We start from the raw sequence: 55523 nt of genomic DNA, 5'->3' as shown, positions 1-55523 counted from the left end.
AAGCCCTACCACCTCGGCTTTGTCCTTGGCCCGCGCATCAACGCAGGCGGGCGGATAGGCCAGGCCGATCTGGGCGCGCGCCTGCTCTCCTGCCGCGATGCCGATGAGGCCCGCGCCTTGGCCGCGCGGCTTGACACGCTCAACACCGAGCGGCGCACCATCGAAGAAACCGTGCGCGCCGCGGCCCTCACCCAGGCCGAGCAACGCGGGTTGGACGCCCCCCTTGTCTGGGCCGCAGGCGAAGGCTGGCACGCCGGCGTGGTTGGTATTGTCGCCTCACGGCTCAAGGAAACCGCGCACCGCCCCAGCATTGTGATCGGCTTTGATGGCGATGACGGCAAAGGCTCGGGCCGCTCTGTTTCGGGCATCGACCTCGGCGCAGCGATCCAGCGACTCGCCATGGAAGGGCTGATCGAAAAGGGCGGCGGGCATAAAATGGCCGCCGGGCTTTCGCTCAGCCGTGCCCAGCTCGACCCTGCCATGGCGCGGCTCTGTGAGCTGCTTGACAAGCAAGGCGCGGGCGCGCTTGGCCCCTCTGATCTACGGCTCGACGGCGCGCTTATGCCGGGCGCGGCGACCGTGGCGCTGATCGAGCAGCTTGAGGCCGCCGGCCCCTACGGCGCCTCTGCGTCCGGCCCGCGCTTTGCCTTTCCCGATTGCGCCATCCACTTTGCCAAGCAAATCGGCACAGGCCACCTCAAGCTCAGCTTCTCAGACGGCACAGGCCCGCGCCTTGACGCCATCGCCTTTGGTGCCTTTGACGGCCCGCTCGGCACAGCCCTTCAGAATCATGGCGGCGCGCGCTTTCACCTTGCCGGGCGGCTTGAAATCAACACATGGCAAGGGCGAAGCCAGGTGCAACTGCGCCTGGATGATGCCGCCCCGGCCCACTAAAACCCCAACAAAAAAGCGCCAGACAGAAAAAAACAAATTCCCCACACATTTGGGCTTGCACAGCTGCTGCGCTTTCCTTAATTAGCGCCTCACAGCTGGGCTTTGCCCCGTTCGTCTATCGGTTAGGACGCCAGGTTTTCAACCTGGAAAGAGGGGTTCGATTCCCCTACGGGGTACCAGCTGCATTCCCCTCCCCCCCATGTTCACGAAATCTTGCCTTGGCAAATGCCGCGTGGCACAGCACATTCCGCGCTCAAACGTGACAGCAGGCGGAGTCCAATCATGACCTATCACAAAACCCCCGAAGCCCTCGCGGCGCTCACCGAAGAAGAGCGCTTCGTGACGCAAGACAGCGGCACAGAGCGGCCATTCAGCGGCAAGTATAACAGCCATTTCGAAGCCGGGCTTTATGTTGATATCGTATCGGGTGAACCGCTTTTTGCCTCTTCGGCCAAATTTGACTCAGGGTGTGGCTGGCCAAGCTTCTCCAAGCCCGTGGCCCCGGCCCATGTGGCGGAGCTGCGCGACACAAGCCATGGCATGATCCGCACCGAAGTGCGCTCGACCCATGCAGACAGCCACCTCGGCCATGTTTTCCCCGATGGCCCGGCCGAAAGCGGCGGGCTGCGCTATTGTATCAACTCAGCCGCCCTGCGCTTCATCCCGAAAGACGAGATGGACGCCGCAGGCTATGGCGCCTATCTCACCCAAGTGGAGGACGCAGAATGACACAGCAAATCGCTTATCTCGCCGGCGGATGTTTTTGGGGAATGCAGGACCTGATCCGCAAGAGGGAGGGGGTTCTCTCCACGCGCGTGGGTTATTCAGGCGGCGATGTGCCCAATGCAACCTATCGCAACCACGGCACCCATGCCGAGGCGATAGAGATTGTCTTTGATCCGGCAAAAATCAGCTACCGCAACTTGTTGGAAGTCTTCTTCCAGATCCATGACCCCACAACACCCAACCGCCAAGGCAATGACAGGGGGCTGTCCTATCGCTCGGCCATCTTCTATCTGGACGAGACCCAGAAGGAAATTGCCCTTGATACCATCGCCGATGTCGAGGCCTCAGGGCTCTGGCCGGGCCCCGTGGTGACAGAAATCGAGCCTGCGGGCGATTTCTGGGAGGCAGAGCCAGAACATCAGGATTATCTTCTCAGGATTCCAAATGGTTACACCTGCCACTTCGCGCGCCCAGATTGGGTCTTGCCCAAGCGTGATGCTGCGGAATGATTTGTTAACACTCAAGATTTTGCCAGCAAATCAAACGTCTTGGCCCGGAGAGCTCATCTCCGGGCTTTTTTGCATTAATCTTTGAGTCAGCATTCTTGCCGTGAAAGCTTGAAAACACCCGCTAAAGCATTGAAAAATGGGGTATAAGAATAATATTCTCATGGGGGAGCATTATTTTCCACAAGTTATCCCAAGGGTTATCCACAGCTTATACAGGACTTATCCACAAAATTTGGGCCATTTTTAGCCCGCGCGCGCAGGCGGCTGTTTTGGCCTTTTTGGGGCGCTTTGTGGCCCTTTTTCAGCGCTGGCCCGGGGGCTCTTGCATCTTGACAAGCCGCTGCGCCCGCCTAACGCTTGCGCCCAAACAGCCGCGCCTTATCAGGCCCAGTTTCCGGCCCGATCCCTAAGGCCAAGTCCCGCAGCCCGCCCCATGAAGGAACACCCCATGCCCCACCCTCTGATCACGCAAGACGACATAGACAGCTTCCAGCGCGACGGGGTGATCGTCATTCGCGGGCTCTTTCGCGATCATGTGAACGCGCTCAGAGCCGGGGTGGCCCGCAATATGGAGGCCCCCGGCCCGTATGCCTCGGACAACAAAAAAGACGGTGAAACCGGCCGCTTCTTTGACGACTACTGCAACTGGCAACGCATCCCCGAGTTTGAGGAGGTGATCAAGACCTCCCCCGCCGCGCAGGTTGCCGCCGAGCTGATGTGCAGCCAGACAACCCAGATGTTTCACGACCATGTGTTGGTCAAAGAGCCAGGCACCTCCATGGCGACCCCCTGGCATACCGATGGGCCTTATTACTTTGTCGAGGGGCAGCAAACGGTCAGCTTCTGGTCACCGCTTGACCCTGTGACAGAGGCCACATTGCGCTGTGTCGCCGGCAGCCATGCTTGGGAAAAGCCGGTCATGCCCATGCGCTGGGTGTCAGAGGAGAGCTATTTTCCCAACAAGGACGATTACATGCCCGTGCCCGACCCGGAGGCAGAGGGCATGGATATTCGCGAATGGGAGATGGAGCCCGGTGATGCGGTTGCCTTCAACTATTCCATTTTGCACGGCGCGCGGGGCAACACCGCGCACACCCGCCGCCGCGCCTTCTCGCTGCGGCTTGTGGGCGATGATGCCCGCTATGTCGCACGGCCCGGGCGCACCTCGCCCCCCTTCCCCGACCATGGAATGCGCGCCGGCGAGCGGCTGCGCGAAGACTGGTTTCCGATCCTCTATCGCAGCGCAGAGCGCGGCCGGGCCGGCGCGCCCCGGGAACCGGCAGAGCAAGAATAACTGGCCAAGCCGGTCTGATTGTTTCATAGTTTTGCCAAAGATCAGGCGCTCACAAGGAAAGCAGTTCTCAGGCAGATGGTTGTTCAAGGCCCGAAACAATTGCCGATTCTGCGGGCAGGTGCTCCCAAGAGCATGGTGCGCAGCCAGTTCGCCGCGCTCTGCTTTCGGATGCGCAAGGGCGAGCCCGAGATCCTGCTGATCACGTCGCGCACAGCGCAGCGCTGGATTGTCCCCAAAGGCTGGCCCATGGCGCAGAAAACCCCTGCCCAGGCGGCGCTGCAAGAGGCCTGGGAGGAAGCGGGGGTGCGGGGAGAGGCCTACGAGCGCTGCCTCGGGCTGTTCTCCTACACCAAGGCCTTTGAAAAAGGCGCGCCCCTGCCCTGCGTGGCGCTTGTCTACCCCGTGCTGGTGCGCGAACTTGCCAAGTCCTATCCGGAAAAGGGCCAGCGCCGCCGCAAGTGGTTTCGGCCCAAGAAAGCGGCCAGCCGGGTCAGCGAGCCCGAGCTGAAAAAGATCCTCAAAACATTCGATCCGCGCCTGCTCCAAAGCTGAGGCTTGCGCCGCGCGCCACAAAGCCTATCTTCAGAAGGCGACACAGGAACAGGACCGCGATGATCAGTTTTTCGCTCAAATGCGCCCAAGGCCACAGTTTTGACAGCTGGTTTCAGTCCTCTGAGGCCTATGAGAAACTGCAACAGCAAGGCATGGTGGCCTGCGCGGTCTGCGGCGACAGCGCGGTCACGAAATCGCTGATGGCGCCCCGGGTGAGCCGGGCGCGCAGCAAGGGGCAGCCCGGGGCGCTGAGCCAGCCGGCCTCCCCTGCCGAGCAAGCCCTCAAAGACATGCGCAAAAAGATCGAGGCCACATCAGAATATGTCGGCCCGCAATTTGCCACAGAAGCCCGCAAGATGCACCTCGGCGAGGCCCCCGAACGGGCCATCTACGGTGAGGCACGGCTTGAAGAGGCCAAGAAACTCATGGATGAGGGCGTGCCCGTCACCCCCTTGCCGTTCAAACCCAACAGGAGATCAAATTGAGCCACATTCTGATCACAGGCGCCAACCGTGGGATCGGCGCGCGCCTGGCCGAGCTTTACACCGCCACGGGCGATACGGTCACAGCCACCGCCCGCAGCGGCGCAGGCTATGCGGCGCTGGATGTGACACAGCCCGCCAGCGTCCAGGCGCTGGCCAGCGCCATGGAAGGGCAAAGCCTTGATCTGCTGATCTGCAATGCCGGCATTTACCCGGACAAGGGCCAAAGCCTTGAAGCGGGCTATCCGGCCCAGATGTGGGCCGACAGCTTCGCCACCAATGTCACCGGCGTCTTTCTCACGGTGCAGGCCTTCTTGCCGCAGCTGAAGCGCTCTGAGGCGCCCAAAATCGCGATCATCTCCTCGCAGATGGGCAGCGACACCCGCGCGCCGGGAGGCAGCTATATCTACCGCAGCTCCAAAGCCGCCGCCCTGAACCTCGCGCGCAATCTCGCCGCCGATCTCGCGCCCGAAGGCGTGGCCGTGGGGGCCTACCACCCCGGTTGGGTGCGCACCGACATGGGCGGCGATGGCGGTGAAATCGATGTGGCCGAAAGCGCCGAAGGGCTGATTGCCGAGTTTGACAGGCTCAGCCTTGAAACAACCGGTTGCTTTCGCACATGGGATGGCCGCGACCACCCCTATTAAGCCACCCCGCCCCCTGCCCGGTTGTCTGCCCAAATTTCTGCACAGAAATTTGCCGCGAAAATTCCAATTTTCGCGCTGCGCCTGCGACCATAGCACCCTTGCGCGCGCTTTCCCAAGCGACTAAACCGCGCCGAACGCAACTATGAGGCTCGCTATGCCTGTTCTGGTGATGAAATTCGGCGGCACATCCGTCGCCAACCTTGACCGCATCCGCCGCGCCGCCAAGCGGGTGGGCGTCGAAGTGGCCAAAGGCTACGACGTGATCGTGATTGTCTCGGCCATGTCGGGCAAGACAAACGAGCTTGTGGGCTGGGTCAATGAGACCTCCCCGCTTTATGACGCGCGCGAATATGATGCCATCGTCAGCTCGGGCGAGAATGTCACCGCAGGGCTCATGGCGCTCACATTGCAGGAAATGGATATCCCCGCGCGCTCCTGGCAGGGCTGGCAGGTGCCGGTGAAAACCACCTCGGCTCATGCTTCCGCGCGGATCGAGGAGATCCCCGCCGAGAACATCGCCGGCAAGTTTGCCCAAGGCATGAAAGTGGCCGTTGTGGCTGGCTTTCAGGGCATCAGCCCGGAAGGGCGCATCACCACGCTGGGCCGGGGCGGCTCTGACACCACCGCCGTGGCCTTTGCCGCCGCTTTCGGCGCGGAGCGCTGCGACATCTACACCGATGTCGACGGGGTCTACACAACAGATCCGCGCATCTCGTCCAAGGCGCGCAAGCTTGACAAGATCGCCTTTGAAGAAATGCTGGAGCTTGCCAGCCTGGGCGCCAAGGTCCTGCAAACCCGCTCTGTCGAGCTGGCCATGCGCTACAAAGTCAAACTCAGGGTTCTGAGCTCATTTGAAGAACAATCCGACGCAGCCGGCACGCTCGTTTGTGATGAGGAGGAAGTTATGGAAAACCGCCCCGTATCCGGAATCGCCTATTCGCGCGATGAAGCCAAAATGACGCTGGTCTCCGTGGCCGACCGCCCCGGCATTGCCGCCGCCATTTTCGGTCCGCTCTCCGAGGCCGGCATCAACGTGGATATGATCATCCAGAACATCGCCGAAGACGGGCGCACCGATATGACCTTCTCTTGCCCCACCGATCAGGTGGCGCGCGCCAAAAAAGCGATGGAAGAGGCCAAGAGCAGCGGTGACATCAACTATCACGATCTGATTGCCGACACAGATGTGGCCAAGATTTCCGCAGTCGGAATCGGGATGCGCAGCCAGTCAGGCGTGGCCGCAACCATGTTCAAGACGCTCTCGGACGAAGGCATCAACATCAAGGTGATCGCGACGTCAGAAATCAAGATTTCTGTGCTGATTGACCGCAAATACATGGAACTCGCCGTCCAGGCCCTGCATGACGCCTTTGAGCTTGAAAAAGCCGGCTAAACCGGCCACGCAAGCCGCACGCGCGGACATTTGTTCTCTTCTTGTGCAAAAGGTCACAAGGGCGTTCTTTACTGGCCTCAAACGCAAATTCCCGTTTCCCTTGTCATACGGCTGTGGTGTAAGCTGTCTAACGGTTGGCGAAGACTGACCAAAAAGGGGGCAGCTGCACGCGATGAGCGAGCCAGAGATCAAAACCGACAGCCGGCAGATGCTGGCGCGTCTGCGCGAGGTTATGGCCGAGGACAGCGCCGGACAAGCCCGCCTGGATACGATCACCCGGCTGATTGCCGAAGAGATGCACAGCCAGGTCTGCTCGGTCTATCTGTTTCGCGATGAAGACACGCTGGAGCTCTGCGCCACCGAGGGCCTCAACCCCTCCTCCGTGCATCAGACGCGCATGAAGATGGGCGAGGGCCTCGTGGGCCTCGTGGCGCGCAAGGGCCAGCGGGTGAACACACCTGACGCCCCCTCCGAGCGCGGCTTTCGCTACATGCCCGAAACCGGCGAAGAGATTTATTCAAGCTTCCTTGGCGTGCCGATCCAGCGGTTGGGCGAAAAGCTCGGCGTTCTGGTGGTGCAGACCAAAGACGCGCGCGAATTTGCCGATGAAGAAGTCGATGCGCTGGAAGTTGTCGCCATGGTGCTGGCCGAAATGGCCGAGCTGGGCGCCTTTATCGGCGAGGGCGCAGCACTCTCGGCGCGCCACACCCAGCCGGTGCTCCTGCGCGGCACCACCGGCCAGGAAGGCGCGGCCGAGGGCCATGTCTGGCTGCATGAGCCGCGTGTGGTGGTGACCAACCCCATCGCCGAGGACCCGCACCGCGAGTTCGAACGGCTGCGCGAGGCCGTCGAAGAGCTGCGCGTGGGGGTGGACAAAATGCTTGCCGGCGCGCGCGGCGGCGGCAAGGAACAGCTCGACGTGCTCGAAGCCTACCGCATGTTTGCCAATTCCAAAGGCTGGATGAGCCGCATGGAACAAGATATCGGCCGCGGCCTCTCTGCGGAGGCGGCTGTCGAGAAAGAGCAATCCACCGCCCGCGCACGGATGCAGCAGGTCACAGACGCCTACCTGCGCGAGCGGCTGCATGATCTGGATGATCTCTCCAACCGCCTGTTGCGCATCCTCACCGGACAGGGGCTTGAAACCGGGGCCGAAATGCCTGCCGACCCCGTGCTGATCGCCCGCAACATCGGCCCCGCCGAGCTTTTGGATTATGGCCGCTCGCTCAAGGCGATTGTGCTGGAAGAAGGCTCCGTGGGCAGCCATGCTGCCATCGTTGCGCGCGCGCTGGCCATTCCTCTGGTCGTTCACGCAAGCCGCATCACCACCGAGGCGCTCAACGGAGATCATATCATGGTCGACGGCGACCAGGGTGTGGTCCACCTGCGCCCGGATGACACCGTGGTCACCGCCTTTCGCGACAAGATCGCCATGCAGGCACAAGCCCAGGAGCGCTATGCCTCCATCCGCGACAAACCGGCCAAAAGCCGCGATGGGATCCGCGTGGGCCTGCATATGAACGCCGGCCTCATGGCAGATCTGCCCTCTCTGGCCGGCTCGGGTGCCGAAGGCGTGGGGCTCTTTCGCACCGAGCTGCAATTTCTGGTGCGCAACCAGATGCCGCGCCGCTCGGAGCTTTGCGCGCTCTACGGGCGCGTGCTTGACGCGGCCCAAGGCAAACGCGTGGTCTTTCGCACGCTCGACATCGGCTCAGACAAGGTGCTGCCCTATATGAAGCCCAATGACGAGCCCAACCCCGCCCTCGGCTGGCGTGCGATTCGGGTGGGGCTGGACAAGCCGGGCATCATGCGGATGCAGCTGCAAGCCCTGCTGCGGGCGGCAAACGGGCGTCCACTCACCGTGATGTTCCCTTTTGTGGCGCAATTTGAAGAATACCGCGCGGCGCGCGCCGAAATGGACAAAGCCATCGCGCGCGAAAAAGCGCTCGGCCACGCCCTGCCCGAAAGCCTCGAAATCGGCGCGATGCTGGAGACCCCCTCGCTGGCCTTTGCGCCGGACAAATTCTTTGAAGAGGTCGATTTCCTCTCCATCGGCGGCAATGACCTCAAACAGTTTTTCTTTGCTGCCGACCGCGAAAACGAACGCGTGCGCAAGCGCTATGACACCCTGAACATCAGCTTTCTGACCTTCCTGGAAGGGATCGTGAAGCGCTGTGCCGCCTCCGGAACCGCCCTCAGCTTTTGTGGTGAGGATGCTGGCCGCCCGCTGGAGGCCGTCTGTCTTGCCGCCATCGGCTTGGACACCCTCTCCATGCGGCCCGCCTCGATCGGCCCGGTAAAGAGCCTGATCCGGCGAGTGGATTTGCACCGGGTCAAGGCCCTGATCGACGCCGCCGCCGCGCGCGGCGTGCAATCGGTGCGGCCCGACATCGTGGCTTATATCCGCAGCCTCGGCTAGCGCTGCGCCGCCTTGGGCGGGCGTATGGGGGCCAGAACCGTCAGTCGCTTTGGGCAAGCACGTCCTGAAAGCGTGAGAGCAGCGCGTCCTCTTGCAGATCGGCGCGCAGGGCCAACCGGCGCAACCCGAAATGAACATGGGCCATGTCCTGATAGTAGCGCGTATAGGCGTAATTGGTCGCAGCGCCCGCCGCAGCCCCAAGGACAGGCAAGGTCTGCGCCCCGAGCTTCTGGCCCAAAACCAGCGAAAGGCGTGGCGCAACGCGGCTGATGAGCGTGTTGAGAGCCGCGCCATTGACCATCAGTCGGGTCGAGAAAAAAGCAATCTCCGCGCCGTTCTCCTTGGCCAGCGGGCCTGCCACCGCAAAAACGCACAGGCAGTCAAACTTCACGCGCTCCTCAGCCGGATCAAAGCCATATGTGCGCGCGATGGATTGGATGGCCCGCAACAGCAGCGTGGTGGTCACCGGCAGCTCGGCCAGAGCCGAGGGCAACCCCCCAAGGCCACCGGCGGCCCCCATCGCTGTCGTGAGCGTGCGCGTCATCCAGACCGGTTCGTCTGCCACAGCCTCCCGCGAGCGGCCCGCCAGCTCAAGCGCGCCCCGCAGCGCGCGCAGGGTCTGTGCTTCCAGCCCGTCTTTCACAGCCTCCGGCAGCCGTTCCAGCAAGGTCTCCGCCTGCCCTCCGATCTGGTTGAGCAACGTGATCACAAGGCCGCCAGCCGCCCTGTAGCGCCGGCTCAGAGCCTCAAGCTCTGCCGCCACCTCTGCCGCCCCGATGGGCGCATCCAGAATTTCAACCGGCTGTGTCATCCCCAAAACATCGGGCCTTGCGCCACTGTTTTCAAGTCGCCTTGGTCACTTTCCCCACCACATTGCGCCAGGCCTGCGGGCCCAAGGCCTGCCCCAACACCCGTGCCGGATTGGTGGGTGGCGGCATCTCAACGCCCGTCAGCGGCTCAAAGCCGAAGCGCGCATAATAGGGCGCATCCCCCACCAGCATCACCCGTGCCCAGCCCGCCTGCGCCGCAAGCGCAAGGCTTTCGCGGATCAGCAAGCCGCCCACGCCCTCGCCCTGGCGCGTCGGATGCACCGCCACAGGCCCCAGCAGCAGCGCCGCATGGCCCCCCACCTGAACAGGCCAGTAGCGAATGGCCCCCGCCAGCTCGTCAAACTCATCGCGCGCCACAAGGCTCAGCGCCGCAACCGGAGCCACGCCCTCGCGCAAGCGATACGAGGAAAGCCCCTCACGCCCCGGCGCAAAGCAAAGGTCATAAAGTGTTTCCACCTCCCAGCCGTCTTCTGGCCGCTCAGAGCTTAACGTGATCACGCCCGCAGACCTCCTTTGCGCTGGAAATGCCCCTAACACGGCGCTATGCACGGGGCAAATACCACAAAGGATATTGCCCATGTTTTTCCGCCCCGAAGATGGCCACGGGCTGGCACATAACCCGTTCAACGCGCTCATCGTGCCGCGTCCCATTGCCTGGATCTCCACACGGGGCAACACCGGCATAGACAACCTCGCACCCTATTCCTTCTTTTCCGGCGCAGCCTATGAGCCACCGCAGGTCATGTTCGCCTCCACCGGCACAAAAGAAGACCGCGACGGCACCAAAGACACGCTGGCCAATATCCGCGAAAGCGGTGTGTTCTGCGTGAACCTTGTGCAAGAAGCGGCCACCAACGCCATGAACGCCACCTCCCAGAGCCTGCCCGCCGGGATCAGCGAATTTGACCACGCAGGGCTTGAGCGGGCCGAATGCAACACCATCGCTTGCGCGCGCCTCGCCTCTGCACCCGCCAGCATGGAGTGCACGCTCGTGAACATCCACAAAAGCCGCGGTGCCGCGAATTATGTGGTCATCGGCGAGGTCACCGGGGTGCACCTGCGCGACGACTGCCTGGTGGACGGCAAATTTGACGCCACCCGCTTCACCCCGCTCGCCCGCATGGGCTATCGCGACTATACGCTGGTGCGCGAGGTCTTCGAGCTGGCCCGCCCAGACGACTGAGGCGCGCTTGGCGGGCAGGCAAATACGACACCTGCGCGTCGAAAACCTGCTTGCGCCCCTGACCTGCCCTGCGATGGTAAGGACATGCGCCTTCTGATTTCCTTCGCCGCCCTGTTTCTGTCAGTGGCGCTCTTGCAGCTCTCCACAGGCGGGGTCGGGCCGCTGGACGCGCTGTCCGGGCTGGCGCTGGGCTTTTCGCGCGCCGAAATCGGCTTGCTTGGCTCGGCCCATTTTCTGGGCTTCTTCATCGGCTGCTGGTGGGCGCCGCGGCTCATGGGCTCGGTCGGCCACAGCCGCGCCTTTGCCGCCTTCACAGCGCTGGGGGCGATCGCGCTTCTGGCCCATTACATTGTCATCGGTCCCTATGCCTGGGCGCTCATGCGGGTGGCCTCGGGCCTCTGCGTGGCGGGCTGCTACACGGTTATTGAAGCCTGGCTGCAAGCCAAGGTCACAAACGAAACCCGCGGCCGCACCATGGGCGTTTACCGGGTGGTCGATATGAGCGGCTCGCTGGTCAGCCAGCTGCTGATCGGCTTTCTCACACCAGCGCATTACATGTCCTATTCCATCCTCGCCATCCTGTGCTGCGCCGCCATCCTGCCCCTCACCCTCACCACCGCCTCCCAGCCCGAAACGCCGCACGCCCCCCGCCTGCGCCCCATGCTGGCGGTGAGCCGCTCGCCGCTCGCCGCTGTCGGCGTGGTGGTGGCGGCGCTCAGCTCGGCCAGCTTTCGCATGGTTGGCCCGGTCTATGGCCAGGAGGTCGGGCTTGAAGTCACCCAAATCGCCACCTTTCTGGCCGCCTTCGTGCTTGGCGGCGCGCTGGCGCAATACCCCGTCGGCTGGCTGGCAGATAAATACGACCGCCGCTGGGTGCTGATCTGGCTGTCGCTCGCCGCCATCCTCAGCTGCGCCAGCACCGCCTTCCTGCAAGGCCTCACCACACCCGGCATCCTGCTCAACGCCGCCTTCTTCGGCCTCACCACCTTCCCCATCTACTCGGTCGCCGCCGCCCATGCCCATGACTTCGCTCGCTCAGAAGAGCGCGTCGAGCTCTCCGCCGCCCTCATGTTCTGGTTCGCCGTGGGCGCCATCGCCGCACCGCTGGTCGCCTCCTACCTTATGGAAGGCTTCGGCCCGCCGGCCCTCTTCATGATGATCGCCGTGGGCCACGCCGGCCTCGCCATCTTCGGCCTCGCCCGGATGCGCAGCCGTTCAAGCCCAACACAACGCACCCCCTATATCTACGCCCCGCGCACCTCCTTCACCATCGGCCGCCTCTTGGGCCGCAGCCGCGACAAAAAAGACTAACCCCGCTCTTTCTTATTGCCCTAAATATCCCGGGGGTCTGGGGGCAGCGCCCCCAGCCGGTCGGATTTTCGCAAAGCGAAAATTCGAAAGCCTGTAGCACCCCGCGCACCATTGGGCTAAACACCGCCCAAAGCGCATAAAAAGGCTCACCAGATGGCACGTCACCTCATCACCTCGGCAATCCCCTATATCAACGGGATCAAACACCTGGGAAACCTTGTCGGCTCCCAACTTCCCGCCGATCTCTTCGCCCGCTTCCAGCGCGCGCGCGGCCATGAGGTGCTCTTCCTCTGCGCCACCGATGAGCATGGCACCCCCGCCGAGCTGGCCGCCGCCAAGGCCGGCAAGCCGGTGGCCGAGTATTGCGCCGAAATGCACGCGGTGCAGGCGCGCATCGCCGAGGGCTTCGGCCTCAGCTTTGATCACTTCGGGCGCTCTTCATCCCCGCAAAACCACGCGCTCACGCAGCATTTCGCCGGCGTTCTGGCCGACAAGGGCCTCATCAAAGAGGTCAGCGAAACGCAGATCTATTCCAAGGCCGATGGCCGCTTCCTGCCGGACCGTTACATCGAAGGCACCTGCCCCAACTGCGGCTTTGAAGACGCGCGCGGCGATCAATGCGACAACTGCACAAAGCAGCTCGACCCGACCGATCTGATTAATCCGCGCTCCTCCGTCTCAGGCGCGACCGATCTGGAAGAGCGCGCAACCAAACACCTCTACCTCAAGCAATCCAACATGCGCGGCGAGCTGCAAACATGGATCAACTCCAAAACAGACTGGCCCGTGCTGACAACCTCCATCGCCAACAAATGGCTCAATGACGGCGACGGTCTGCAAGACCGCGGCATCACCCGCGACCTTGACTGGGGCATCCCGGTGAAGCGTGGAGCCGAGGACTGGCCCGGCATGGAAGGCAAGGTTTTTTACGTCTGGTTTGATGCCCCCATCGAATATATCGCCTGCGCGCAGGAATGGGCCGATGCCGCCACGGGCCGCGATTGGGCGCGCTGGTGGCGCACCGACAAAGGCGCCTCCGATGTGCGCTACACCCAGTTCATGGGCAAGGACAACGTGCCGTTTCACACGCTCTCTTTCCCCGCAACACTCCTTGGCTCGGGCGAGCCGTGGAAGCTCGTGGATTACATAAAATCCTTCAACTACCTCAACTATGAAGGCGGCCAGTTCTCCACATCGCGCGGCCGTGGCGTCTTCATGGATCAGGCGCTGGAAATCCTACCAGCCGATGTCTGGCGCTGGTGGCTTCTCAGCCACGCGCCCGAAAGCTCGGATGCCGAATTCACCTGGGAAAACTTCCAGGCCGCCGTCAACAAAGACCTCTCCGATGTTCTGGGCAATTTCGTGAGCCGCGTCACCAAATTCTGCCGCTCCAAATTTGGCGAAACCGTCCCCGAGGCTGGCACGTATGGGCCAGACGAGGAGGCGCTGATCGCCGAGCTCACCACGCGCATCCGCGCCTATGAGCAGCATATGGACGCGATGGAGGTGCGCAAATCCGCTGCCGAGCTGCGCGCCATCTGGGCGGCAGGCAACGAATACCTGCAAGAAGCCGCGCCTTGGAGCGTCTTCAAACAAGACCCTGACCGCGCCGCCGCGCAAATCCGCCTCGCGCTCAACCTCATCCGCCTCTACGCGGTGCTCTCGGCCCCCTTCATCCCCACAACCGCCGCCAAGCTCTTCACCGCGATGAACACGCTCGACACACGCTGGCCCGAAGATGTCGCCGAGGCGCTCGCCAGCCTTGAGGCGGGCCATGGATTTTCTGTGCCCGACAATCTCTTCACCAAGATCAGCGATGAAGAGCGCGAAGACTGGGCCGCCCGCTTCTCCGGCATCCGCACATAACCGTAGGGTGCGCATTCACTGCGCACCTCAACGCGCCTGCATGCGCCTTCACGGCGCACCTCAACGCGCCTGCGCACGCCGCATTACCTAATTTTGTCTTAACAAAACCGCCGTTTTGGCGGTGCACGCATGGTGCACGCCCGGTGCACGCAAAGCACCCCCCCCGAATCACAGCGCACGCTGCCCCGTTAAGATGGGCGCGCGCTCTCTGCGCTTTCTCTTAAGACTTGACACAGCACCCCGCCTCTAATTAACATGTTAACAAGAGAGGAGGCCCCAGCCACCATGCCGCATTTTTCCATCGAATATTCCGCCAATCTCGAAGCGCATATCGACATGCCCGCCCTCCTTGAGGTGCTGCGCTCTGCGGCCATTGAAACGGGTCTCTTTCCCACCGCCGGCATCCGCATCCGCGCCTTTCGCGCCGATCATGTGAGCCTCGCCGATGGCAATCCGCAGCACGCCTTCCTTGATCTCTTAATCCGCCTGCGCGAGGGCCGCCCACAAGCCGCCAAGGAAGCCGCAACAGCCCATATTTTCAAGGCTTTGGAGGGTTTTCTTGCACCGAGCATGGTCACCCACTCCATCGCGCTGTCCATGGAAATGCGCGACATCGACGCGCGCCTCAGCCCAAAGGCCGGCTCCATCCGCGCCCATTTGCAGAAAGACAGCTGACATGAGTGATCTCACCGCCAATATCGCCAAGGCAAACGCCTATCTCGCCCGCTTCAAAGAGGGCGGTGTGCAAAACCTCATCGCCGGCCAAAGCCAGCCCGCGCTCGCAGGCGCAAGCTTTGAAAACCACTCTCCCGTCGATGAAGACTTCCTCTGCACCGTGGCCCAATCAGGTGCGGAGGATATTGACGCCGCGGCCCGCGCAGCCCATGACGCCTTCCCCGCCTGGCGCGACATGCCCGCCGCCAAGCGCAAGAAAATACTACATAAAATCGCCGATGCGATTGAGGCGCGCGCCGAGGAGATCGCCTTTGCCGAGTGCCTCGATACAGGCCAGCCGCTGCGCTTCATGCAGAAGGCCGCGCTGCGCGGGGCCGAGAATTTCCGCTTCTTTGCCGACCGCGCGCCCGCCGCGCGAGACGGCCAGTCGCTGCCCTCGCCCACCTTGATGAATGTGACAACCCGCGTGCCCCTCGGCCCTGTCGGGGTGATCACGCCGTGGAACACGCCCTTCATGCTCTCCACATGGAAAATCGCGCCCGCGCTGGCCGCAGGCTGCACCGTGGTGCACAAACCGGCCGAGTTCAGCCCCATCACCGCGCGCATCCTTGCCGAAATCGCCCATGAGGCAGGCCTGCCCGAGGGCGTGTGGAACCTTGTGAACGGCTTTGGCGAGGAGGCCGGAAAGGCGCTCACCGAGCACAAGCTGATCCGCGCCATCGCCTTTGTCGGAGAAAGCAAAACCGGCTCGATGATCATGCGCCAGGGCGCCGAATCGCTCAAGCGCGTGCACTTCGAGCTGGGCGGTAAGAATCCCGTCATTGTTTTTGACGATGCTGATCTGGAGCGCGCCCTCGACGCCGCCATCTTCATGATCTACTCCCTCAACGGCGAGCGCTGCACATCCTCCTCGCGCCTGCTGCTGCACAGGTCCATCGCGGGCGCATTTATCGACAGACTCGTGGCACGGGTCAACAACATCAAGGTGGGTCATCCCCTTGATCCAAATACAGAAATTGGCCCCCTCATTCACAAGGAACACTTCGACAAGGTCTGCTCCTACTTTCAAATTGCCCAGAAAGACGGCGCCACAATCGCTGCGGGCGGCAAGGCCCCGCAGGGCAAGGGCCACTACGTCCAGCCCACCCTTTTCACAAACGCCACGCCGGATATGCGCATCGCCCAAGAGGAGATATTCGGCCCCGTTTTGACCACCCTCACATTCGAGAGCGAAGAGGAAGCGCTCGAAGTGGCCAACGGCACAGACTACGGCCTCACAGCCTATGTCTGGACGCAGGATATCACCCGCGCCATGCGCTTTACAGGCGCGCTGGAGGCCGGCATGATCTGGGTCAATTCCGAGAACGTCCGCCATTTGCCCACGCCCTTTGGCGGCGTCAAAGCCTCAGGCATTGGCCGCGATGGCGGCGACTGGAGCTTTGAGTTTTATATGGAACAAAAGCACATCGGCTTCGCGCTCGGTGCGCATAAAATCCCGCGCCTCGGCGCATAAGCCCCTGTTCAGTCTGGAGAACTCCCATGCCCGTTCCCGCCCCGAACCTCTACCCCGATTTCAACATTGTGCGGCTCTCCCACGTTGAATACCGCGTGACCAATCTGGCCAGATCGCGCGCCTTTTATGTCGACACGCTCGGCCTGCAAGTCACCCATGAAGACCGTGAGCGCATCTACCTGCGCGCGCTCGAGGAGCGTGGCCATCACTGCATTGTGCTGGTTAAATCCGACACTGCCGATGTCGGCGTTTTGGGTTTCAAGCTTTACGATGAACCCGACCTTGAGAAAGCGGAAAACTGGTTCAAAGCCAAGGGCCTGCCCACCGAATGGGTCGAGCGCCCGCATATGGGAAAGACGCTCAGAACCCGTGATCCTTGGGGCATCCCCTTGGAGTTTTATGTGCGCATGGAGCGCCTTACGCCGATCCATCAGGAGTATACGCGCTACCACGGCGTGCGCCCCTTGCGGATAGATCACTTCAACATGTTCTCATCCGATGTCGACGCCTCCGTGGCCTTTTACACCGAGATGGGCTTTCGCACGACGGAATACACCGAAGATGCCGAGAGCGGCCGCGTCTGGGCGGCCTGGATGCACCGCAAGGGCGGCGTGCATGACGTGGCTTTCACCAACGGCACAGGCCCGCGCCTGCACCACTCCGCCTTCTGGGTGCCCACGCCCCTGGCGATCATTGACCTGCTCGACCTGATGAGCACCACAGGCTGGGTCAGCAATATCGAGCGTGGCCCGGGGCGGCACGGCATCTCCAACGCCTTCTTTCTCTATGTGCGCGATCCGGACGGCCACCGCATCGAGATATATTGCTCCGATTACCAGACCTGCGACCCAGATCTGGAGCCGATCAAATGGGACCTCAAAGACCCTCAGCGCCAGACCCTCTGGGGCGCGCCCGCACCGCGCTCGTGGTTTGAACAGGGCAGCGCCTTTGAGGGGGCCGAATCCCGCGAAAGCGATCTGAAAGCGCAACCCATCATCGCGCCCTGAGCGGGGCGTTATGATTTTGGTAACCAAGACAGGACAGGATCACATATGAAGCTGGCAAGTGTCACGGCAGACAACAAAGCCCTCTTCGGCGCAATCGATGAGAGCGGCGGGTTTATCGACCTCACAGGCGCGTTCCCGCAGTTCGCCACATTGTCAGATGCGGCGGCGGCGGGGGCGCTTGGTCTGCTTGCCAAAGCGGCAGAGACCCGCACGGCCAGCCATGTGGCGGGGCGGTTCACTTATGAGAGCCCGCTGCCACATCCGGAGAAGATCATCTGTGTGGGGGTCAATTTCCCCAACCGGAATGATGAGTATAAAGATGGCCAGAAAGCGCCTGAAAACATGTCGCTTTTCATCCGCTTTGCACGCAGCTTTACAGGCCACGGCCAGCCCCTCATACGCCCGCCGGAAACTCACCAGCTCGACTATGAAGGCGAAATCGCCGTGGTGATCGGCAAGGCAGGACGACGGATTCCTGAGGTTGATGCATTACATCATGTTAGCGCCATAACACTCTGTAATGAAGGAACTTTGCGCGATTGGGTACGTCATGCGAAGTTCAATGTCACCCAAGGAAAAAACTGGGAGCGCTCGGGGGCCATGGGGCCATGGCTTGTTCCCTTTACAGATGCCGGCCAGCTTGAGGACATCCGCCTGACAACCCATGTGAACGGCGAAGTCAGACAAGACGACCGCACCGCAAACATGCTCTTTCCAATCCGCCAACAGATTGCCTATATCTCCACATTCACAACCCTCATGCCCGGCGACATCATCATCACAGGCACGCCCACGGGGGCAGGCGCGCGGTTTGATCCGCCCCGGTTTCTCAAGCCCGGAGACGAGGTCACCGTCACCGCCGAAGGCATTGGCGAACTCAGAAACACCGTGAGGGACGAATGACACCCGCAGACATCCAAGCCGCCGCCCGCGCGCTCTATGAGGCCGAGCGCACAGGCACCCAAATGGGCCTGCTCTCGGTTGCCTATCCCGAGATCACCATGGATGATGCCTACGCCATTCAGGCTGCGCTCGTGGCGCAAAAGCTTGCCGCAGGCCGCCATACCATCGGCTGGAAAATCGGCCTCACGTCACGCGCCATGCAAATGGCGCTGGGCATCGACATCCCTGACAGCGGCGTGCTGCTCAACGATATGGCCTTTGCAAACGGCGCGCATATCCCCAAGGGCCGCTTCATTGCGCCGCGTGTGGAGGCCGAGATTGCCTTTGTCATGAAAGCCCCGCTCAAGGGCCGTGTTGACCGCGCCACGGTGATGGCCGCAACCGATTATGTGGCCCCGGCCATCGAGATCCTGGACACCCGAATCTTGCGCGCAGATCCAGCCACAGGCCAACCTCGCAAGATATATGACACCATTTCAGACAATGCCGCGAACGCGGGTGTCATACTGGGTGAGGGCCGTTTTGATCCTGCCACAGATCTGCGTTGGATCGGAGCCATCGCCAGCGCCAATGGGCAGGTCGAAGAGACGGGTCTTGGCGCAGGGGTGTTAAACGATCCGCTGGAGGGCATCATCTGGCTGGCCGCGCGCATGGAGCGTTACGGACAAGAGATCGCCCCGGGGCAAATCATCCTGTCAGGCTCCTTCATCCGCCCGCTCGAGTGCCCGCCAGGCACAGATATTGAAGCCGATTTCGGCCCTTGGGGGCGCGTCAGCTGCCACTTTGAATAAAGCGCGCGGCCACCTCGCCCGCCATATGGCTCACCCGCCCAGCTGCGATCGTTGCACCGATCTGGCGGGTTTTCGCATCTACAATGATAAGGTCCGCCCGCTGGCCAGTCTCCAGACGGCCCCTGTCGCTCAAGCCCAATAGCCGGGCCGGGCCATCTGAGACCAAGCTCCAGGCCCGCGCCAAGTCACATAGCCCTGCATCCTGCAAGAAGAAGGCGGCTTTGCGCAGCGAGGGGTAATGATAATCCGAGGCCAGAGCGTCGCAATGGCCCATGGCGATAAGATCGACCGCGCTGACATTGCCGTTGTGGCTTCCGCCGCGCACCACATTCGGCGCGCCAAGGATCACCCCCGTCCCCAGCTCTGCCGCCGCTTCGCCGGCCTCCAGCGTTTCTGGAAACTCCGAAAGCGTCGCCCCCGCCTGCTGCCAGAAGGCACAATCCGAGCGGCTGCGATCGTCATGGCTGCCCAGCTGCACGCCCGCCGCAGCCAGCCGCGCAGCCAAAGCGCGCACGGCTTCGGGCACTTGGTCGCGCGCATCGTGCATCTTTTGCACCAGCTTGTGGAGCGTCTCCGGGCTGCGGCGGCTCTTGAGCGCCATGCCATTCAGCCGGCGTGGCACAAGCCCTTTGGCGAGCCGCTCGTGCGGCACATGGTCGTTGAACACCACATAGCGCACAGCATGCTTGGCAACCAGCGCCTCAAAGGCGGCATAATCGTCCAGCATATGGGTCTCAAACCTGAGCTGCGCGCGCAAATCGGTTACAGTGTCGGCCTGCACGCGCTCCAAAGCCTCCAGAAACTGCGCCGCAAACTCAGGCCCGCGCAGCCCGCCCTCCCAGCTGAAAAACTGCGCCATGACCGCTGTGGTGATGCCATTGGCAGCCAGCTCGGCTTCTGCGGCCCGCAGGCCTGCACCCATATCTTTCATCGCGCCCCGGCGCACCGCCACATGGCGCTCAAAACCATCGCCATGAATATCGACCAGACCCGGCAAGACAAGATAACCCGACAGGTCAACACAGCGCCCCCCTGCGGCGCAGATAACCCCGTTGGCAAAGGACAGCGGCGCATGGTCCACCCCCTGCGGGCGCAAGACAGCGGCCCCTGTTAGCTGCACGGCAAGCTCACTCATTTTGCACATGTCCTTTGCCCATGACCGTGTCAAACATGGTCAATTCGTGGTTGAAAGCCCCCGTTTGCAAGAAATGCAGCACCTGTGCAACCACGAGCGGGTTGTTCATCAGAAAGGTGTGGGTGACAGGCAGAACGATATGATCCGCCATGCCGCGCACGCGTGTTGAGGCGACCGAAACCTTGCCGTCATCCGCCCCCTTCAGCAGCACGGAAAACACCGGGCTGAGCGAACGGTTGCCCGCAATTACCCCCAATTCGAAATCCACATCTGGCAGATGGGCCGCAACCCCCTCAGGACCGGTGCCAAGCTGGCGGCCCGCGGGGCCGTTGAGCCAGCCAAAGACCTCCCAATCACCGAATTGGTCAACCACCTCCGAGCCCTGGTTGGGCGGTGCCAACATCACCACACGGCCGAGGTTCGCTGGTTTCAGCCCCGCAAGCCAGTAACGCAGCAAAATACCCCCCATGGAGTGGGTCACATAATGCACCCGCTGTGCTCCACAGGCTTTGGTGGCTGCGGGCAACACCGCCGTCGCCAACGCGCCCACAGTGGCCTCAGTTGAAGGGTAGCTGGGCCGGATAACTTCATAGCCCTGTTCCTCCAGAATTTCATCAAGCAGCAAGAGCGACGCCTCGCTGCGCGCCAAACCGTGGAGCAGAACAACGCAATCGGCCCGCAAAACCGACGCAAGCAAACAGAAAGTAAGGGCCAGAGCATAGCGCATGGCTCAGAGATAATGCTAATGCCTGCCCTGTGAAAGAGGCAAAGGACCCCACCATGACACATCGCCCCATCCGCCTTGCAACGCGGGCCATCATCATGCAGGACAACCGGCTGCTCATGGTCAATGCCTTTCCCGAAGCGGTATCCGACCTCTGGTGCGCGCCCGGTGGCGGAGCCGATCCACACCAGAGCCTGCCCGACAATCTCGCGCGCGAGGTCTATGAGGAGACGGGCCTGCGCATCGCCGTGGGGGCGCCTTGCCTGATCAACGAGTTTCACGCCCCCGAGCGTGGCTTTCATCAGGTCGATCTCTATTTTCGCTGCACGGTTGTTTCAGGCCGTCTCACAGACAGCTGGCAAGACCCTGAGAACATCGTCACCAAGCGGCAGTTTTTCAGCCGAGACGCGCTTGCGAGCATCCGCTACAAGCCCGACAGCTTGCCAGAGATCGCTTGGGGCGAGGGCATAGGCTATGACGCGCTGGAGCCGCTTTTGCGGTAAAGCGAGAGCGCCACACCGCCCAAAACCATGGCCGCCGCCACAGCAAAGCGCCAGCTTGCCGCCTCGCCCAGAAAAACCATCCCGCCCAAAAGCGCCAGCACAGGCACGGTGAGCTGCGCCACCGCCGCCACAGTCGCAGGCAGCGCGGGCAAAACGCGATACCAGAGCGCATAGCCCAGCCCCGACGTGACAGCCCCCGAACTGATGGCCAGCAGCGCTCCTGCGCCGCTCATCCCGTCCCAGACAAAAAGCGCGGGCAAAACGCCAAGCGGCACGGCCCAGACAAAGTTACGCGCCGTGGTGGCGAGCGGGTCCGCCGCGCCCGCGCCAAGGAGCGAGTAGATGCCCCAGCCCAAAGCAGCCAACAACATCAAGCTCGCGCCACCCAGAGGCACAGCCGCCGCACCGCTGGGCCACATCAAATAGACAAGCCCACCAAAGGCCAGCGCAGCCCCGGCCCAGCGCAGCGGTGGCACGGCCTCTTGGCGCAAAAGCGCGCCCACAAACATGGTCACCTGCACGCCCCCAAAGAGGATAAGTGCGCCAATGCCTGCATCAAGGCTGACATAGGCAAAGGAAAACCCAAGCACATAGGCGAGCAGCGAAAGCGGCCCTGCGGCACTTTCGGGCCGCCAGCGCATAGCGCCCCGCGCAGCCACCAGCGCCGCCAGCACCACAGCGCCTGAAACGAGCCGCAATGCTGCAAAAGCTGCCGGTCCCGCCGCGCCATCCACAAGTGCGAGGCGGTTGAGCACAGAATTGGCCGCAAAGGCCAGCATCGTGAGCGCCACAAGGAAAAACAGTCGCATCCTCTAAAGGCCAGCAAAGGCCTGGGGATAAACAAGCCGCGCCTCTGGCGTTTCTGCTATGCCCGCGAGAAGCGTGTTTTCCATCGGATATGGCCCGCTGAGCCTTGAGGCATCGGCACGCACAAACCCCGCCCGCTCGTAGAATTCGGGCTGCCCCAACACAACCACAGGCTGGCGCGTTTGCCCCGCCCAGGCCACAAGCTGTGCGATCATCCGTTTGCCATGTTTCTTGCGCTGCCACTGCGGCGCCACCGCCACAGGCGCAAGACACACCCATCCCTTGGGCGCAACCATCTGTGACAGCGCATAATAGCCGATCACCTCGCGCCCCAAAGGCAAAACCATTTCCCCAGCCATGGCCCTGCTCTTGCGCAGCTTTGCCACAAGTGCAACCTCTTCGCCGCCGCCAAAAGCCTGCGCCAGAAGCGCATCGACTTGGCCGATCTCGTCAGGCTTCATCGGACGGGTGAAAGACGGGAAGAGCGCAGAGCCTGTATCCATGCTCGCAGGATAAACGAATTGTTGCGCAAAAAAACATCAAAAAAAGGGGCGCTCCTTTCAGAACGCCCCTTCTTGGCTATGCCAAAGAGTATTCGCTTTGCGAATACGTCTTACATCATGCCGCCCATGCCGCCCATGTCGGGCATACCGCCACCGGCTGGCGCACCGTCTTTTGACGGCAGATCCGCAACCATGGCTTCTGTTGTGATCAACAGGCCAGCCACAGACGCCGCATCTTGCAGCGCTGTGCGCACCACTTTGGCAGGGTCAATCACGCCGAATTTGAACATGTCGCCATATTCTTCGGTCTGTGCGTTGAAGCCGAACTTCAAGTCGCTGCTTTCACGGATCTTGCCCGCAACAACCGCTCCGTCAACACCGGCGTTCTCAGCGATCTGGCGCAGGGGCGCTTCGATGGCCTTGCGAACAATCGAGATACCCACGTTCTGGTCATTGTTGTCGCCTGTGAGGCCTTCAAGCGTCTTGGCGGCTTGAACGAGGGCAACACCACCCCCCACGACAATACCTTCCTGAACAGCGGCGCGTGTCGCGTTCAGAGCGTCATCAACACGGTCTTTGCGCTCTTTCACTTCCACTTCTGTCATGCCGCCAACGCGGATAACAGCCACACCGCCTGCGAGTTTGGCAACACGCTCTTGCAGCTTCTCACGGTCGTAATCAGACGTTGTTTCTTCGATTTGCGTGCGGATCTGAGCCACGCGCGCTTCGATTTCGGCTTTCTCGCCAGCGCCATCAACGATGGTTGTTTCGTCTTTGGTGATGGAGATTTTCTTGGCGGTGCCGAGCATGTCCATTGTGACAGACTCAAGCTTCATGCCGAGATCCTCGGAGATCACCTGACCACCCGTGAGGATCGCGATGTCTTGCAGCATGGCTTTGCGGCGGTCGCCGAAGCCAGGTGCTTTCACAGCCGCGATTTTCAGGCCGCCGCGCAGCTTGTTGACAACAAGTGTCGCCAGCGCTTCGCCTTCCACGTCTTCTGCGATGATCAGCAGAGGCTTTTGTGACTGGATCACCTGCTCAAGCAGGGGCACCATGGCTTGCAGTGAAGAGAGCTTTTTCTCGTGGAGAAGAATGAGGCAGTCCTCGAGTTCCGCAACCATCTTGTCAGGGTTTGTCACAAAGTAAGGTGACAGGTAACCGCGGTCGAACTGCATCCCTTCCACAACAACGGTCTCTGTTTCCAGACCTTTGTTTTCTTCAACGGTGATCACGCCTTCGTTGCCAACTTTTTGCATCGCATCTGCGATTTGCTGGCCAATTTCGCGCTCGCCGTTGGCTGAGATCGTGCCAACTTGGGCCACTTCATCTGTGCCCGATACGTCGCGTGCTGCGGCTTTGATCGCCTCTACAACTTTGCCTGTGGCAAGGTCGATGCCGCGCTTCAGGTCCATGGGGTTCATGCCCGCGGCCACTGATTTCATGCCTTCTTTGACGATGGCCTGCGCCAGAACTGTCGCAGTTGTTGTGCCGTCGCCGGCTTCGTCATTGGTGCGTGAGGCCACTTCTTTAACCATCTGCGCGCCCATGTTCTCGAACTTGTCTTCAAGCTCGATCTCTTTGGCCACAGAAACGCCGTCTTTTGTGATGCGTGGTGCGCCGAACGATTTGTCCAACACCACGTTGCGGCCTTTGGGGCCAAGTGTAACCTTCACCGCATCGGCCAGGATGTTCACACCTTTGAGCATCCGGTTGCGGGCGTCGGTTCCAAACTTTACGTCTTTAGCTGACATAGTTTGCTCCTAATTTCTTTGAATTTCAGGGGGACAGTTAGGCGAGGATGCCCATGATGTCGGATTCTTTCATGATCAAGAGCTCTTCGCCGTTGATTGTCACTTCCGTGCCGGACCATTTGCCGAACATCACACGGTCGCCAGCTTTCACGTCCATCGCAACGCGGTTGCCAGCTTCGTCGCGTGCGCCTGCACCAACGGAAACAACTTCGCCCTCGGCGGGCTTTTCTTTTGCGCTTTCGGGAATGATCAGGCCGCCAGCAGTTTTCTCTTCGCCTTCTACGCGACGAACGACTACGCGGTCATGAAGCGGTGTAAATGCCATCTCTCGAGGCTCCTTACGCTTGAGTTTCTATTCAAACCCGTTTGGGGTTTTGCCTATTAGCACTCACAACATGCGAGTGCCAGCAGCGCATAGCTAAGAGCGCTTCCGCCCTGAGTCAAGCAACCCGTTGCGAAAAATATTTCTGTGCAAAACGCGCCCGGCTTGCGCGCGAGGCTTGCCCCGCCTGCGGTGAGCGCCTAGCCTTTTGCGGCGCCCCCCGGGCCGCTCACCACAGCCAAGGATACCCCATGCAAATCAAGGTCAACGGCATCACCCTCACCCTGGAAGATCACGGCGCCAAGACAGCCCCCGCCATGATCCTCATCCGCGGGTTGGGCACCCAGCTTGTCCACTGGCCCGATGAGCTGATCCACGGCTTTGTGGCGCAAGGCTTTCGCACCATCGTCTTTGACAACCGGGACGTGGGGCTTTCCGCGCGCCTTGATGAGGCCAACACCCCCTCAGAGGCCGATGACATCCTGGCGCTGGCCCGTGCAGGGCGCGAGATCCCGGCCGCCTACAGCCTGACGGACATGGCCGAAGATGTAATCGGGTTGATGGATCACCTTGAGCTCGAGTCAGCCCATATTTTCGGTATTTCGATGGGCGGCGCCATTGCCCAGATCTTGGCGCTCAACCACCCTGAGCGCCTGCTGAGCGCAACTCTTGTGATGACCACCTGCCGCCCCCTGCTGGAGCGCGGTGCCATCGCCGAGCTGTTGCCCAAGCTCCTCGCCCGGGAGCCCGCCTCTTTGGAGGCCGCACAAACGGCCCTGATCGCAGAATACGGGGTCTGGGGCAGCCCGGGTTACCCCGCAGACGACACCTATATCCGTGCGCAGGCCCAAGCGGCCTACAAGCGTGGCGGCCCGCAAGCCGCGGGACTCAACCGCCAGCTGATCGCCACGCTCAACGCCCCAGACCGGCGCGCCGCCCTTCAAAATCTGCACCTGCCCTGCTGCGTCATCCATGGCCTGCAAGACAGCCTCATCCCGCCAGAGCACGGCGCCGAACTCGCCGCCCACATCCCTAACAGCGTCTATCACCCCGTGGAGGGTATGGGCCATATCATCACCCCGCGCCTCGCGCCCGAGATTGTCCAGCTCGTTTCAGAGTTTGTCAGAAAGCTTGCCTAGCCCATCGCAGGAGCCCTGCGCAGATCACTCGCAGGCATTGCCTGCAACATCGACACAGTTGGTCTCGGATGCGCCATACAAGTTCAGAAAAGAGGCCTCCGTCATCTCAACCTTAACAAGAACTTCTTCGGGGTTCTTCCCAAGGCTGCACGCCGAGAGGCTGGTCAACAGGGCAAGGCCCAAGGCAAAACGGGAAAACAACTTACTGGTCATTGGGGCAGCTCCAAAAAATCTACGCCTTTAACTTTACCCATGTCAGCCGGAATCACAAGCGCAAGATCAGGCGCTCACCCCGCCGACCGGCCCAGCGCTGCCCTGCCAGCAGCGCTCAGCGCATAAACACCGCCCCCTTCTCTCTCAAACCAACCATAGTGATTGGCCCGCATCATCTCGGTGGCGCGGGCAACCCCGGTGGCCTCTTTCACATCCCGCCCACGGCAGGGGCCATGCGCAGCCAAATGCTGGGCGCATTTCTCGGCGGCCTGCCGATAGGCCGTCACGATGGTCTCCCGGCTCATGCCACCCAGGTTCGGATCCCCGTCGCGCGCTGCAAACTCGCGCATGAGGGCCGCCTTTTTTGCGGCCATCTTGCGCGGCTGAAACACCGCAGGATCGCTGTGTGCCTGCACCGAGCCACTGTGAACATCAACCGACAAAACCCCAAGTGCCAGCCGCTTGCAAAGGCCCACATTGGCCTTGAAAGCCTTCCAGCCTGCCCGCCCCGTCCAGCGCGGCACCGCCACATATACACTGTCCGTCACTCGCTGGCGGGCCACCGCCTGATGAAACAACTGCAGCGAAAACCCCAGCTTCAACTCCACAATCAGCGGCGGTTCTTGCCCACGGCAAGCCACAACATCCGCCGCCCCCACCTCGCCCTTGACCTCATATCCAAGGGCTTGCAGATAAGCCTTCACGGGCGGGTAAAGCGCGGTTTCCTTGATCTTTGACATGCGGTCAATTTGCCCCGCGCAGCCCCTCGTGACAAGGCCAGAACATAGCCCTATAAGACCCCCCAAATCAGCGTCATTTTTCTAGGAGCAGTCACCATGAAAACTCTAGTTCTGGGTCACAAGTCCCCCGATACCGACAGCACAGGCTCGCCCATTCTCTGGGCCTGGTATCTCAACGAAGTCAAAGGCCAGCCCGCCGAGGCCGTGCTCACGGGCGAGCCAAATACCGAAGCCGCCTTCATGTTGGAAAAATGGGATCTGCCCAAACCGCGCATTATCAACGACCTGGACGCAGGCCAGCCCTGCGTGATCGTGGATACAAACAACCCCGCCGAGCTGCCCGCCAATATCAACGACGCCGATGTGCAAGCCATCATCGACCACCACAAGCTTGTCGGTGGGCTGGAAACAAAAGGGCCGATCGACATCACCATCCGCCCGCTGGCCTGCACGGCCACCATCATGATCGACCTGATGGGCGCTGATGCTGACAAGATGCCTGACGCCATCAAAGGGGCCGCACTCACCTGTATCCTCTCTGATACGCTGGAATTCCGCTCGCCCACCACCACGCCCCATGACAAAGCCGTGGCCGAGCGCCTCGCCGCCGAGCTCGGGCTGGATGTCGCAGACTATGCCGCCGAAATGTTCGCGGCCAAATCTGATGTTTCCGCGTTCAGCGAGGCCGAATTGCTGCGCATGGACAGCAAGGAATATGAAGTGGGTGGCACCAAGTTCCGGGTCGGGGTGCTCGAAACAACCGCACCTGCGCCCATTCTCGCCCGCAAATCTGCCCTCATGGCAGCCATGGATACGGTCGCCGCTGAAGACAGCCTCGACCAGGTTCTGTTGTTTATTGTCGATATTCTCAATGAAGAGGCAACTTTGCTGGTGCCAAACGATCTGGTCAAAACTCTGGCGGAAAAAAGCTTTGGGGCGAGCGTTACCGGCGATACGGTTGTGCTGCCCGGGGTGATGAGCCGCAAAAAGCAGATCATCCCCAACCTCACGCTCTAAGCCGTCCCAAGCACCTTCAGGCGCGCCTTGCGATACATCAAAACACGCAGGGCCGCCTTTGTCTCAGGAGCGCGATCACATGGCCCACAGGCTTGCCAAATATGCGCTCGCGCCCTTGTTGCTGGGTCAAGCCCTGCGCGTGCGCCGAAACGCGCTGAAACTGCCCGAGGCGCAAGGTCCGCGCACAGGTGTTGACGGCAAGGGGCCGCCACTGCGCCTGGTGATTCTGGGCGATAGCTCTGCGGCAGGCGTCGGCGTTGCGCATCAGAAAGAGGCTCTTGCCGGGCAGCTCGTCAAGCGCCTCGCCAGCCATCGCGAAGTCACATGGCAGCTGCACGCCCGAACCGGCGCAACAACCAAGAGCAGCCACCGTCTGCTATGTCGCCTGCCCGCCCAGCGCTATGACGCGGCGCTTGTGGTGCTGGGCGTCAATGACGTTACCGCGCTCACGTCGCCCAAACGCTGGCGCGCGCAGCAACTTGCCCTGCACCAAACCTTGCAAGACAAATTCGGCGTCAGGCATATTTTTTGCTCGGGCTTGCCCCCCATGGCGCAATTCCCGTTGCTGCCCCAGCCCCTGCGCTGGGTGCTTGGCCAGGACGCGGCAGCGCTTGATGCGGCCCTCAACGGGCTGTGCGCCCAAAACAGCCGGCGCACCCATATCCCGCTCGCACTCCCCTTCACGCCGGATATGATGGCAGAAGACGGGTTTCACCCGGCCGGGCCCGCCTATGCAACTTGGGCTGCGCTGCTGGCCCCTATCATTCTCCAGAAAAGTTGAGCCTCTGGCTGTTCGCCTAGACGCCGTCATGCGCTTTTTCTTGGTTCAAATACTCCCGCCGGAGGCGGAAACGGCTGCACAGAGCGCTGCGCGCACTTGGGCCCTCTGCGGCCCGCATCACAACCATGGGCTTTGCCCAAGCGCCGCGGCGCCCCGATGGCATAAACGGCGGCGCAACAGCCCTTCCAAACAGCGATGTGGCCTGCCATAACGGGCCCAATACAGGAGCCAGCATGACCCGCATTATCACCGCCCTCAGCGAAATTTCCGCACAGTATGACGCGCTTTTTGTCGATCTTTGGGGCTGCGTGCATGACGGCATTCAAGCCTATCCCGAGGCCGTGGCCGCATTGCAGGCTTACCGCAGCGGCGGTGGCAAAGTCGTGCTGGTCACCAATTCGCCAAAGCCCCGCGAAGGTGTGGCCGCGCAGCTTGGCCAGTTCGGTGTGCCTGCCAACGCCTATGACAGCATTGCCAGCTCGGGCGATTCGGCCCGCGCAGCCCTGTTTCGAGGGGTGGTTGGCGAAAAAGTCTACTTCATGGGAGAATGGGCGCGGGATGCGGGCTTTTTTGACCCGCTCGACATAATTTCCACCCCTGCGCAAATCAGGCGGGTGCCACTGGCGGAGGCTGACGGCATTGTTTGCTGTGGTCCTTTTGATCCCATGGCCGATCCTTCTGTCAACCGTGCGGATTTTCTCTATGCCAAGCAGAAAGGGCTTAAACTGCTCTGCGCCAATCCCGATATTGTGGTCGATCGCGGTGAAATCCGTGAGTGGTGCGCCGGGGCGCTGGCGCAGCTTTATACGCAGATGGGCGGTGAAAGCCTCTATTTCGGAAAGCCCCACCCGCCGATCTACGACCTCGCATTGCGGCGCCTTGCCCTGCTCGGGAGCAAAGCCGACAGAAGCCGCATCCTCGCCATCGGCGACGGGCTGCACACCGACATCCAAGGCGCACAGGGCGAAGAGATCGATTCGCTCTTCATCACCGGTGGGCTGGCCGCCAAAGAGACCCGCACAACAGATCAACCCGAGCCCGAAGCCTTGGCAGACGTCCTGTCGCAAGCCCAGGTCACACCCAGTTTTGCCATCGGACGCCTGCGTTAAGCCACCCTGGGCAAAGCCGCGCGGTGTCAATTTTCGGTCTTGATTTTTCTGCACTTGCGAAGTAATAAAGTTTCAATTCGAAGCTCAAAATGGCTCGATTGTTACTTATCTTTGCGCCAAGGAGGGCGAAATGTTGGACAACCTGCCCCGCGGAACCATCACAATCGAAGAAATCGAGATGGGCATGACGCGCCATTTGCGCAAAACTGTCACCGATGAAGACATCGAGATGTTCGCGCAGGTTTCAACCGATAGAAACCCCGTTCACCTTGATGACGCCTACGCCCAAGACACCATCTTTGAGGGCCGTATCGCTCATGGAATGCTGACGGCCGGGTTGATTTCGGCGGTGATCGGCGAGCAGCTTCCCGGCCATGGCACGGTCTATATGGGCCAGTCTCTCAAGTTCCTCGCCCCCGTGCGCCCGGGTGATACGGTGGTGGCCGAAGTTGAGGTGATCGGCATTGACCCGGCCAAGCGCCGTGTGCAGCTTGAAACCCGCTGCCTTGTGGATGGCAAGAGGGTCCTCGTCGGAGAGGCCACGGTGCTTGCACCGTCAGGCAAGTTTGACTGACCTCAGCGACAAAGCCTTCTGCGCGCTGGCCTCTTGCACGTCTTGCATCGGGGCGCTACCCAAGCGTCATGCGCATTATCCGCTCTCATAACACCCAGAGCCCGCAAGAGCGCGGAGCCGCCGTGGCCATTGGCAATTTTGACGGCGTGCACCGTGGCCATCAGTCGGTCATCGAGCTTGCCCGCGAAGCCGGCAAGGCCATTGGTGCGCCCCTTGGTGTGCTCACATTTGAGCCCCACCCACGCGCCTATTTTGCACCCAAGTCTGCCGCTTTTCGCCTGATGAGCCCCGAAGCCCGCCAGCACCGGCTGGAGAAGCTGGGCGTCACGCATCTCTATGAGCTGCCGTTTGATGCAAGCCTGGCCGCCCTCTCCCCGGAAGCCTTTGCCCGTGACGTGATCCACGAAGGTCTCGGCCTCAGCCATGTTGTGATCGGAGAGGATTTCTGCTTTGGCCGCGCCCGTGCCGGCACAGCCGAGGACATGCAGCGCTTTGGCGCGGCCATGGGCTTTGGCGTCACAGTGGCCAAGCTCGTGGCCACAGATACGGCGCAGGTCTCCTCCACGGCCATTCGCACAGCCCTTTCTGAGGGCCGCCCGCGCGATGCCGCCGCCATGCTTGGCCATTGGCACAGGCTCGAAGGCCCCGTGGAACATGGCGAAAAGCGTGGCCGCGAGCTCGGCTTTCCCACCGCCAATATGCACCTCACCGGGCTGCACCTGCCCAAATTCGGCGTCTACGCTGTCGAGGTTGATGTGCTCACAGGCCCGCACAGAGGCCGCTACACTGGCGCAGCCTCGCTCGGCACACGGCCCATGTTTGGCGAGAACACGCCCAACCTTGAAACCTATATCTTTGATTTCAAGGGCGATCTTTACGGCGAAACGCTCTCTGTCGCGCTGGTGAACTATCTGCGCCCGGAAGAAACCTTTGAAAGCCTTGAGGCCTTTATCGCCCAGATGCACACCGACTGCGACAACGCCCGCCGCATCCTGAGCGCGCTATGAAAGACGCCAAAGACCCCATCGCGCGCGACGGCCTCGCCCCCCGCTTCTGGGAGCGCAAAAAGCTCTCCGAGCTGAACACCAAAGAATGGGAAGCGCTCTGCGACGGCTGCGGCAAATGCTGTCTCAACAAGCTGGAAGATGAAGACACAGGCGAGGTCGCCCTCACCCGTGTCGCCTGCCGCTTGTTTGATGACACGACCTGCCGCTGCGCCCAGTATGACACCCGCCACCAGTTTGTGCCCGAGTGCATCAGCCTGACGCCCGACACGCTGGAAGGCCACCTCTACTGGATGCCCGAAACCTGCGCCTATAAGTTGCTTTGGAAGGGCGAAAAGCTGTTTGACTGGCACCCGCTGATCAGCGGCACAGCCGAAAGCGTGCATGCGGCGGGGGTTTCCATGCAGCACCGCACGGTGCCCGAGTTTGAAATTCCCGAGGAAGACTGGGACGAGCATATCATAAAGGAACCCACTTAATGTATTTTGCCTCCGACAATGCAGGCCCTGCCCACCCCGAAGTTCTCGCCGCGCTTGCCGCCGCCAACGAAGGCTACGCCATGCCCTACGGGGCCGACAGCATTATGGACGAGGTGCGCAACAAGATCCGCGAAATCTTCGAGGCTCCCGAAGCCGCCGTCTACCTCGTCTCCACAGGCACAGCCGCCAACGCGCTGGCGCTGGCCACCATGTGCGCGCCTTACGAAACAGTGTTCTGCTCGCCCACTGCCCATATCCACGAAGATGAATGCAACGCGCCCGAGTTCTACTCCTCAGGGGCCAAGCTCACCCTCGTCGGGACCGAAGACATGATGACGCCCGAGGCCCTGCGCGCCGCCATCGAGGCCGAAGAAACCCGTGGGGTGCATGGCCCGCAGCGCGGCCCCGTCTCGATCACACAAGTGACAGAGCGCGGCGCGGTCCACACGCTCGCCGAGATCAAGGCGTTGGCCGATGTGGCCAAATCCTTCGGCCTCGGCGTGCACCTTGACGGCGCGCGCTTTGCCAACGCTCAGGCCGCCTTGGGCTGCACAGCCGCCGAGATGACCTGGAAAGCCGGTGTGGATGTGGTGTCCTTCGGCGGCACCAAGAACGGCTGCATGGGTGTTGAGGCGGTAATCTTCTTTGACCCGTCCAAAGCCTGGGAATTCGAGCTGCGCCGCAAGCGTGGCGCGCATCTCTTCTCCAAGCACCGCTACCTCTCGGCCCAGATGAACGCCTATCTGACAGATGATCTCTGGCTGCGCTCTGCCGCCCAAGCCAACGCCAATTGTGCCCGGCTTGTCGCCGGGCTGCGCAGCATCCCCGGCGCCGAGATCACCAGCCGCACGGACGCCAACATGATCTTTGCCAGCCTCCCCCGCGCCGCGCACCAGCGCCTCGCGGCAGCCGGCGCGCGCTACTATGTCTTGGCGGGCGATATGACAACAGGTGACCCCGAAGCGCTTTTGCCCTGTCGTCTGGTCTGTGACTGGTCCATCGGTGCAGAGCAGATCGAGCGTTTTTGCGAAATCGCACGCGGCTGAAAGCTATATGGCTGTCCATACAGCGAGCCATACTGCGTGCCATACAGGCAGCCATACGCGGCTTTCAACGCAAGCTCAGCCCCCGATACCCTTCACCTGGGCATGTCTGAAGCAGCCTGTCAGATGGTCATTCACCAAGCCGCAGGCCTCCATCCAAGCATAAACAATCGTCGGCCCGCAGAATTTAAATCCACGTTTCTTCAAATCTTTTGAAAATTGTATTGATAATTCCGTCTGCGGCGGAACCTGTGCCAACTGCGCCCATTGGCTCTGCAAAGGCGCGCCGCCGACAAAGCTCCAGCAATAGGCCGAAAAGCCTTCAGAACGCTCTATCTCAAGGTAGGCTCGGGCATTTGTAATGGTCGCCTCGATCTTGCCACGGTGACGAATGATGCCTGAATCCGCCAACAAGCGCTGCACATCTTCCTCCCCCCAAAGAGCGATCAAATCAGGGTTAAAGCCCTGAAAAGCTTTGCGAAAATTATCGCGCTTTCGCAAAATTGTGATCCAGCTCAAACCGGCTTGAAAGCCATCCAGAACCAGCTTCTCCCAAAGCGCCCGGCTGTCATACTCCGGCACGCCCCACTCTTCGTCGTGATAACGGATATAGAGCGGATCATCCCCATGCCAGCCACATCGTTGCATTGACCTCTCCCTGAGGGACGCCCCCCGAACACTTCTAAATAAGTTTTCCACTTAAACGCTTATTAGCAAATACCGCGCAAAGCTCCAACGACATGCAGCCACACCCGGAATGGATATGATGCACAATACCCCCCGCCCCCTGAGGGGCCAAGCTCCCGAAGAGGCCAATCCGCTTGGATATGCTGTCGCCGCCCGCGACAAATCGGTGATGAAAATGGTCGAAACCGCCCTGCGCAGCAAGCAGGTGTTGCTGGCCTACCAACCCATTGTGCAAGCGCAAAACACTGGCAAAGTTGCCTTTTATGAAGCGCTCTTACGGCTGACCGACGAGACCGGGCGCATCATTCCTGCAAAGGATTTCATCACCGAAATAGAGGCCACAGAGCTGGGCCGCATCATGGATTGCATCGCACTGGAGAAAAGCCTTCGCACCCTCGCGCGCCAACCCCAGCTGCGCCTGTCGGTCAATATGTCAGCGCGTTCTATCGGCTATCCGCGCTGGATGCGCACGCTGCGCCAAGGCCTTCAACGCAACGCCAATATCGGGGAGAGGTTGATTCTCGAGATCACCGAATCATCCGCCATGACAGTCCCTGAGCTCGTCATCAGCTTCATGAGCGAGCTACAATCCAAGGGGATCAGCTTTGCTTTGGACGATTTCGGCGCTGGCTTCACATCGTTTCGCTACTTGAGGGACTTCTATTTTGACATTCTCAAAATCGATGGCCAATTCATCCGCGGAATCAGTGAAAACCATGACAATCAGGTTCTGACAAGCGCCCTTCAAGCTATTGCACAGCAGTTTGACATGCTCACGGTTGCCGAGTTTGTCGAAACCCGCGAAGATGCTGATTTTCTATCGAAAATGGGGATAGATTGTCTGCAAGGCTATTACTTTGCCCCGCCCACAATCCGCCCGGTCTGGGACCGAGGGGACCAAACGGAACGGCGTGCTTGACCCTGCGTCGCTTCGCCCAAGCTGCTCTGTTGTCGCACCGCAGCAAATGAGGTATCTGTTGCCCCAACAGCTTTGCCCAGCACAGTGGCAAAGCAAAATTTGGGAAAGGAATGCTCATGACCAACGTCGTAATCGCCTCTGCTGCTCGCACAGCAGTGGGCTCTTTCACCGGTGCTTTTGCCAACACGCCCGCGCATGATCTGGGAACAGCCGTCCTCGAAGCCATCGTGGCGCGCGCCGGGATCGACAAGAGCGAGGTATCCGAAACCATCCTCGGCCAAGTTCTGACCGCCGGACAAGGCCAAAACCCGGCCCGCCAGGCGCATGTCAACGCCGGACTACCAATCGAAAGTGCCGCCTGGAGCATCAACCAGGTGTGCGGGTCCGGTTTGCGTGCGGTGGCCCTTGGGGCCCAACACATCCAGCTCGGAGATGCGGATATCGTCGCCGCTGGCGGCCAGGAAAACATGTCGCTGAGCCCGCATGTCGCACATCTGCGCGCCGGAACAAAAATGGGCGATGTCAGCTACATTGACAGCATGATCCGGGACGGCCTCTGGGATGCTTTCAATGGGTATCATATGGGGCAAACGGCAGAAAACGTTGCCGAAAAATGGCAAATCAGCCGCGACCAGCAAGACGCTTTTGCTGTCAGCTCCCAAAACAAGGCCGAAGCCGCCCAAAAGGCTGGCAAATTTGCAGATGAAATCGTCGCCTTCACCATCAAGACCCGCAAGGGCGACATCCTTGTGGACTCCGACGAATATATCCGCCACGGCGCAACAATGGAGGCGATGCAGAAGCTGCGTCCTGCCTTCACCAAAGACGGTTCTGTGACGGCAGCAAACGCCTCAGGGCTCAACGACGGCGCTGCGGGTGTGCTGCTGATGAGCGCTGACAATGCCGAGAAGCGTGGGATCACGCCACTGGCACGGATCGCTTCTTACGCAACAGTGGGCCTTGACCCGAAGATTATGGGCGTCGGTCCTGTCTATGCCAGCCGCAAGGCGTTGGACAAAGCCGGCTGGAGCGCGAGCGACCTTGACCTTGTTGAGGCCAACGAAGCCTTCGCCGCTCAGGCCTGCGCCGTTAACAAAGAGATGGGCTGGGACCCCGAGATTGTGAACGTCAACGGAGGGGCCATTGCAATCGGCCATCCGATTGGCGCGTCCGGCTGCCGCGTTCTCAACACTCTGTTGTTCGAAATGCAGCGGCGGGATGCCAAAAAAGGCCTCGCAACACTCTGCATTGGCGGCGGAATGGGCGTGGCGCTCTGTGTCGAACGCCCGTAACCAGCGCAGCATCGCTAGAATTGGCGGGGCCCCTCTTGTAGGGCGCCCCGTTTTTTTATGCAATTGCAGCATTTTGCTTGCGCAATAATGTTGCTTAAAATATACCCCACAGGTAACAGGATTACCCACTGATGCAATTAGGAGGACATCATGGCACGAACAGCACTTGTCACAGGGGGCTCGCGCGGGATTGGCGCGGCGATCTCAAAAGCACTCAAAGCCGAAGGCTACTCTGTGGCCGCAACCTATGCTGGCAATGACGATGCCGCAGCGCAATTCAGCGCGCAAACCGGCATCAGCACCTATAAATGGAATGTTGCCGACTATGAGGCCTCCGCCGCAGGCATTGCAAAGGTCGAGGCCGAGTTGGGCCCGATCGACATTGTGGTTGCAAATGCCGGCATCACCCGCGACGCACCGTTTCACAAGATGACACCGCAGCAATGGCATGAGGTTGTCGACACCAATCTGACCGGCGTTTTCAACACCGTCCACCCACTCTGGAACGGGATGCGCGAGCGCAAGTTTGGCCGCGTCATTGTTATCAGCTCGATCAACGGGCAAAAGGGCCAGTTCGCGCAGGTCAACTATGCCGCCACGAAAGCGGGTGATCTCGGGATCGTCAAATCTCTGGCGCAAGAGGGCGCACGCGCAGGGATCACCGCGAACGCGATCTGCCCTGGCTATATCGCCACCGAGATGGTTATGGCTGTGCCAGAAAAGGTGCGCGAATCCATCATCGGCCAAATTCCGACAGGCAGACTTGGCGAGCCCGAAGAGATTGCGCGCTGTGTCACCTTCCTGGCCTCTGAAGATGCCGGCTTTATCAACGGCTCCACAATTTCTGCCAACGGCGGCCAATTTTTCGTATAATTTCAGAATATTAAAAGAAAAGGCCGCGCAAATAGCGCGGCCTTTTTGTTGGATCAGAGGTTTTATTTGGTGGGCATCTTTCGCGGCCCACCCCTAGAGACGCACCCCGGTGGTGAAAGCGAACAGCCTCCAATATCAGCCGGCAGGCGCGCTGGCTTCGATGCGCGAAATCTGTTCCTTGATCTTGAGTTTCTGCTTCTTGAGCTCGGCAATCTCCGCATCGGAGGTGCTGGGCGCACGCTGGAGATCTTCCACACGGTCAGAGAGAGTTTGGTGTTTTCTCTTCAGTTCTTCGACATGTGCGTTCAAGCTCATTGCAATCTCCTCTCAAAATGTTGCGCTCCCAGTCGAGCACAAGAAATATAATATGTCACGCCGCAGTTGCGAGAAGATGAGCGGAAAATAGCCTCAACTTTCCCCAAATTTCAGCGCAGCAGCGGCGCGCAAGACCGCGCTGACACGGGGTGTGTAGGTTTCTTCGTCCCGGTCATGTGCAAGCCCACTGTGCATCACGAGCCCCGCATGAAGCCGAAAGGCGGCTCTTCCGCTGTGGCGGGCGCGCAACAACACAAGCTGCGAGGGCTGCCCTGCCCGCGGCAGAATGGGCCAAAGCTCGGGCGAGCCCACATACCCGGGCAATGCCGCCAAAAGCTCGGGCACGCGCTCGGCCCGGCAGATGAGCGTGAGGTGGCCTTTGGGCGCAAGCCGGCGCGCGGCGGCCTGAAGCCAGAGGGGCAGCGAGGCCCCGCCCATGGCGTTTTCGCGCCCCGGATCTTGCGCTTTGGAGCCAGTGTCTCGATCGAAATAGGGCGGGTTGGTTAACACATGGTTAAAGCGGCGCGCCGTCAAAGCCGCAGGCATGGCCGCGATGTCCCCGTCGTGAACCGTTAACGAAAGGTTATTTTCCGTGGCGTTGCGCCGTGCCAAAGCGGCGTAGAACGGCTGAATTTCCAGCCCGTGCAGATCGAGACCCCCAATTCTGGCTCCGAGACAAAGCGCGGCGGCCCCTGCGCCGCAGCCCAGATCAAGGACGCTTTCCCCGGCGGATGCGGCAATGCTGGCGGCCAGCAACACAGGATCGACCCCCGCACGGTAGCCCTGTTTGGGTTGCCAAAGGGTTAAGCGCCCGCCCAGGAAGGCATCACAGGTCAGCTCAGGCGTGTTCATAAGGCTCCAGCCCGTTGTCACGCAAACAGCGCGCGGCGGCCTCATAATCGGCGGTGCGCACCATCAGGCGCCGAGGGAAAGCGCCAATGCCGCCTTCCAACACGCTCATATTTACGTCCATTTCAAACACCGCTATACCCTCGCCCTGAAGCAGCGCTTGGGCAAAGGCGATATCCGCCAAATTGTTCGAGCTCAGAAGGTGTTTCATAACATGAATATGACCATTCGGCTGCAAATGTCGAGACCGGGAACAGGAGCCTGAAGCGCGTGAGCCAAGCAGCTGAAAAACCGCATGAAAGACTGGCAGCGCATCTGGCCGGGCCGATGCAGGCCGTCAACGATCTGATCCGCGCGCGGATGGCCTCACAACATGCGCCGCGCATTCCGGAGGTGACACAACATCTGGTGGAAGCGGGCGGCAAACGCCTGCGACCCATGTTGACACTCGCCGCCGCCGAGCTGTGCGGCTACACGGGCCCCTATCATGTGCATCTGGCGGCGACGGTGGAGTTTATCCACACGGCAACGTTGCTGCATGATGATGTGGTGGATGAAAGCGAGAAGCGGCGCGGGCGGCCCACGGCGAACCTCTTGTGGGACAATAAAAGCTCTGTGCTGGTGGGCGATTACCTGTTCTCGCGCTCCTTCCAGCTTATGGTTGAAACGGGCAATTTGCGGGTGTTGGACATTCTGGCCAACGCCTCGGCGACGATTGCCGAGGGCGAGGTGTTGCAGCTCACCGCAGCGCAGGATTTGCGCACCGATGAAGCGGTGTATTTGCAGGTTGTGCGCGGCAAGACGGCGGCGCTTTTCTCGGCGGCCACTGAAGTGGGCGGGGTGATTGCCGGCGCGCCAGAGGCACAGGTGAAGGCGCTGTTTGACTATGGGGATGCCCTCGGGATTGCCTTCCAGATTGTCGATGATCTGTTGGATTATCAAGGCGTTAGCGGCGCAACGGGCAAGAATATTGGCGATGATTTCCGCGAGCGCAAGCTCACCTTGCCCCTGATCAAAGCGGTGGCCAAGGCCGACGCGGAGGAGCGCGCCTTCTGGAGCCGCACCATCGAGGCGGGCGACCAGCGCGACGGCGACCTCGCGCAAGCCATTGATTTGTTGCACAAACACGGGGCGTTAAAGGCCGCACAACAGGACGCTTTGGCCTATGCGGCCAAGGCGCGCGCGGCGCTCAAGGCGCTGCCTGCGCACCCGCTGACCGAGATGCTGGAGGCCTTGGCGGGTTTCGTGGTCTCCCGCATCCGCTAGAGCTGCGTTCGGCCGGATTAACACTTTTGCTCAGCGCTGAATTGAGGGGGTGATATGCGTGCACCACGCGTGCACCGGGCGTGCACCGCCTGAACGGGCAAATGTTAAGACACATTAATTTAACGCGGCGTGCGGCGCTGACGGGCGGTGCGCAATGAATGCGCACCCTACGGCAGAGCTAGCAGAGGCGGTGGCGGGTGGTGCGCAATGAATGCGCACCCTACGGCAGAGCTAGCAGAGCGCGCGCCGCTTGAGAGCGCGGGCGCCTCCGGCAGGGATATTTTTGGCAAAAAGAAAGGGCGCGGCTCAGAAAGCCTCGGGGCGGGACTCGCGCGCCATATGGTCAAGCACGGCATTGACGAAACGCGCCTCTTTGCCCTCCGGGTGGAAGGCATGGGCGATGTCGACGAACTCGCTGATGACCACTTTGGGGGGGGTGTCAGGGTCCTTCAGCTCGGCCCCGGCGGCGCGAAACAGCGCCCGCAAGGTTGGATCAATCCGCCCCAGGGGCCATTTGGCGACCAGGGCACGGTCTGTCATCTGATCAATACTGGCTTGATAGTTGACGGCGGTTTCCAACAATCTGGCGAAGAGCTGCGGATCGCCCTCCTGCATGTTGCCTTCTTCATAGCTGGCACCAAACCGGTGATCCTGAAATTCGGTGACCACGGCTTCGGCTGTCTGGCCGGAATGTTCCATTTGAAAGAGCGCCTGCACGGCATAGAGCCGAGCTGCGGATTTCATCTTGCGTTTCTGATTGCCTGAGAGCGTCATGCCGGAGAGCTGCCTTTGGATATATCTGCGAGCAGGAGGGAGTCTGCTTCGGGTTTGAAACCGGCTGTGGTGCGCCGGCCGCCCCACTTACGGGCGAGCGCGACAAGATGCAAGGCCGCTGAGGCGGCCCCGCCGCCTTTGTTCATATCGGCCGGATTGGCGCGCTCTTCGGCCTGGGCCATGTTTTCCACCGTGAGGATGCCGTTGCCGATGTTGAGGCCTTGCAGGCCCAAGAGGGTGAGGGCGCGCGAGCTGTCGTTGCAGACGGTTTCATAGTGGGTGGTGGCGCCGCGGACCACGCAGCCAAGCGCGACATAGCCATCATAGTTTGACAGGCGTTCGGCCATGGCGATGGCCGAGGGGATTTCCAGCGCGCCGGGCACCTCTACAAGCTCGCTTGTGGCGCCGGAGGCTGTGATCTCGCTGCGCGCGCCATCGACCAGGGCATCGGCGATTTCTTTGTAGTAGGGCGCGACCACGATCAGCAATTTGACGGGGGCCTCAAAGCTCGGGCGCGCGAGCATGTGATGGGTGACGGAGCTGGCCATGGCTTCAATCCTCAGGGGGTTATGTCTCGATGATCGGGCGGGTGCCGGTGATGGAGAGGCCGTAGGCATCTATCCCGACATAGACGGTTTTGGGGGAGTTGGTGAGCAGGGTCATTTCGCTGATGCCCAGGCTGGCAAGAATTTGGCTGCCGATGCCTGTGTGTTTGACGATCTGGGGGGCGTCTTCTTCCTCGGCGAAGGTGAGGCGCGGGTGGGGCTCACGAAAGAGCAGCACCGCGCCGCGCCCCTCGGCGGCGACAATGCGCATGGCCTTGTGCAGCTCATCAGAGGGTGCCGGGCCGAGGCCGAGGACATCTTCCAGCTCGTTGAGCGCATGGGTGCGCACAAGGACGGGCGCGGGCGTTGTTACATCGCCTTTCACAAGCGCGATATGCTCGGTGCCGCTGATCTGATCGGTGAAGATGCGCATATCCCAATCGCCGCCGAACTCGGAGGTGACGGGCTGTTGGCGGGTTTGGGTGACGAGGTTGTCATGCTTGTGGCGGTAGGCGATGAGATCGGAGATTGTGCCGATCAATAGGCCGTGCTCTGCGGCGAAAGCCACAAGGTCCGGCAGGCGGGCCATTGTGCCATCGTCTTTCATGATTTCGCAGATGACACCGGCGGGCTTGCAGCCGGCAAGGCGGGCGATATCCACCGCGGCCTCGGTATGGCCTGCGCGCACGAGGACGCCGCCGTTGCGCGCCCTGAGCGGGAAGACGTGGCCGGGTGTGGCGATGCTGGCGGCGGTGTTTTGCGCGTTGATCGCGGTGGCGATTGTGAGGGCGCGGTCGGCGGCGGAGATGCCTGTGCTCACCCCTTCGCGGGCCTCGATGGAGACGGTGAAGGCGGTTTCGTGACGCGAGGAGTTGTTGACGGCCATCATCGGCAGGCCGAGGCTGTCTATGCGCGCGCTGGTCATGGGCAGACAAATGAGGCCGCGGCCATGGGTTGCCATGAAGTTGATGGCGGCGGCATCGGCGAACTCGGCGGCGATCACAAGGTCCCCCTCGTTTTCGCGGTCTTCATGATCCACCAGAACAAACATCTGCCCTGCACGCGCGGCCTCGATGATGTCCTCGATCGGGGAGATGGCGCTTTTCAGGCTGGTTTCCAGCGGCCCGGGGGTGGTGAATGCTGTGGTCATGGCAAGCCTCGTTCTGTGCGAGCCTGTGAGTAGCAGGGCCTTGCGGCTTTTGCCAGAGCGGATAGCGGGGCTTAACGCGGTGTTAATGTTGCTGCCTTAGACACGCAGCCCTCGTTGCCAGACAAAGAGCGTTTCATGCCCCAATTCCAGAGCCTTGCGAAAGCTGAGTTTGTCCTTCCGATGGATCGCCCGGAGGAGCTCTATATTGAGCGGATGCACGAGTTGCGCCCTTGGTTGGCGGGGGCGGCTATTTTGACCATTCAATACAGCCTCTATACCAATATCCTGCATCTGACCTTCTTTTTGCAACACTATGTCAGCGGACCGGCCACCTCTGCGCCGACCAGCCTCTGTGTTTCGTTGGTGGCGCTCGGGGTCCTCAACCACAGCGCCCGGGGGCCGCGATGGCTGGAGCGGGCCATGCTGCTGGTGGCGCTTGTGGTGGCCTTGCTCGCCTCGTTGCCTCACAGCGTTCTGGGCGGGTTGCCGGTGCAATCGGATGTGCAGGGGCAGATGGGGTTTGACACGTTTTTGGTGGTGTCGCTGCTTGCGCTGGCCGGGGTGCTGCGCCCGTTTTTTTACAAGGTCGGCGCCGCATTGGCGGTCGCCGCCTTTCTGGTTCTGTTCAATTCGCTGATCGGCTTCAGCTATGGCATCCCTTATTTTTCGGGCCAAATGGCCATTGGCTCCATGATTGCCCTGATGTTTCTGGCTCTGGCGATCAACTCCATGTTTCTTGGCTTCAAGCCCACCAAAGTCCTGTTTTTGAACACAAGTATCGGCCAATCCACCCGTTCCATGGCGCTGGTGAACAGCTGTGTGCCCTGGCTGTGTGGCATGGTTTTGCACCGGGTGGTGGGGGTGAACACAGAGCATTACCCCTTTGAAGCCATCATGCTGACGCTGATCATCTTTGCCGGCACGCTGAGCGCCATCCGCTCAGGCAACCTGCTGGAGCGCTCGGATATCCAGCGCCGCCTGGCCGAAACCAAGCTCGGGACCATGGCGGTGAGCGACAAGTTGACAGGGCTTTACAACCGCGAGGGGGCCGAACGGCTGCTCGACAAGATCACCCGGCGCGCGCGCCCCAAAGACACAACCCCGGTGATCGTGCTGATGGATCTGGACCACTTCAAGAAGGTGAACGACAGCTTTGGCCATGCCGTGGGTGATTTGGTGTTGCAACAGGTTGGGCCGGCGCTATGCCCGCTGTTGCGGCCGGATGACTTTATCGCCCGATGGGGCGGTGAGGAATTCCTGATCTATCTCCATCTCAAGAGAGAGGAAGATGCGGCGGCTGTGGCGGAACGTTTGCGCTGCGCCATTTTGGGGATGCCCCAAGCGCTGCAACACGCCACAGACGCCACCCCGCAAGCCATCAGCGCCTCCTTTGGTGCAAGCTTCTGGCGGCGGGGAGAGCCCTTGTCAGACGCGCTTTCGCGCGCCGATCAGGCGCTGTATGTGGCCAAGGCGGAGGGGCGCAATTGCGTCCGCTTTACGCCGCCTTTACCTGCCTGTGCCGCCCTCACCCCCCAAGCTGCGCGCTTGGCCTGAGGGCGCGGGTTCAGAACTGCCAGAGCGTTGGGACGAAGCGGTAGGCCGCGCCATCGCGCATGACATGGCCGACGCCCGGGAAGGGGAAGTGATAGCCCAGCAGCGCGATTCTGTCACTGGCCGCCATATCGAGCAGCGCCATACGGGTTTTCACCGTTTGCGCGCCGTCACTGTCAAACCCGTTGAACCACTGCGGCTGGGCAAAGTTTGTCCAGGCATGGCTCATGCAATCGCCCAGCGCAATCAGGGACTGGCCACCCGCCTCAAGGCGCACCGACATATGCCCTGGCGTGTGGCCCGGCGTGCTGATCAGCGTGACGCCAGGCACCACCTCATGGCCCTCGCCAGCCAAGGTCCACTCCAGCCCTTCGGTGGCGAAGCTGTTGACCGCACCAGCCACGAATTGCAGCATTTCGGGGCTGACGCGCTCGGCCAGACCGTCTTCGCTCCAATACGCGTGTTCGGCCTCGCCAATGATATATTCGGCGTCCGGAAAGAGCGGCTCGTCAAAGTCGTCACGGATGCCCCAGATGTGATCGGGGTGGGCGTGGGTGATGACAACATGGGTGATGTCAGAGGGCGAGAGGCCCGCAGCCTCAAGGTTGCTCACAAGGCGGCCTGTTGTTTCAAACCAGCGGTTGCCGGAGCCGACATCGACGAGCACCTTGGCCTCGGCTGTCTCGATCAGCAGGTGGTTGGTGTGGCTGTAGCCCTCTTCGGGCGAAAGGTAATGCGCGCTGAGGAAGGCCTGCACCTCTTCGCGCGGGGCATTGACACCCAGGCCCGTTGTGGGGACCGAGAAGAACCCGTCAGAGAGCACGGAAAGCTGCACATCTCCCATGGAGAAGCGAAACACACCGCCGTTGCCCGCGACAGGCGCGCCAAGCGGTGCGGCCGAGGCCTGCGCCAGGGAGGCGGGCAGCGCAAAGGCGGGCATGGCGGCGGCGATCTTGAGAATGTCGCGGCGGGTTGGTTTGATCAGGCTCATGGCGGGCTCCCCAGTTGGTTTGGGGGGAGTCTAGGCAAGCCACAGGCAAACGCAATGCTTTTCGTGAATATGTCAGCCCGCTTCGGCGAGGCGGCGTGCCTTCGCCAGACGAGGCCAACGTCAGCCCCTGGGGTGGCGACCCAACGCTACTTGCAAAGCGCTTTATCATCGCCAAGCACATCCCCAGAAAAATCCGGCGCATGCAGCTGCAAAATCGCCAGCCCAAGGGAGGGGCTGATCCCTCTCGGCAGATTTGGCCGGGCCAAATCGCCTGTCAGGCAAGGGATGGCCGGGCCGCTACGCGGCTGTTAACCGGCTAGGCGCTTCAAACAAATCCCGATGACTTGGGTTGCTCAAGAAACTTCTGCCAGCCGCGCCACATAGCGCGCCAGCGTGTCGATTTCGAGGTTGATTTTATCGCCCACGGCCGCTGCGCCCCATGTGGTGGCGTCTTTGGTGTGGGGGATGAAATTGATTCCGAAGCTCGCGCCATTGACCTCGTTCACCGTGAGCGAGGTGCCGTTCAGCGCCACCGAGCCTTTGGGCGCGATGAAGCGGGCCAGCTCTTTGGGGGCCTCAAGGGTGACGCGGGTGCTGTCGCCCTCCTCTGTCATGGCGGTGATCACTGCGACGCCATCGACATGGCCCGACACGATATGCCCGCCAAGCTCATCGCCGACCTTCAGGGCGCGCTCAAGGTTGATGCGGCTGCCCTTGGCCCAGGTGCTGATGTTGGTCTTGGCAACACTTTCGGCCGAGATTTCCACATCAAACCAGCCCGCGCCCAGCGCGATTGCGGTGAGGCAGACGCCATCGCAGGCGATGGAAGCGCCGATGTCTATGCGCTGCGTGTCATAGGTGGTGCCAATGCGCGCGCGCAGATCGCCACGCTGCTCCAGCTCGATGATCTCGCCAATATCCGTGATAATGCCTGTGAACATGGGGCACTCCTCCTGCGCTTTCGACCTGCCATAGCGCGCAGGGCTTGCGGCTGCAACAAAGGGCTGGTCTCTGGCGGTGGAATTTATCATATTTTCACCACATTCAAGCTTTATGAGTGGCGCAAGGTAAGTTTTGAAAAGCGCGAGGCAAATGGGCAAGATCACTGGTGATAAGCGTGTTTTCCTGTTTTTGCAGGGGCCGCACGGGCCTTTCTTTCACTTGTTGGGCAAGATGCTGGGCCGCGCGGGGGCGCAGGTTTGGCGTGTGGGTTTCAATGCGGGCGACCGGGCGTTCTGGTTCAGCCCCAAGAGCTATATTCCCTATCGTGGCACCCTCGCCGACTGGCCGGCGCGCTTTGCCGAAATCCTGACCGACAAGGGTGTGACCGATATTGTGCTATACGGCGACACACGCCCCATTCATGCTCAGGCGGTTGCGGCGGCACGCGCGCGCGGCGTTCAGGTGCATGTCTTTGAAGAAGGCTATATGCGGCCCTATTGGGTAACCTATGAGCGCGGCGGGGCCAACGGGCATTCCAAGCTGATGGAGATGAGCCTGAGCGAAATGCAACGCGGGCTGGCGCATTCGGATATGGACACCCCCCTGCCCCCGGCGCGCTGGGGCGACACACGCCAACATGTGTTTTATGGCGCGCTTTACCACTGGTTTGTGATGTTTCGAAATGGCGAGTATCGCAACTTTACCCCGCACCGGGCGCTTGGGGTGACAAAGGAGTTCCAGCTTTATCTCAAGCGGCTCTTGCTGATGCCCTTTCAGGCGCTGGAGCGTGGGCTGGCCACCTGGCGCATTCGCAATGGCGGGTTTCCCTACCATCTGGCGCTGTTGCAGCTGGAGCATGACAGCAGCTTTCAGATGCACTCGCCCTTTGGCAGCATGACCGAATTTCTCGAGGTGGTGGTCCGTGGCTTTGCCGAGGGGGCGCCCAAGCACCATCATCTTGTGTTCAAGGCGCATCCGCTGGAGGACGGGCGTGTGCCAATCCGGCGCGAGATCAGGCGGCTGGCGCGCGATCTGGGCCTAAAGGGCCGTGTGCATTATGTGCGGGGTGGCAAGCTTGCGGCGCTGTTGGCCGATGTGCGCAGCGCGGTGACAGTCAACTCGACAGCCGCGCAGCAGGTCTTGTGGCGCGGCATTCCGCTCAAGGTTTTCGGCCGGGCGGTCTATGACAAACCCGAGCTCGTCTCAACCCAGCCTCTCAGCGCTTTTTTCAGCGCCGCCAAACGCCCCGACCACAAAGCCTATCAGGATTACCGCCGCTATCTTTTGGAAACCAGCCAGGTGCCCGGCGGGTTTTACTCGGCACGCGGGCGGCGGCAGCTGATGCGTATGGTTGTTGATATGATGCTCAGTGCCGAAGACCCTTATGCCGCCCTGGAAAGCGGAACCGCGGCTCCGCGGCAACAGTTGCGCCTTGTGCAATAGGCAGAGCAGCGCGTGAGACTTTATTTTTTATTCTAGCTGGGTTACGCTCACCTCAATAATGGCGCGCAAAGTGCTGATGTTGAGGCAGAATAGTAATAGGTCGAGGAGACCAGCAGTGAAACCCGTAACTCCTAGTTGGGCACGTTTTGTCGCCCTTATCGCCGCTTTGGCGGTTGTCGCCTCGTGTGGTTTGCCCCGGTCGGGCCCAAACAAACGCGAAATTTTTGAAGGCTCCGTGCAAAAGAACGGGGATGCTTTCGTTGTCTCGGTCAATGACCGGGTGACGCGCACAACCGGCGTTGTCCCTGCGCTCGGATTCAGCGAGGCGTTCAAAAACGCCGGGTTGATCGGCTCAGACACGATCCGCCCCGGCGATACGCTGGGTCTGACCATTTGGGAAAATGTGGATGATCCGCTGCTTGGCTCGTCCGGGCCCACAGGCTCGTCGGCAGCTGTGCTGGAAGAGGTGCAGGTCGATGGCGCGGGCTTTATCTTTATTCCCTATGCCGGGCGCATAAGAGCCGCGGGCAACACACCCGAGGGCATCCGCAAGACCATCACCCGCAAATTGGGCGAGCAAACGCCCGATCCGCAGGTGCAGGTGCGCCGTCTGGCGGGCAATGGCGCCAGCGTGAGCCTTGTCGGGGCTGTTGGCGGTCAGGGTGTCTTCCCGATTGAGCGGCCCACGCGCACGCTCTCCACCATGTTGGCCAATGCCGGCGGAATCACGATCGAGCCTGAAATCGCCCAGATCACCGTGCTGCGCGGCGGTATGCGCAGCAAGGTGTGGTTCCAGGATCTTTACAAGCACCCGGAGTTTGACATTGCCCTGCGCGATGGCGACCGCATTCTTGTGGAAGAGGACACACGCTCTTTCACCGCGCTTGGCGCAACCGGCACCCAGGCCCGCGTGGCCTTTGAAAGCCAGACCTTGAGCGCAATTGAAGCCATTGCCCAGGTCGGTGGTCTGGCCACAGCTGCGGCAGACCCGACTGGGGTGTTCATTTTCCGCAACGAACCCGCCGAGATTGCCAATCAGGTGATGGGTCGTGAAGATCTGATCGGGGCGCAACGGCTCGTGTATGTGCTGGATCTCACCCAGCCCAACGGCATGTTCCTCGCGCGGGATTTCTCGGTGCGTGATGATGACACGCTGTATGTAACCGAAGCGCCCTTCACCCAATGGGACAAGACTATTTCTGCGCTCACAGGCTCGCTGGCAACGGCGGATACGCTGGCCACATTTGGCACCGGCGGCTAAGTGCCTGCTCCAATGGACAGAGCCAAAGCCGCCGCGGGCACTCAGCCTCGGCGGCTTTACTATTTCAACGCGGGGTTTTTGCGCCAGCGCCGTTTGCGGCGGATCTTGCAGCTCGCCGGGTATACGCTGTGCCTTGGCCGCCCCGGCGCTCAGGACAGTGTTGCGGTCTGGGGGCGCTCACCCTATGCGCGGCGCGGCGAACACATGGCCGCGCGCAGCGGAGCCACGCTTTTGCGCGTGGAAGACAGCTTTTTGCGCTCCCTGCGCCCCGGGCGCGCCGGAGACCCGCCGATCGGGTTGATGCTGGATGATCTTGGCGTGCATTTTGATGCTACGGGGCCCTCGCGTTTGGAGCAGATCCTGGCACAGGATCCGCTGGACAACGCAGCCGAACTCAAGCTGGCCCATATGGGCATTGCCCGCCTCAAAGAGGCCCACTTGAGCAAATACGCCGGCTTTGATCCGGCCACGCCCTGCCCTGAGCCGGGGTATGTTTTGGTGGTGGATCAAACCCACGGCGATGCCTCTGTCAAATATGGCCGTGCAGATGCCAACAGCTTCAAGGAAATGCTCTACTTTGCGCAGGCCGAAAACCCTGGCGCACGGGTTGTCATCAAGACCCACCCTGAAACGCGCGCGGGCTTTCGGCGCGGCCATTTTTCTGCCGATGTGGCGGGCGCAAAAATCAGCCTGTTTGACGGCGCAGTCAGCCCCTGGGCGCTGCTGGAGGGGGCCGTGGCGGTTTATACGGTGTCCAGCCAGATGGGGTTTGAGGCCATTCTCGCAGGGCACCGCCCGGTGGTGTTTGGCCAACCCTTCTACGCCGGTTGGGGGCTTAGCGACGATCGCAACCCCCACCCGCTGCCCCGCCGTGGCCGCCAGCTGACACGGGCGCAGCTTTTCTTGGGGGCCCTGATCAAGGCCACGACCTGGTATGACCCTTGCGACGACAGGCTTTGTGGCTTTGAGGCCGCCTTGGGCAGCTTTGAAGCCGAGGTGCGCGCCTGGCGCGAAGACCACCAGGGCTGGCACGGTGATGGGCTGCGGCTGTGGAAACGGGGGCCGTTGCAGGCCTTTTTTGGCCGCCACAAACCTATGCGCTTTGGCACCGGAACGGCCCGTGGCGGGCGGCGCAGGCTGGTTTGGGCGACAGGTGCCAGAACGCCCGAAGAGCGGGTGCGGCTGGAGGATGGGTTCTTGCGCTCACGCGGATTGGGGGCGACCCTGACACCGCCTTTGAGCCTCGTTTTGGACGACCTTGGCATTTACTATGATCCTACGCAGGAAAGCCGCCTTGAGCGGCTGATTCTGGCACGCGCCAACCTGCGCGAGGATCAGCGCGCACGGGCACGCGCGCTGATCGAGGCCATTTCCGAGCATGGGGTGACCAAATACAACCTTGCTTCGGCCAAGCGCCCCGTGTTGCCCGCCGAGCTGCCTGCGCGGCCGCGTATCCTGGTGCCCGGGCAGGTGGAGGACGATGCCTCGATCCGCTGTGGCGCAGGAGAGATCAACACCAACCTGCGCTTGCTGCAAGCCGCGCGGGCGGCCCATCCGCAGGCGCTCATCATTTTCAAGCCCCATCCAGACGTGGAGGCCGGCTTGCGCAGCGGGGCGGTGGCCCCGGAGGCGCTGAGCGGTTTGGCGGATGTGCTTGTAACGAAAGCCAGCGCCCATGATGTGTTGGCAGAGGTAGATCATGTGTTTACCATGACCTCGCTGATCGGCTTTGAAGCGCTCCTGCGGGGGTGCTCTGTGACAACCACCGGTGCGCCCTTTTATGCCGGCTGGGGGCTGACGCAAGACCTTGGACGGGTGCCGGCACGGCGCGGGCGGCATGTGGCGTTGGAGAGCCTCGTCCATGCTGCATTGATAGATTACCCACGCTATTTTGACCCGATCAGCCGGCGACCCTGCGCCCCTGAGCTGGCGTTGACGCGTTTGGCCACAGGCGGGCTGCCACGCTCAAGGAGCAACCGAATATTGGCAAAACTTCAGGGTATTTTTGCGAGCTACGCCACGCTTTGGCGGTGAGCGAATCCAAAGTGTCACAATCGTTTGAAACTGCATCTTGGGGATGCATTTGCCCCCTACCCAAACCCTAGCGGCTGGCCTATAGTGCCTGTGGATAAGTGCGGGGCAAACCCCACAGTCTTTGAGGCGGAACAAGAAAAGAAGGGGGACGGCCTATGCGCTGCCCGTTTTGTGGAAATATCGACACCCAAGTAAAAGACTCGCGCCCGGCCGAAGACCATGTGTCTATCCGGCGGCGGCGCTTTTGCCCGGCCTGTGGCGGGCGCTTTACCACCTATGAGCGCGTGCAGCTGCGCGACCTTGTGGTGATCAAGAGCAGCGGCAAGCGCGAAGATTTTGACCGCGACAAGCTGGAACGCTCCATTCGCATGTCCATGCAAAAGCGCCCCGTAGAGCCAGAGCGCATTGACCAGATGATCTCGGGCATCGTGCGGCGCTTGGAGAGCATGGGGGAAACAGACATCCCCTCGCGGGTGATCGGCGAGATTGTCATGGAAACGCTGGCGCGGATCGACACGGTGGCTTATGTGCGTTTTGCCAGTGTTTACAAGAACTTCCAGGCAGCAGACGACTTTGACAAATTTGTCAGCGAGCTGCGGCCGGATGTGAAACCCGAAGACAATTGAGCCGCGCCGTTCATCGCAGTGACGAAAGCTTCATGCGCGTGGCGCTGGGCTTGGGGCGGCGCGGGATGGGCCAGACATGGCCCAACCCTGCCGTGGGCTGTGTGATTGTGAACGCGGGCCGGATTGTGGGCCGCGGACAGACCCAAGCCGGCGGGCGGCCCCATGCAGAGACCGAGGCTTTGGCGCAAGCCGGCGCTTTGGCGCGCGGGGCCACGGCCTATGTGACGCTGGAGCCTTGTGCGCATCACGGGCAGACGCCGCCCTGCGCCAGCGCGCTCATAGAGGCCGGCATTGCGCGGGTGGTTGCGCCGCTGGAGGACAACGACAGCCGCGTTTCAGGGCGCGGTTTTGCGATGTTGCGCGACGCAGGTATCGAAGTTTCGCTTGGCGTCTGTGCTCAGGAGGCAGCGCGCGACCATGCCGGGTTCTTGAAGCTTAAGGCAATCGGGCGGCCCTTTGTGACGCTCAAACTGGCCAGCAGCTTTGACGGGCGCATTGCCACGGCCACGGGCGAGAGCCAGTGGATTACCGGCGCGGCGGCGCGGGCCGATGTGCACCACCTGCGCAGCCGTCATGACGCGGTGATGGTGGGCGGCGGCACGGCGCGGGCGGATGACCCGATGCTGACTGTGCGCGGTATGGGCGATGTGCGCCAACCCGTGCGCGTGGTGGTGTCGCGCAGGCTTGATCTGCCCTTGATGGGCAAGCTCGCAATGAGCGCAAAGGATGTGCCGTTGTGGCTGTGCCACGGGCCGGATGCGGACAGCTATCTGGCAGAGGCCTGGCAAGGGATTGGCGCGCGGCTGTTGCCTTGCGGGCTGGACGGACGCCAGCTTGATATTGTCTCGGTGCTCGATGCGCTGGGTGCAGCGGGGCTGACGCGCGTCTTTTGCGAAGGTGGCGGCGCTTTGGCGGCCTCGCTTCTGAGCGCGGATCTCGTGGACGAACTGGTTGGCTATACCGCCGGCATGGCGATTGGCGCGGAAGGGCTGCCCGCGATTGGCGCGATGGGGCTGGCGCGGCTCAGCAAAGCGCCCCGCTTTAAGCTGGCTGAAACGCGGACTGTGGGCGCGGATGTGATGCACCGCTGGGTGCGGGAGCGATAGCCGCGCAGAGACGCGCCTTGAGAGACGGTCGTGCCCTCAACGAAAAAGAGCCCCGAAGGGCTCTTTTGTTTTATTGATCAAGGAAGCTGCGCAGCTTGCGGCTGCGGCTGGGGTGCTTGAGCTTGCGCAGCGCCTTGGCTTCGATCTGGCGGATGCGTTCGCGGGTGACGCTGAACTGCTGGCCGACTTCTTCGAGCGTGTGGTCGGTATTCATCCCGATGCCGAAGCGCATGCGCAGCACGCGCTCTTCGCGCGGGGTGAGGCTGGCGAGAACGCGGGTTGTTGTCTCTTTGAGGTTCTCCTGAATGGCGGAGTCCAGCGGGAGAACGGCGTTCTTGTCTTCGATGAAATCGCCGAGTTGTGAATCTTCCTCGTCGCCAATCGGCGTTTCAAGGCTGATCGGCTCCTTGGCGATTTTCATCACCTTGCGCACCTTCTCAAGCGGCATTTGCAGCTTTTCGGCCAGCTCTTCGGGGGTTGGCTCGCGGCCAATTTCGTGAAGCATCTGACGGCCGGTGCGCACGAGCTTGTTGATCGTCTCGATCATATGCACGGGGATACGGATCGTGCGGGCCTGATCGGCGATGGAGCGGGTGATGGCCTGGCGGATCCACCATGTCGCGTAGGTGGAGAATTTGTAGCCACGGCGGTATTCGAACTTGTCGACCGCTTTCATCAGGCCAATGTTGCCTTCCTGAATAAGATCAAGGAATTGCAGGCCACGGTTGGTGTATTTCTTGGCGATGGAAATCACGAGGCGCAGGTTGGCTTCGACCATTTCCTTCTTGGCCTGGCGGGCCTCTTTCTCGCCCTTCTGGACCTGCCCGACAATGCGGCGGAACTCGGAGATATCAAGGCCGACATATTGGCCCACTTGGGCCATATCGGCGCGCAGCTCTTCGACTTTGTCAGTGGAGCGCTCAACAAACATCTGCCAGCCGCGCCCGGCCTTATCGGCCATTTCTTCCAGCCAGTTCGGATCGAGCTCGCGGCCCCGGTAAGCATCCACAAATTCCTTGCGGTTGATGCGGGCCTGGTCGGCCAGCTTCACCATGGCGCTGTCAATCGACATGATGCGGCGGTTGATCCCGTAAAGCTGGTCAATCAGGGCTTCAATACGGTTGTTGTGCAGGTGCAGCTCGTTGACCAGCAGAACAATTTCAGAGCGCAGTTTTTGATATTTCTTCTCGGCCTTGTCTGAAAAGCTGTCATCTTCGTTGAGCGTCGCTGAGATACGGCTGTCTTGCATCTCCGAGAGCTTGGCATAGTCCGAGGCGATCCGATCGAGGGTTTCAAGCACGCGGGGCTTCAGAGCCGCTTCCATGGCCGCAAGCGACATGTTGGCCTGTTCGTCATCGTCATCATCGTCGTCATCCGAGCTGATCGGATTGCCATCGGCATCCAGCTCCGGCTGGGCCTCTTCCTTTGTGGGGGCAGAGGCCACATTGGCCGCCGTGGCGGGGGCGGCGCCCACCTCGTCTTCATCGCCAAGCTGGTTGCCGAAGGTTGTTTCAAGGTCAATCACATCGCGCAGGAGGATGTCCTCAGAGAGAAGTTCGTCACGCCAGATCGTGATGGCCTGAAAGGTCAGGGGGCTTTCGCAGAGCCCGAGGATCATGGTGTTGCGGCCAGCCTCGATGCGCTTGGCGATGGCGATTTCGCCTTCGCGCGAGAGCAGCTCGACAGAGCCCATTTCGCGCAGATACATGCGCACAGGATCGTCTGTGCGATCAAGCTTCTCAGCGGTGCCCGAGCCGAGCGTGAGCTCGCCTTTCTGGCCCATTGTGACCAGATCACCTTGCTTTTGCTCTTCTTCTTCGGCTTCTTCATCTTCAATGATGTTGATGCCCATTTCCGAGAGCATCGACATGACATCTTCGATCTGCTCGGAGCTGACTTGATCGGGCGGCAAGACCTGATTGAGCTGGTCGTAGGTGATGTAGCCCTTCTCACGCGCCTCGGCGATCATCTTCTTGACCGCAGCCTGGCTCATATCGAGGGAGGATTCCTCTTCACCGTCGGGCTTGCGCTCGTCATTGTCTTTGGCGGCCATGGTCTGCTCCTTCGGAACTGGATCGCGGGTGATTCGATTTAGCCGAATCTTGGGCTTTGAAAAGTGATTCGCAACCCGTTTACCCTCTTTTCGTTAGCGCTTCCTCACGAAAACGCATTATTCAGACGAATCACTGTGACCAATCTGGGCCATGAGCGCCTTGAAGGCCTCCCGTTCGGTCCGGCTGATTCGAGCGCCGTTGGTGCCGAGGTCATACTCGGTGTTGTCTTCTGTTGTCCCGCTTTGCGCCCGCCCCAGCGCCGCAGCCGCCTCAGAGAGGCGCCATGTCACGGCTTCATCGGCCAGATGCGCGAGATCTTCCTCCGCCTCGGCAATCTCGGCCTTCAGCCCGCGCTGGGCCTCCAACTTTGCAAGCTCCTCAGCCAAGGTCATCCGGGCCAGATCGGGCTCTGCGCCGGGTTTGAGCGCCGGAACAATGCCCAGATGGGGCGTGGCGAAGAGGTTTTCAAGCGCTTCAGGGCCCAATCTCTCTGCGGCCTCATCAAAGGCGGCGTCAGCACTTTGCGCCGCCAGGCTCAGAATCACGTTGCGCAGGGCCGCAAGCTCCGGGTCCGGACACTCCAGCCGCTCTAGCGTGTAATCAAACTCGCCACACAGATGCGGATTGCGCAACAGCAGCGCGAGGATCACCGTCAGGCGCATCCGCTCCTGCCCAGCCTCGCTTGCGGCCGCAAGATAGCTGTTTTTGGTTTCGGTCAGAACAGGCGGCCGCGCCGGCTGCCATTTGCCCTGCCCGCGCGCGCCCTGAAAGCCGCCCGTGGCAGCGCCGCTGCGCGGTGTCCAGCTGTCGCGCTTGGGGCGGAAGAGCTGGTAGCGCATTTCCTTGATCGCCTCGCCGTAATGGCTGCGAATGGAGGGGTCGCGGATGAGCTTGATCTTCTCGCGCAGCGCTTTGTCGAGCGCCGCCTTGCGCTCGGGGCTGTCATAGACGCGCCCCTCGGTTTCGCGCGCCCAGAGCAGATTGACCATCGGCATAGCCTCTTGCAGAAGCTTGCGCACCGCCCCTGCCCCCTCGGCGCGCAGGATGTCGTCGGGGTCTTTGCCCTCGGGCATGAGCGCAAAGCGCAAGCTCTTGCCCGCCTCCAGCAGCGGCAGGGCGATATCAATCACCCGGTGCGCGGCGCGCAGGCCGGCGGTGTCGCCATCCAGCGCAATCACCGGCTCGTCAGAGACACGCCAGAGCATTTGCAGCTGGTGCTCTGTCACTGCGGTGCCCAGCGGCGCGACAGAGGCCCCAAAGCCCGCCTCGGCGAGCGCGATGACATCCATATAGCCCTCGGCCACCACAAGCGGCGCGCCTTTGCCTGCAGCCTCGCGGGCGGGGCCAAGGTTGTAGAGCGTGCGGGATTTATCAAACAACGGCGTTTCGGGCGAGTTGAGATATTTGGCATTGTCCGCCGGGTCCATTGCGCGGCCGCCAAAGGCAATACAGCGTTTGCGAGGGTCGCGGATCGGGAACATGATCCGGTTGCGGAAGGTATCATAGGGCTTGTTGCCCTTGCTGCTGGGCTTGGCGAGGCCCGCCTCAAGGATCAGCTCCGGCGCAACGCCCTTGCCTGTGAGATGATCCCAGAGGTTTTGCCAGCCATCGGGCGCAAAGCCGATCTCAAAGCGCTCTTGGGTTGGCTCGTTGAGGCCACGGCCAGCGAGATAGTCACGCGCGGCGGCACCTGCGCCTGTCTTTAATTGCAGCCTGTAAAACTGGACCGCCTGCTCCATGACGGCGGCAAGCTCCGTGTGTTTGTCAGCCTTTTGCTGCGCGCGCGGGTCACGCTCGGGGATGGGCATACCGGCTTCGCGCGCCAGAATTTCGACCGCTTCCATGAAGGAGACATTCTCGGTTTCCTTGATGAAGCCGATGGCGTCACCTTTGGCGTGGCAGCCGAAGCAATAGTAGAAGCCCTTCCGGTCATCGACGTGAAAAGAGGCTGTCTTTTCGTGGTGAAAAGGGCAAGGGGCCCACATATCGCCCTTGCCCTGGTT

57 protein-coding genes and 1 tRNA gene (1 of these 58 running past the window's edge) are annotated in these 55523 nt (G+C 61.3%); 37 read left to right on the top strand and 21 right to left on the bottom strand.

The genetic code is table 11. From position 1 onward, the window contains the following. The 10 genes from recJ to ptsP all read left to right on the top strand — a co-directional run. A protein-coding gene (gene recJ, locus Q0478_RS13745) for a single-stranded-DNA-specific exonuclease RecJ (protein ID WP_298680224.1) crosses the window boundary here: on the top strand, positions 1–894 show its 3' portion. The gene continues 849 nt to the left of window position 1, outside the view; 894 of the gene's 1743 nt are visible here — the last part of the coding sequence; its start codon lies beyond the left edge, outside the window; the stop codon is at positions 892–894. 104 nt (positions 895–998) lie between these two features. Further along, a tRNA-Glu gene (locus Q0478_RS13740) sits at positions 999–1073 on the top strand. A gap of 103 nt (positions 1074–1176) precedes the next feature. Beyond that, the gene (gene msrB, locus Q0478_RS13735; RefSeq protein ID WP_298680222.1) at positions 1177–1623 is read left to right on the top strand and encodes a peptide-methionine (R)-S-oxide reductase MsrB; all 447 of its coding nucleotides are present in this window, start codon (positions 1177–1179) and stop codon (positions 1621–1623) included. Next, entirely contained in the window at positions 1620–2129 is a 510-nt protein-coding gene (gene msrA, locus Q0478_RS13730) for a peptide-methionine (S)-S-oxide reductase MsrA (protein WP_298680220.1), read from the top strand. Before msrB ends, msrA begins: the two co-directional genes overlap by 4 nt. A gap of 448 nt (positions 2130–2577) precedes the next feature. Next, complete coding sequence (locus tag Q0478_RS13725) at positions 2578–3423, top strand: phytanoyl-CoA dioxygenase family protein (protein ID WP_298680218.1); 846 nt, start codon at positions 2578–2580, stop codon at positions 3421–3423. A gap of 99 nt (positions 3424–3522) precedes the next feature. Further along, on the top strand, positions 3523–3975 hold the full coding sequence (locus Q0478_RS13720) for an NUDIX hydrolase (protein WP_298680216.1): 453 nt from the start codon (positions 3523–3525) through the stop codon (positions 3973–3975). Positions 3976–4034: 59 nt separating this feature from the next. Beyond that, on the top strand, positions 4035–4460 hold the full coding sequence (locus Q0478_RS13715; protein WP_298680214.1) for a DUF1178 family protein: 426 nt from the start codon (positions 4035–4037) through the stop codon (positions 4458–4460). Next, positions 4457–5104 (top strand): SDR family oxidoreductase, encoded by a 648-nt coding sequence (locus Q0478_RS13710; RefSeq protein WP_298680212.1) that lies wholly within the window; start codon positions 4457–4459, stop codon positions 5102–5104. The genes Q0478_RS13715 and Q0478_RS13710 overlap by 4 nt, the downstream gene beginning before the upstream one ends. A 154-nt stretch (positions 5105–5258) precedes the next feature. Next, a complete protein-coding gene (locus tag Q0478_RS13705; protein ID WP_298680210.1) occupies positions 5259–6497 on the top strand; it encodes an aspartate kinase in 1239 nt (412 codons plus the stop codon). A 172-nt stretch (positions 6498–6669) separates the two neighbouring features. Beyond that, the gene (gene ptsP / locus Q0478_RS13700; RefSeq protein ID WP_298680208.1) at positions 6670–8916 is read left to right on the top strand and encodes a phosphoenolpyruvate--protein phosphotransferase; all 2247 of its coding nucleotides are present in this window, start codon (positions 6670–6672) and stop codon (positions 8914–8916) included. 40 nt (positions 8917–8956) lie between these two features. On the opposite strand, the gene Q0478_RS13695 is transcribed toward ptsP, so the two are convergent. Continuing rightward, positions 8957–9727: an EcsC family protein gene (locus Q0478_RS13695; protein ID WP_298680206.1), complete on the bottom strand. Its 771-nt coding sequence runs from the start codon at positions 9725–9727 to the stop codon at positions 8957–8959. A 31-nt stretch (positions 9728–9758) separates the two neighbouring features. Further along, the gene (locus Q0478_RS13690; protein WP_298680204.1) at positions 9759–10244 is read right to left on the bottom strand and encodes a GNAT family N-acetyltransferase; all 486 of its coding nucleotides are present in this window, start codon (positions 10242–10244) and stop codon (positions 9759–9761) included. Between the two features lie 79 nt (positions 10245–10323). Here Q0478_RS13690 and Q0478_RS13685 point away from each other — a divergent pair, with 79 nt between their 5' ends. The 8 genes from Q0478_RS13685 (at position 10324) to hpaH (ending at position 18995) form a co-directional block, all read left to right on the top strand. Next, positions 10324–10929, top strand: a complete 606-nt coding sequence (locus tag Q0478_RS13685; RefSeq protein ID WP_298680202.1) for a flavin reductase family protein — start codon at positions 10324–10326, stop codon at positions 10927–10929. Positions 10930–11013: 84 nt separating this feature from the next. After that, the gene (locus Q0478_RS13680; RefSeq protein ID WP_298680200.1) at positions 11014–12240 is read left to right on the top strand and encodes an MFS transporter; all 1227 of its coding nucleotides are present in this window, start codon (positions 11014–11016) and stop codon (positions 12238–12240) included. Between the two features lie 153 nt (positions 12241–12393). After that, positions 12394–14106, top strand: a complete 1713-nt coding sequence (metG, locus tag Q0478_RS13675; RefSeq protein ID WP_298680198.1) for a methionine--tRNA ligase — start codon at positions 12394–12396, stop codon at positions 14104–14106. Between the two features lie 285 nt (positions 14107–14391). Then, positions 14392–14781, top strand: coding sequence for a 5-carboxymethyl-2-hydroxymuconate isomerase (locus tag Q0478_RS13670; protein WP_298680196.1), 390 nt, complete (start codon positions 14392–14394; stop codon positions 14779–14781). Position 14782: 1 nt separating this feature from the next. Continuing rightward, positions 14783–16294, top strand: coding sequence for a 5-carboxymethyl-2-hydroxymuconate semialdehyde dehydrogenase (hpaE, locus tag Q0478_RS13665; RefSeq protein WP_298680194.1), 1512 nt, complete (start codon positions 14783–14785; stop codon positions 16292–16294). Between the two features lie 26 nt (positions 16295–16320). Further along, complete coding sequence (gene hpaD, locus Q0478_RS13660) at positions 16321–17301, top strand: 3,4-dihydroxyphenylacetate 2,3-dioxygenase (RefSeq protein WP_298680192.1); 981 nt, start codon at positions 16321–16323, stop codon at positions 17299–17301. 45 nt (positions 17302–17346) lie between these two features. Next, positions 17347–18204, top strand: coding sequence for a fumarylacetoacetate hydrolase family protein (locus Q0478_RS13655; protein WP_298680190.1), 858 nt, complete (start codon positions 17347–17349; stop codon positions 18202–18204). Continuing rightward, entirely contained in the window at positions 18201–18995 is a 795-nt protein-coding gene (gene hpaH / locus Q0478_RS13650) for a 2-oxo-hept-4-ene-1,7-dioate hydratase (protein ID WP_298680188.1), read from the top strand. Before Q0478_RS13655 ends, hpaH begins: the two co-directional genes overlap by 4 nt. On the opposite strand, the gene Q0478_RS13645 is transcribed toward hpaH, so the two are convergent. Further along, entirely contained in the window at positions 18976–20130 is a 1155-nt protein-coding gene (locus Q0478_RS13645; protein ID WP_298680185.1) for an alpha-D-ribose 1-methylphosphonate 5-triphosphate diphosphatase, read from the bottom strand. The genes hpaH and Q0478_RS13645 overlap by 20 nt on opposite strands. Continuing rightward, complete coding sequence (locus Q0478_RS13640) at positions 20123–20857, bottom strand: alpha/beta hydrolase (RefSeq protein WP_298680182.1); 735 nt, start codon at positions 20855–20857, stop codon at positions 20123–20125. Before Q0478_RS13640 ends, Q0478_RS13645 begins: the two co-directional genes overlap by 8 nt. 53 nt (positions 20858–20910) lie before the next feature. Here Q0478_RS13640 and Q0478_RS13635 point away from each other — a divergent pair, with 53 nt between their 5' ends. Beyond that, positions 20911–21357 carry an NUDIX domain-containing protein gene (locus tag Q0478_RS13635; RefSeq protein WP_298680180.1) on the top strand — a complete coding sequence of 149 codons (447 nt, stop codon included), beginning with the start codon at positions 20911–20913 and terminating at the stop codon, positions 21355–21357. On the opposite strand, the gene Q0478_RS13630 is transcribed toward Q0478_RS13635, so the two are convergent. From Q0478_RS13630 to Q0478_RS13615, 4 genes are all read right to left on the bottom strand, one after another. Next, complete coding sequence (locus Q0478_RS13630) at positions 21327–22166, bottom strand: DMT family transporter (protein WP_298680178.1); 840 nt, start codon at positions 22164–22166, stop codon at positions 21327–21329. The two genes, Q0478_RS13635 and Q0478_RS13630, sit on opposite strands and share 31 nt — an antisense overlap. Before the next feature lie 3 nt (positions 22167–22169). Continuing rightward, complete coding sequence (locus Q0478_RS13625) at positions 22170–22667, bottom strand: GNAT family N-acetyltransferase (RefSeq protein WP_298680177.1); 498 nt, start codon at positions 22665–22667, stop codon at positions 22170–22172. Positions 22668–22777: 110 nt separating this feature from the next. Continuing rightward, the gene (gene groL / locus Q0478_RS13620) at positions 22778–24421 is read right to left on the bottom strand and encodes a chaperonin GroEL (RefSeq protein ID WP_298680176.1); all 1644 of its coding nucleotides are present in this window, start codon (positions 24419–24421) and stop codon (positions 22778–22780) included. A 37-nt stretch (positions 24422–24458) separates the two neighbouring features. Beyond that, on the bottom strand, positions 24459–24746 hold the full coding sequence (locus Q0478_RS13615) for a co-chaperone GroES (protein WP_298680175.1): 288 nt from the start codon (positions 24744–24746) through the stop codon (positions 24459–24461). Positions 24747–24994: 248 nt separating this feature from the next. On the opposite strand from Q0478_RS13615, the gene Q0478_RS13610 reads away from it, so the two are divergent. Continuing rightward, positions 24995–25882 (top strand): alpha/beta fold hydrolase, encoded by an 888-nt coding sequence (locus tag Q0478_RS13610; RefSeq protein ID WP_298680172.1) that lies wholly within the window; start codon positions 24995–24997, stop codon positions 25880–25882. 24 nt (positions 25883–25906) lie between these two features. Here the strand turns inward: Q0478_RS13610 and Q0478_RS13605 are convergent, their stop codons facing one another. Beyond that, positions 25907–26095 carry a hypothetical protein gene (locus tag Q0478_RS13605; protein ID WP_298680170.1) on the bottom strand — a complete coding sequence of 63 codons (189 nt, stop codon included), beginning with the start codon at positions 26093–26095 and terminating at the stop codon, positions 25907–25909. Positions 26096–26169: 74 nt separating this feature from the next. Continuing rightward, positions 26170–26835, bottom strand: coding sequence for a DUF2161 domain-containing phosphodiesterase (locus tag Q0478_RS13600; protein ID WP_298680168.1), 666 nt, complete (start codon positions 26833–26835; stop codon positions 26170–26172). Positions 26836–26931: 96 nt separating this feature from the next. Between Q0478_RS13600 and Q0478_RS13595 the strand changes: the two genes are divergently transcribed. The 7 genes from Q0478_RS13595 (at position 26932) to Q0478_RS13565 (ending at position 32845) form a co-directional block, all read left to right on the top strand. Continuing rightward, positions 26932–27852 carry a manganese-dependent inorganic pyrophosphatase gene (locus tag Q0478_RS13595; protein WP_298680165.1) on the top strand — a complete coding sequence of 307 codons (921 nt, stop codon included), beginning with the start codon at positions 26932–26934 and terminating at the stop codon, positions 27850–27852. A gap of 79 nt (positions 27853–27931) precedes the next feature. Further along, positions 27932–28633, top strand: a complete 702-nt coding sequence (locus Q0478_RS13590) for an SGNH/GDSL hydrolase family protein (protein ID WP_298680163.1) — start codon at positions 27932–27934, stop codon at positions 28631–28633. A gap of 233 nt (positions 28634–28866) precedes the next feature. After that, positions 28867–29742 carry an HAD family hydrolase gene (locus Q0478_RS13585; RefSeq protein ID WP_298680161.1) on the top strand — a complete coding sequence of 292 codons (876 nt, stop codon included), beginning with the start codon at positions 28867–28869 and terminating at the stop codon, positions 29740–29742. A 130-nt stretch (positions 29743–29872) separates the two neighbouring features. Then, positions 29873–30316, top strand: coding sequence for a MaoC family dehydratase (locus tag Q0478_RS13580; RefSeq protein ID WP_298680159.1), 444 nt, complete (start codon positions 29873–29875; stop codon positions 30314–30316). Positions 30317–30384: 68 nt separating this feature from the next. Then, positions 30385–31323: a bifunctional riboflavin kinase/FAD synthetase gene (locus Q0478_RS13575; protein WP_298680157.1), complete on the top strand. Its 939-nt coding sequence runs from the start codon at positions 30385–30387 to the stop codon at positions 31321–31323. Further along, complete coding sequence (locus Q0478_RS13570; protein WP_298680155.1) at positions 31320–31799, top strand: YcgN family cysteine cluster protein; 480 nt, start codon at positions 31320–31322, stop codon at positions 31797–31799. The genes Q0478_RS13575 and Q0478_RS13570 overlap by 4 nt, the downstream gene beginning before the upstream one ends. Next, positions 31799–32845 (top strand): low specificity L-threonine aldolase, encoded by a 1047-nt coding sequence (locus Q0478_RS13565; protein ID WP_298680152.1) that lies wholly within the window; start codon positions 31799–31801, stop codon positions 32843–32845. The genes Q0478_RS13570 and Q0478_RS13565 overlap by 1 nt, the downstream gene beginning before the upstream one ends. 75 nt (positions 32846–32920) lie before the next feature. Here Q0478_RS13565 and Q0478_RS13560 read toward each other — a convergent pair whose 3' ends face one another. Beyond that, complete coding sequence (locus tag Q0478_RS13560) at positions 32921–33490, bottom strand: DNA-3-methyladenine glycosylase I (RefSeq protein WP_298680150.1); 570 nt, start codon at positions 33488–33490, stop codon at positions 32921–32923. A 118-nt stretch (positions 33491–33608) separates the two neighbouring features. On the opposite strand from Q0478_RS13560, the gene Q0478_RS13555 reads away from it, so the two are divergent. From Q0478_RS13555 to phbB, 3 genes are all read left to right on the top strand, one after another. Next, positions 33609–34448 (top strand): EAL domain-containing protein, encoded by an 840-nt coding sequence (locus Q0478_RS13555; RefSeq protein ID WP_298680148.1) that lies wholly within the window; start codon positions 33609–33611, stop codon positions 34446–34448. 116 nt (positions 34449–34564) lie between these two features. Further along, positions 34565–35740: an acetyl-CoA C-acetyltransferase gene (locus Q0478_RS13550; RefSeq protein ID WP_298680146.1), complete on the top strand. Its 1176-nt coding sequence runs from the start codon at positions 34565–34567 to the stop codon at positions 35738–35740. 150 nt (positions 35741–35890) lie between these two features. Further along, entirely contained in the window at positions 35891–36613 is a 723-nt protein-coding gene (gene phbB, locus Q0478_RS13545) for an acetoacetyl-CoA reductase (RefSeq protein ID WP_298680144.1), read from the top strand. Between the two features lie 135 nt (positions 36614–36748). On the opposite strand, the gene Q0478_RS13540 is transcribed toward phbB, so the two are convergent. The 3 genes from Q0478_RS13540 to Q0478_RS13530 all read right to left on the bottom strand — a co-directional run bounded on the left by Q0478_RS13540 (position 36749) and on the right by Q0478_RS13530 (position 37988). Beyond that, positions 36749–36928 (bottom strand): YdcH family protein, encoded by a 180-nt coding sequence (locus tag Q0478_RS13540; RefSeq protein WP_298680142.1) that lies wholly within the window; start codon positions 36926–36928, stop codon positions 36749–36751. Between the two features lie 93 nt (positions 36929–37021). Next, the gene (locus tag Q0478_RS13535; protein WP_298680140.1) at positions 37022–37780 is read right to left on the bottom strand and encodes a methyltransferase; all 759 of its coding nucleotides are present in this window, start codon (positions 37778–37780) and stop codon (positions 37022–37024) included. Continuing rightward, positions 37767–37988, bottom strand: a complete 222-nt coding sequence (locus Q0478_RS13530; protein WP_298680138.1) for a DUF2007 domain-containing protein — start codon at positions 37986–37988, stop codon at positions 37767–37769. Before Q0478_RS13530 ends, Q0478_RS13535 begins: the two co-directional genes overlap by 14 nt. A 116-nt stretch (positions 37989–38104) precedes the next feature. On the opposite strand from Q0478_RS13530, the gene Q0478_RS13525 reads away from it, so the two are divergent. Further along, positions 38105–39043, top strand: coding sequence for a polyprenyl synthetase family protein (locus Q0478_RS13525; protein WP_298680248.1), 939 nt, complete (start codon positions 38105–38107; stop codon positions 39041–39043). A gap of 306 nt (positions 39044–39349) precedes the next feature. Here Q0478_RS13525 and nusB read toward each other — a convergent pair whose 3' ends face one another. The 3 genes from nusB to ribB are packed head-to-tail and all read right to left on the bottom strand — an operon-like array spanning position 39350 to position 41512. Next, positions 39350–39817, bottom strand: coding sequence for a transcription antitermination factor NusB (gene nusB / locus Q0478_RS13520; protein WP_298680137.1), 468 nt, complete (start codon positions 39815–39817; stop codon positions 39350–39352). Further along, entirely contained in the window at positions 39814–40365 is a 552-nt protein-coding gene (locus Q0478_RS13515; RefSeq protein ID WP_298680135.1) for a 6,7-dimethyl-8-ribityllumazine synthase, read from the bottom strand. Before Q0478_RS13515 ends, nusB begins: the two co-directional genes overlap by 4 nt. Before the next feature lie 19 nt (positions 40366–40384). Next, positions 40385–41512: a 3,4-dihydroxy-2-butanone-4-phosphate synthase gene (ribB, locus tag Q0478_RS13510; RefSeq protein ID WP_298680134.1), complete on the bottom strand. Its 1128-nt coding sequence runs from the start codon at positions 41510–41512 to the stop codon at positions 40385–40387. Positions 41513–41647: 135 nt separating this feature from the next. Here ribB and Q0478_RS13505 point away from each other — a divergent pair, with 135 nt between their 5' ends. Next, on the top strand, positions 41648–43066 hold the full coding sequence (locus Q0478_RS13505) for a GGDEF domain-containing protein (RefSeq protein WP_298680133.1): 1419 nt from the start codon (positions 41648–41650) through the stop codon (positions 43064–43066). A gap of 10 nt (positions 43067–43076) precedes the next feature. Here the strand turns inward: Q0478_RS13505 and Q0478_RS13500 are convergent, their stop codons facing one another. Together Q0478_RS13500 and Q0478_RS13495 are read right to left on the bottom strand one after the other, a co-directional pair. Continuing rightward, positions 43077–44054 (bottom strand): MBL fold metallo-hydrolase, encoded by a 978-nt coding sequence (locus tag Q0478_RS13500; RefSeq protein WP_298680132.1) that lies wholly within the window; start codon positions 44052–44054, stop codon positions 43077–43079. A 353-nt stretch (positions 44055–44407) separates the two neighbouring features. Beyond that, complete coding sequence (locus Q0478_RS13495) at positions 44408–44995, bottom strand: riboflavin synthase (RefSeq protein ID WP_298680131.1); 588 nt, start codon at positions 44993–44995, stop codon at positions 44408–44410. A 151-nt stretch (positions 44996–45146) separates the two neighbouring features. Between Q0478_RS13495 and Q0478_RS13490 the strand changes: the two genes are divergently transcribed. The 5 genes from Q0478_RS13490 (at position 45147) to ribD (ending at position 51466) form a co-directional block, all read left to right on the top strand. After that, positions 45147–46439, top strand: coding sequence for a capsular biosynthesis protein (locus Q0478_RS13490; RefSeq protein WP_298680129.1), 1293 nt, complete (start codon positions 45147–45149; stop codon positions 46437–46439). 76 nt (positions 46440–46515) lie between these two features. Continuing rightward, complete coding sequence (locus tag Q0478_RS13485; RefSeq protein WP_298680127.1) at positions 46516–47700, top strand: polysaccharide biosynthesis/export family protein; 1185 nt, start codon at positions 46516–46518, stop codon at positions 47698–47700. 12 nt (positions 47701–47712) lie between these two features. Next, positions 47713–49734 (top strand): capsular polysaccharide biosynthesis protein, encoded by a 2022-nt coding sequence (locus Q0478_RS13480; protein ID WP_298680125.1) that lies wholly within the window; start codon positions 47713–47715, stop codon positions 49732–49734. 155 nt (positions 49735–49889) lie between these two features. Then, positions 49890–50360: a transcriptional regulator NrdR gene (gene nrdR / locus Q0478_RS13475; RefSeq protein ID WP_298680123.1), complete on the top strand. Its 471-nt coding sequence runs from the start codon at positions 49890–49892 to the stop codon at positions 50358–50360. Continuing rightward, positions 50357–51466 (top strand): bifunctional diaminohydroxyphosphoribosylaminopyrimidine deaminase/5-amino-6-(5-phosphoribosylamino)uracil reductase RibD, encoded by a 1110-nt coding sequence (ribD, locus tag Q0478_RS13470; protein ID WP_298680121.1) that lies wholly within the window; start codon positions 50357–50359, stop codon positions 51464–51466. Before nrdR ends, ribD begins: the two co-directional genes overlap by 4 nt. 70 nt (positions 51467–51536) lie before the next feature. On the opposite strand, the gene rpoD is transcribed toward ribD, so the two are convergent. Next, positions 51537–53519 carry an RNA polymerase sigma factor RpoD gene (gene rpoD, locus Q0478_RS13465; protein ID WP_298680119.1) on the bottom strand — a complete coding sequence of 661 codons (1983 nt, stop codon included), beginning with the start codon at positions 53517–53519 and terminating at the stop codon, positions 51537–51539. 117 nt (positions 53520–53636) lie between these two features. Continuing rightward, positions 53637–55523, bottom strand: a 1887-nt coding sequence (gene dnaG / locus Q0478_RS13460; protein ID WP_298680117.1) for a DNA primase, incomplete at its 5' end; no start/stop codon positions are given.

The sequence above is a fragment of the uncultured Lentibacter sp. genome (assembly GCF_937123735.1).
Classification (GTDB): Bacteria; Pseudomonadota; Alphaproteobacteria; order Rhodobacterales; family Rhodobacteraceae; genus Lentibacter.
The sequence above is the reverse complement of the archived record's forward strand: the minus strand, read 5'-3'. Positions and strand labels throughout refer to the sequence as shown.

Coding starts and splice junctions, on each gene's coding strand:
- msrB (WP_298680222.1), top strand. CDS start 1,177: ATGACCTATCACAAAACCCCCGAAGCCCTCGCGGCGCTCACCGAAGAA.
- msrA (WP_298680220.1), top strand. CDS start 1,620: ATGACACAGCAAATCGCTTATCTCGCCGGCGGATGTTTTTGGGGAATG.
- Q0478_RS13725 (WP_298680218.1), top strand. CDS start 2,578: ATGCCCCACCCTCTGATCACGCAAGACGACATAGACAGCTTCCAGCGC.
- Q0478_RS13715 (WP_298680214.1), top strand. CDS start 4,035: ATGATCAGTTTTTCGCTCAAATGCGCCCAAGGCCACAGTTTTGACAGC.
- Q0478_RS13705 (WP_298680210.1), top strand. CDS start 5,259: ATGCCTGTTCTGGTGATGAAATTCGGCGGCACATCCGTCGCCAACCTT.
- ptsP (WP_298680208.1), top strand. CDS start 6,670: ATGAGCGAGCCAGAGATCAAAACCGACAGCCGGCAGATGCTGGCGCGT.
- Q0478_RS13695 (WP_298680206.1), bottom strand. CDS start 9,727: ATGACACAGCCGGTTGAAATTCTGGATGCGCCCATCGGGGCGGCAGAG.
- Q0478_RS13685 (WP_298680202.1), top strand. CDS start 10,324: ATGTTTTTCCGCCCCGAAGATGGCCACGGGCTGGCACATAACCCGTTC.
- Q0478_RS13680 (WP_298680200.1), top strand. CDS start 11,014: ATGCGCCTTCTGATTTCCTTCGCCGCCCTGTTTCTGTCAGTGGCGCTC.
- metG (WP_298680198.1), top strand. CDS start 12,394: ATGGCACGTCACCTCATCACCTCGGCAATCCCCTATATCAACGGGATC.
- Q0478_RS13670 (WP_298680196.1), top strand. CDS start 14,392: ATGCCGCATTTTTCCATCGAATATTCCGCCAATCTCGAAGCGCATATC.
- hpaE (WP_298680194.1), top strand. CDS start 14,783: ATGAGTGATCTCACCGCCAATATCGCCAAGGCAAACGCCTATCTCGCC.
- hpaD (WP_298680192.1), top strand. CDS start 16,321: ATGCCCGTTCCCGCCCCGAACCTCTACCCCGATTTCAACATTGTGCGG.
- Q0478_RS13655 (WP_298680190.1), top strand. CDS start 17,347: ATGAAGCTGGCAAGTGTCACGGCAGACAACAAAGCCCTCTTCGGCGCA.
- hpaH (WP_298680188.1), top strand. CDS start 18,201: ATGACACCCGCAGACATCCAAGCCGCCGCCCGCGCGCTCTATGAGGCC.
- Q0478_RS13645 (WP_298680185.1), bottom strand. CDS start 20,130: ATGAGTGAGCTTGCCGTGCAGCTAACAGGGGCCGCTGTCTTGCGCCCG.
- Q0478_RS13640 (WP_298680182.1), bottom strand. CDS start 20,857: ATGCGCTATGCTCTGGCCCTTACTTTCTGTTTGCTTGCGTCGGTTTTG.
- Q0478_RS13635 (WP_298680180.1), top strand. CDS start 20,911: ATGACACATCGCCCCATCCGCCTTGCAACGCGGGCCATCATCATGCAG.
- Q0478_RS13630 (WP_298680178.1), bottom strand. CDS start 22,166: ATGCGACTGTTTTTCCTTGTGGCGCTCACGATGCTGGCCTTTGCGGCC.
- Q0478_RS13625 (WP_298680177.1), bottom strand. CDS start 22,667: ATGGATACAGGCTCTGCGCTCTTCCCGTCTTTCACCCGTCCGATGAAG.
- groL (WP_298680176.1), bottom strand. CDS start 24,421: ATGTCAGCTAAAGACGTAAAGTTTGGAACCGACGCCCGCAACCGGATG.
- Q0478_RS13615 (WP_298680175.1), bottom strand. CDS start 24,746: ATGGCATTTACACCGCTTCATGACCGCGTAGTCGTTCGTCGCGTAGAA.
- Q0478_RS13610 (WP_298680172.1), top strand. CDS start 24,995: ATGCAAATCAAGGTCAACGGCATCACCCTCACCCTGGAAGATCACGGC.
- Q0478_RS13605 (WP_298680170.1), bottom strand. CDS start 26,095: ATGACCAGTAAGTTGTTTTCCCGTTTTGCCTTGGGCCTTGCCCTGTTG.
- Q0478_RS13600 (WP_298680168.1), bottom strand. CDS start 26,835: ATGTCAAAGATCAAGGAAACCGCGCTTTACCCGCCCGTGAAGGCTTAT.
- Q0478_RS13595 (WP_298680165.1), top strand. CDS start 26,932: ATGAAAACTCTAGTTCTGGGTCACAAGTCCCCCGATACCGACAGCACA.
- Q0478_RS13590 (WP_298680163.1), top strand. CDS start 27,932: ATGGCCCACAGGCTTGCCAAATATGCGCTCGCGCCCTTGTTGCTGGGT.
- Q0478_RS13585 (WP_298680161.1), top strand. CDS start 28,867: ATGACCCGCATTATCACCGCCCTCAGCGAAATTTCCGCACAGTATGAC.
- Q0478_RS13580 (WP_298680159.1), top strand. CDS start 29,873: ATGTTGGACAACCTGCCCCGCGGAACCATCACAATCGAAGAAATCGAG.
- Q0478_RS13575 (WP_298680157.1), top strand. CDS start 30,385: ATGCGCATTATCCGCTCTCATAACACCCAGAGCCCGCAAGAGCGCGGA.
- Q0478_RS13570 (WP_298680155.1), top strand. CDS start 31,320: ATGAAAGACGCCAAAGACCCCATCGCGCGCGACGGCCTCGCCCCCCGC.
- Q0478_RS13565 (WP_298680152.1), top strand. CDS start 31,799: ATGTATTTTGCCTCCGACAATGCAGGCCCTGCCCACCCCGAAGTTCTC.
- Q0478_RS13560 (WP_298680150.1), bottom strand. CDS start 33,490: ATGCAACGATGTGGCTGGCATGGGGATGATCCGCTCTATATCCGTTAT.
- Q0478_RS13555 (WP_298680148.1), top strand. CDS start 33,609: ATGCACAATACCCCCCGCCCCCTGAGGGGCCAAGCTCCCGAAGAGGCC.
- Q0478_RS13550 (WP_298680146.1), top strand. CDS start 34,565: ATGACCAACGTCGTAATCGCCTCTGCTGCTCGCACAGCAGTGGGCTCT.
- phbB (WP_298680144.1), top strand. CDS start 35,891: ATGGCACGAACAGCACTTGTCACAGGGGGCTCGCGCGGGATTGGCGCG.
- Q0478_RS13540 (WP_298680142.1), bottom strand. CDS start 36,928: ATGAGCTTGAACGCACATGTCGAAGAACTGAAGAGAAAACACCAAACT.
- Q0478_RS13535 (WP_298680140.1), bottom strand. CDS start 37,780: ATGAACACGCCTGAGCTGACCTGTGATGCCTTCCTGGGCGGGCGCTTA.
- Q0478_RS13530 (WP_298680138.1), bottom strand. CDS start 37,988: ATGAAACACCTTCTGAGCTCGAACAATTTGGCGGATATCGCCTTTGCC.
- Q0478_RS13525 (WP_298680248.1), top strand. CDS start 38,105: ATGCAGGCCGTCAACGATCTGATCCGCGCGCGGATGGCCTCACAACAT.
- nusB (WP_298680137.1), bottom strand. CDS start 39,817: ATGACGCTCTCAGGCAATCAGAAACGCAAGATGAAATCCGCAGCTCGG.
- Q0478_RS13515 (WP_298680135.1), bottom strand. CDS start 40,365: ATGGCCAGCTCCGTCACCCATCACATGCTCGCGCGCCCGAGCTTTGAG.
- ribB (WP_298680134.1), bottom strand. CDS start 41,512: ATGACCACAGCATTCACCACCCCCGGGCCGCTGGAAACCAGCCTGAAA.
- Q0478_RS13505 (WP_298680133.1), top strand. CDS start 41,648: ATGCCCCAATTCCAGAGCCTTGCGAAAGCTGAGTTTGTCCTTCCGATG.
- Q0478_RS13500 (WP_298680132.1), bottom strand. CDS start 44,054: ATGAGCCTGATCAAACCAACCCGCCGCGACATTCTCAAGATCGCCGCC.
- Q0478_RS13495 (WP_298680131.1), bottom strand. CDS start 44,995: ATGTTCACAGGCATTATCACGGATATTGGCGAGATCATCGAGCTGGAG.
- Q0478_RS13490 (WP_298680129.1), top strand. CDS start 45,147: ATGGGCAAGATCACTGGTGATAAGCGTGTTTTCCTGTTTTTGCAGGGG.
- Q0478_RS13485 (WP_298680127.1), top strand. CDS start 46,516: ATGTTGAGGCAGAATAGTAATAGGTCGAGGAGACCAGCAGTGAAACCC.
- Q0478_RS13480 (WP_298680125.1), top strand. CDS start 47,713: ATGGACAGAGCCAAAGCCGCCGCGGGCACTCAGCCTCGGCGGCTTTAC.
- nrdR (WP_298680123.1), top strand. CDS start 49,890: ATGCGCTGCCCGTTTTGTGGAAATATCGACACCCAAGTAAAAGACTCG.
- rpoD (WP_298680119.1), bottom strand. CDS start 53,519: ATGGCCGCCAAAGACAATGACGAGCGCAAGCCCGACGGTGAAGAGGAA.